We start from the raw sequence: 57391 nt of genomic DNA, 5'->3' as shown, positions 1-57391 counted from the left end.
CACAGATCGTAGTCTTTTGAGCGGGGTACAGTAATATTTTCAGCCTGCGCACCTGCTTCAATCAGTTGTTGTACAACCTGTTTACCGAGGAAGCCTGCGCCGCCTGTAACAAGAATTTTTTTCTGGGAAAGGTCAATCATAGTAATCCGGTTGGGAAATTCGTGCCTATTCTACCTAATGTATTCTGCTCTGCTTACAAAGCTGTGATAAAGATTCCCGGAGTGTTTAGAGGTCTGGGTCGAGGTGCTGGAACAACTTGGATAGAATCGTATTGGAAAACAGTAATCCTTCTGGGTCTGTTAGGGCGATGGTTTGGCGATCGCCGTCTTTGTTATTGCTAATCACAACCCACTTTTTATCTATAAAAGGTTGAAGAATTTTTAGAATCTGATTCACTGCACTTTGGCCAAATTCGGCGGTCAAATGGGAAAAAGATAGGCCTTTTGTGAGACGAAATCCTAGCATGAGGGTTTCGAGGAGGCGATCGCCCGGATCTAGGGGCTCTACATCAAGCTTGCCTTGGCTCTGTTCATATTGCTCCACCCATGTGTAGTACTCACGGCGGGTGCGAGGACGGGAGAATCTTTGGTTATTTGTAAAACTTGCGGCTCCCATACCGAAGGCGTAATAGGGACGATTTTCCCAGTACACCCGATTATGGCGACATTGATAGCCGGGTTGAGCGTAATTGGAGATTTCGTAATGGTCATAGCCAGCATCTCGGAGCATTTGGCTGGCTAAACGGTACATTGCGGCGGTGTGCTGATCGGAGGGTAGGGGTTTCTCGCCCGGCTCGTATTGTTTGCCAAAGGGTGTTTGGGGTTCGACAACTAAATCGTAGCTAGAAATATGGTGAGGCTGGAGGGCGATCGCCTTTTCTAAAGAATCCTGCCAATCATCGAGGGTTTGATGGGGCAATCCAGAAATCAGATCCAAGCTCCAAGTGATCACGCTCTGCTGAATGTGATCACACGCACTCTCTATATCTATTACCGCGTGCGATCGCCCACTATTTTGAAGTAGACAGTCCTGAAAAGCTTGTACTCCAAGACTTACACGATTTATGCCAATATTTTTGTACCAGATCAATTGTTCTAAAGAAAAGGTACCAGGATCAATTTCTAGGGAAATTTCAGCTGAGCTACAAACCCCAAATTTTTTCCGCATCGCCCCTAAAATTTTCTCCAATAGATCGGCGGGCAGGAGTGAAGGTGTACCGCCACCAAAAAAAACTGTTTCTAGTTCTCCACCCAAAATGGGCGTTGCGGTGATTTCCCGACAAAGCCACTGAACATATTCCTCCATGCGTAAGCGAATACCATCACTAGGGCGATCGCCCACAACAGAAATGGCAAAATCACAATAAAAACACCGCTGAATACAAAAAGGTAAATGGATATAGGCACTTGTGACGGGATCTGAAAGGAACTCATTCATGGCGATTGATTGTTGTTGAGTGAAGCAGACCTTGAAATGTCTAGAATCCCCAAGAATTTTGTTATTTGTGAAGATGGTCACTAAATCAAAACTTCAGGAAACCTCATCGATATAATGAGGACATTATTATCTTTGAATTATCCTTAAAATTCCCGCTTTCCCGTAAAACATGGGATTTGTAGATGGATCTAAGCCTATGTTTGATGTTTTCCTTGTCCTTATCTTTGTCGTGGCGATCGCCCTTGTTGGGTTTGACCTTATCGACCTATTGCCCGCTTCAATACGCGATCAGGCTTCCAATATCGAAGCCCTCCGGTGGATTGGGGCAGGATTTGCATCACTTTTAGGACTATCCGTCGGCTTACTTGCCCAGAGTACCTATCGTCGCCTCGAATCCCAGTTTCGTCAGACTCCCATCGAGATTATTGTTACCCGTGCCGTGGGTTTGGTAATTGGTCTGTTGGTAGCAAATTTGATGTTAGCGCCTATTTTTCTTTTGCCCATTCCCACAGAATTTGGCTTTTTAAAACCAACCTTTGCGATCCTCGGTAGCATCAGTTTTGCTTACCTTGGCGTAAGTTTAGCCGATGTCCATGGCCGTAGTTTTTTACGTCTCATTAACCCCAATAGCCTTGATACATTACTCGTGGCAGAGGGGACATTACGTCCAGCCCCCACAAAGATCGTTGATACAAGTTGCATTATTGACGGCCGTTTAGAAGAGCTCCTAAAAACGGGTTTTATTGAAGGACAAATCCTTGTCCCAATTTTTGTTTTAAACGAATTACAACAGTTGGCAGATGCGAGTAATGATCAAAAAAGAGCAAGGGGTCGTCGTGGTTTAGATATTTTGCAAAGTATGCAAAATCGTTTTCCGAAACGGATCACCATTAATCCTGCTGATTATGATGATATTGCCACTGTCGATGCGAAATTAGTACACCTTAGCCAAGAGATTAATGGTGTTTTACTGACCAATGATTACAACCTTCAAAAGGTTGCTAATCTTCAAAGTGTAGAAATTCTCAATATTAATGATTTAGCCCAAGCGATTCGACCTATTTATTTGCCCGGCGATGGCCTTGATCTCAAAATCCTTAAGGAAGGGCGGGAAGAAAAGCAGGGTGTTGGTTATCTTGAAGATGGCACGATGGTTGTGGTTGAGGAGGCGGAGAAGTTTATGGGTGAGGATGTTAATGTGACGGTGACTTCGTCTTTACAAACTTCTGCTGGCCGGATGATTTTTGCAAAATTATCTTCTTCTGTGGCAACATCACGGGATTAAAAAAATTTTGATTTTGTGTTTTTTGTTGTGATATTAGGTGGCGATCGCCCTTGATATTACCCTTTGATAAAATATGTTGGATTTTCTGCCATTGACATCTTTTGTCGGGATTTTTATTGTTGTTTTAGCGATCAATTTATTCCTGTTTATTAAATTCAGTGGCTGGGATAAACTTGCCCAAAAATATGGCTATCATCGTAAATTTCAAGGAAAAACAACGTGGATGACCACCGCCTATATTGGCATTGTTCGCTATCGCAACTGTATTGATATTGGGGTGAATGCAGAGGGTTTGTATGTTAGTCCCTTTGTTTTATTTCGTTTAGGATATCCAGCTATTTTTGTGCCTTGGGGAGACATTAGTCGTTTCGAAAAAAAGCAAGGAATTTTTGGTTTAGGCCAGTACTATGCCCTTGATGTCGGTGTTCCTAAAATTAGAACCCTAAAGCTTTCTCCTAGGGTCTTTCGTGATTTGCCTGAGGTTGTGGATCGTCTAGTGAATGGAGATAATTTCTGAGCTAAAGCCCGCTTCTCGTAAGCGTTCTTGGAGTTCACGGGCTTCGACTTCGTCAGCAAAGGCTCCGGCTTGCATTAGACGGCGATCGCCGACCCAAGTGTGAAACGCATCGGGCACAACTTTTTTAAGATTTTCTTTTTGCCAATTAGATGTTGCATTAACGACTACTTTGTATTTCAGTCCGAGAGACTGTGCTAAAGAAATGGGTGGCGGCGGGGGCTGGATAGTGACAGAGTTTAATCGCACATAGCCAGATGAGTCAGAGTTACGGGTGGGGATAGCGCTGTTGGGAACGGGTAGTGGTGCTAAGCCGTTGGTATTAAGAGATAAATTACTTCGCTGAGCTGTCGGGGCATCGGGTACGGCGATCGCCGTAGGTTGTGATGGTGGCACAAAAATCTGAATCGCCTTGGTGGTTGAGGCAACTTCGACCTGTTGACTAGCTGCAGTTGTCGTTGGTCTAGAACTAGAAAATGAACTACGACTGGGTACATTTGCAATGAGTTGATTCACAGAGCGCCCATTGACCATATAAATATGTCCTAGTTCTTTGCCTTCATAGGTTCGTTTCCCTAATGTCCAGCCTTCGTTGAGATGAATTTTTAGCATTCCTGACCCTAGGCCTTTAGTACTTCCCACTTCAATGGGCGATCGCCACGGGTTGTCCGTATTAAACGCTTTTAATTTCAATTCACTCTGTTCAAACACAAGGCGCAAATCATATCGCCACCCCATATCCTCGCCCCCTAGGCGGACAGAATAGCCATTAGAATCTGTGCTGCGTCCGCAAATACCAGTGAAATCAAAATTGAGTAATAACGGGTCAATAACCGTTGGACTATCACCCTGTTCACGCCAACATTGCCGTTGTTGGTTAAGCTGCTCTAGGATTACCAGATTGTACGACTCCCCGTCATTAATGGGCACGGCGATCGCTACAGCTCCAGACTCATGAATTGGGTTAGCTCCGAATAAACTGGCATCAGCGCGTGAGTTGCCCCACAAACCGAAGTACATTGTCGCGCTTGCCAACAGTAAAGACAAAGGGAATCGAATTTTCATAGTTCTGTTTCAGTCAGATACAGTTTTCTACCTTTGTTTCAGACAATTGAAACGAGAAATAGTTGCCTATTTGCCCGAAATCTTAGCATCCTTAACGAAAAATCACCGTAAAAAAGATGGATTTTGACAGAAATTAAAAGACTATTTTTTTAGTTACTCCTAATTAGTAAATCAAAATTGTTCCTGTAAATAATTTATGTTTCCCTTAAAAAAAGTTGCTCAGGTAATGGGTAGATTTGATCCTTCTTTTTTAGACCGTCCCATTAAAGAGCCCTTTTCTTAAGATATTCAAAGATATCCAACAGAAACTCCCACTCCATAGAAAGCAGGTTTAGCCTAGAAATAATCAAGAACATGACAACGATCCATACTGCCAGAGGTGTTTTTAAGCTCATATCACCTTAGGGCGATCGCCGGGGTTGCCGATTTCTTGACTTGTAAATATCACCCCCGAAACCAACAATGAAAACCCTCGATAAGAATAAACAACTTTTTAAAATTCTTTGTAGTGCTGCATGGATCGATGGCGAAATTCAGCAGGAAGAACGGCAATATCTCCATAAAATGGCCGAGCAACACCAGTTGGGTGAAGACCCGGAAATTCGGGCTTTACTGTCCGAAGCAGTTCAAACAAAACCTGACGAATGTTATCGCCTCGTTGAGGAATATGTCGGTGATCAAGCAACCGAAGCAGAATATCAAGAACTCATTGATGCCGTGAGCAAACTTGTTTATAGCGATAGCGTCATTGATACGGAAGAGGCAAAGCTCCTCCATAAAATCCAAGCTTTGGAACCAGAAGTGAAAAACGGCAAGTCTCCCTTACAGCAAGTGCTCAAATCTATCCAAAAAATGTACCGTGGGGCGATCGCCGAACTGGACTCAGACTAAATTTAGCGAGAGCCAATGTTCTACAATGGGGAGTCCTTAATTTTCTATCCAACGGCTGTTCATGTCTGACCTGCTCGCTACGCTAAATCCTTCCCAACGTCGTGCTGTGGAGCATTTTTGTGGCCCATTGTTGGTGGTGGCAGGAGCAGGCTCCGGTAAAACCCGTGCCCTGACTTTTCGTATCGCTAATCTCATCCGGCAACACCGCGTTGACCCGGAAAATATTCTGGCGGTGACCTTTACCAATAAAGCCGCCCGCGAAATGAAAGAGCGGGTAGAACTCCTCTACGCCCAACAATTAGCAGAACTCCACCACAACAAACCCTTTACTGCGTTACCTGAGTTTGAACAAAAAAAGCTACGGTCTCAGGTCTATAAACAAGTCACAAAGCATCTTTGGATTGGCACATTCCATAGTTTGTGCTGCCGAATTTTACGGTTTGATATTAATAAATACCAAGATGAAAAGGGCAGAACGTGGCAACGAAATTTTACGATCTTTGATGACAGCGATGTGCAAACCCTCATCAAAAAAATTGTTACCCAACAGCTCAATTTAGACGATAAAAAATTTAATCCCCGCAATATCCGCTATCAGATTAGTAATGCTAAAAATTTAGGTCTATCACCCAATGATTACATGCGTTCGGAAGGGGGCGGCTACAAAGCAAAAATTGTGGCGGAAGTATATGAAGCTTACCAAAATTCTTTAGCGGCAAATAATGCGTTGGATTTTGATGATCTAATTTTGATTCCGGTGCGTTTGTTTCAGCAAAATGAATCAATTCTTGGGTATTGGCACAGTCAATTTCACCATATTTTGGTGGATGAATATCAGGATACGAACCGCATTCAGTACGATTTGATCCGGATGCTGAGCACTAATAATGAAACTAATCGAGCGGCGTGGACTTGGAAAAATCGATCACTGTTTGCAGTGGGAGACGCTGACCAATCGATCTATTCATTTCGGATGGCAGACTATACGATTTTGTTGGAATTCCAAGAGAATTTTGGCGATGGTTTACCGGATGAAGATACGCGGACAATGGTGAAGCTAGAGGAAAATTATCGCTCCCGGGAAAATATTCTCAAGGCTGCCAACGCACTGATCGAACAAAATAGTCAACGCATTGATAAGGTGCTTAAGGCAACGCGGGGAGCTGGGGAAGAAATCTATTGCCACAAGGCTGATAACGAAAATGATGAGGCGCGCTTTGTGTTGGGGCAAATGCAGGGTCTGCGCCGCCATAATCCGGAGTTGGATTGGGGGGATTTTGCGATTCTTTATCGTACTAATGCTCAATCCCGCCCCTTTGAGGATCTTCTGATTCGCAATAATATTCCCTATCAGGTGGTGGGTGGGTTTAAGTTCTATGACCGCAAAGAAATTAAGGATGCTCTGGCTTATTTGAAGGCGATCGCCAACCCAGCAGATTCAGTCAGTTTGATGCGGGTGATTAATACACCAAAGCGTGGTATTGGTAAAACGACAGTAGATCGATTGAACCATGCAGCACAGGAATTAGGTTGTCCGTTGTGGGAAATCCTGAATGATGAAACGTCTGTTGCCACTATCGGTGGCCGAGCCGCAAAAAAAATCAATCAATTTGCGAGCTTGATTCGGGAAATGCAGGAAAAAATCAACGATATGCGTGGCGCAGATATTCTCGACCATGTCATGGAACATTCCGGCTACATTGACACCTTAAAAATGCAGGGGACAGAAGAAGCCGATAACCGCGTAGAAAACATCTCGGAGCTGTATAACGCAATGTTGCAGTTTGCTGATGAAAATGAAGATGCTAGTTTGGGGGGATTTCTAGAGAATGCATCGTTGGCTTCTGATCTAGATAATCTCGATGATGAAGCGCAACAAGTTTCATTGATGACACTCCATTCTGCAAAAGGTTTGGAGTTTCCTGTGGTCTTTTTAGTTGGACTCGAACAGGGTTTATTTCCGCACCAACGTTCTATCAGCGATCCGGTGGCATTAGAAGAAGAACGTCGTCTTTGTTATGTCGGTGTAACCCGTGCCCAGGAGCAACTTTTTCTGAGCTATACCCGCGAGCGATATATGTGGGGTTACCGCGAACCTGCTGTCGCATCACAATTTTTGGCTGAACTCCCGAAAGATTTGGTTGTGACCAATGTGCGATCGCTTCAAAAAGAAGCCCCCAGCCAAGAACCGAAAAAGCCATCTATTAGCCAAAGACAACGCTCAACCAAACGCCGTGAACGCCAAACTGCCCGTGCCCAAATCCTCCAGCAAAAATGGGAAGTGGGCGATCGCGTCAATCACAATACCTTTGGGGAAGGGGAAGTTACCCACATTTTCGGTGATGGCAAGAAAGTTAATCTCGCGATTTTATTTCCCAACCTTGGCAAAAAGATTATCGACCCCCGTGTTGCTCCCATGGAAAAAATCTAGGATGTGTATTGCCTGTAGATGATTAATATTCTTCTAAATGAACTTGATGTAGAGAGCAAGTTTTCCACGCGCTAATCAGGATAAACAGAAGGCGATCGCCACACAAGATTTCCAGCACAAAAAAAAGCCCTAACCTTCTATGGGAAAGTTAGAGCACAAAATCTAAAATATTATTTGGTTAAAAGCGTCGTGGTTAACGAGACATTACTTATTGGCCTGTGCCCAAACGCGAGTCGGTAGACCCCAAATATAAATGAAGCCTTCCGCTGCCTTGTGGTCAAATTTATCATCTGCGCCATAGGTTGCAAGGTCAGGAGTATAAATAGACTTTTCGGAGCGGCGACCCACAATCGTTGCGTTGCCTTTAAAGAGTTTGATGCGAATGACACCGGAAACACGTTCTTGAGTTTGCTCGATAAATGCATCTAGAGCTTGCTTGAGAGGAGAGAACCACAAACCACGATAAATCATGTGAGTATAAGTCTCTTCCATACCGCGTTTGTATTGGGTGACATCCGCAGTCAGTGTCAAACTTTCGAGATCACGGTGGGCTTTGATCAGCACTTCCATGGCGGGAGATTCATAAATTTCGCGGGATTTGATGCCGACAACACGGTTTTCGATCATGTCTACGCGACCAACGCCATGGCCACCGACAATCTTATTCAGGGTTTCGATAAGTTCAATTGGTGCGAGGGCTTCACCATTAACGGTTGTGGGAATACCTTTTTCAAAGCCAATTTCAAGGTACTCAGGCTCATCGGGTGTGTCAGAAATGGCCTTTACCATCTCAAAAATCTCTTCCGGAGGTTCGCACATCGGATCTTCGAGAGGACCCGCTTCGATACTGCGACCGAGCAAATTTTTATCAATACTATAAGGAGAAGACTTTTTCACAGGGGAAGGAATGCCAAATCGCTCACCATAGGCGATCGTTTCTTCGCGGCTCATGCCCCATTCCCGCGCCGGAGCCATCACTTTAATATCAGGGTTTTGCGCCAAGATTCCCAAATCAAAACGAACTTGGTCATTACCCTTTGCCGTGCAACCGTGGGCAACCGCATCGGCACCATACTTGTCCGCAGCCCGCACCAACATTTTTGCAATCAGAGGGCGCGCTAAAGCCGTTGCTAGGGGATAGCGATTTTCGTAGAGAGCATTGGCTTTAATCGCCGGAAAAGCATAATCCGTAATGAATTCCTCTCGACCATCTTCCACAAGAGAAACAGAAGCACCAGAATCAAGAGCCTTTTGTTTTACCGGACCAAGCTCTTCACCCTGACCCAAATCTGCCGCGAGGGTAATAATTTCTTTAACCCCCCATTCCTCCATCATGTAAGGAATACAGACAGATGTATCAACACCGCCAGAATAGGCTAAGACAACTTTGTCAGCGCGACCCATAATTTTAACCACCACTCTATTGAACGTGAATCAAGGCAGATTATAACGTGCTGTTGTCGTGGAAAAAGCTTGATATTGCAAGACTTGCGGAGCTATCAGTAAATGCTGACACAAGAGATTTGGTTAGGGGCAAAAATTTTTTTAAAAAAAGTGATGTGTATTTTGTGAGCTTGGGTAACTTAGGTCTAACGGATAGAAAATTCTACTCACTCCGACGGAGAACCCCCAATGAAAAATTTCTACTATCAACTCCTTCAGCAGCTAAACGCTAAGAAGTCTGCAAAAGGTTTTACCCTCATCGAACTTCTCGTTGTAATCATCATTATCGGTATTTTGTCCGCTATTGCCCTGCCTGCGTTCTTGAACCAAGCAAACAAAGCGCGTCAATCTGAAGCAAAGCAAGCCCTCGGTGCGATCAACCGTGGTCAGCAAGCCTACTACCTAGAGAAGCAACTTTTCTCTGAGAATATCTTTGGTCTCGGTCTCGGTCTACAACTTGCGACTGAAAACTATTCTTACGGTAACTCTAATCTTACCAATAGCTATACTGCTGCCAATGTTGATGATTCTCTTGGATTTACCGCTGGTGGTGGTGTAGAAACAGGTGGCACTACCTACGCAGAAGGAAATAAGGCTGACAGAAATGGATTTGATGGTTATACCAGTTACTCCACTGCATTTGCAATCGCTTCGAACCAAGAGGCTGTTCGCGACTATATGGGTCTTGCACTGCTAGTCCCCGGTGATGGTACTAATGAAGCTACAACTATCGCGGTTCTTTGTGAAGAAGAAGATCTAAGTATTGCTAATTCAGATGGTACAAATGGCTTTGATTTTCTGCATGCTGAAATCGAAGATTTAGATGGTCCTGATGTTGACGTCAGTTGTCGAGGAGATGTTGCAGCGGATGAGGAAGCTAATGTTGGTCGCAATGCTCAGAACGTTGGTCAGTAACTTAGAACTATTCACCTAGCTAGAGATTTTCTTAAAAGAGTATTTTTGTTGAGAGAATCTAAGCTCAACACAATTTAAAGAGAGGCGTAACCGCGCAATGTGGTTGCGCTTTTTTGTTTATTTGTGTCTTAAATTAAAAAAGTTGATGGTTTATTGTGCTGTTAGTTCTGTTGCTCGGTGGCAGGGAAATTATAGTTTGCATCGATGACAAGATACAGAGAATGAAAGTCTTGCTCGATAAAGCATCTAAAGATTTACGCGAAAAGTGATGGAAACAATCTGATTGATAGTTACAACTAAAGTAATAAGGATCTCTAATATTAAATAGATAGGAGCCGGGTTGATGGTGGCTAATACTAAGTTGTGGAAACGGTGGATAGTTGCCTCTTTTTATCTAGGCTCAACTTTTGGTATGGTCGATATCCCGCTCCGGCAAACTGTGATTCTGGTAGCTCAGGCGGAGTCCATTAGTTCTTTCCAACAACAAGTTCAAGCTCTGGAAAGTCAAGCGCAGTCTTATTCTCAGCAGGGGCAAACGGACTTAGCACAGCAAACTTATGTAGAAGTGGCAACTTTAGTTCGCAACACAGCTAAAGATATTTTTCGGGAGATTATTCCCATTATCGGAGAGGAACACCCGGCTCTCAGTTACGCGCAACGATCTTTAGAATTATCCGAAAAAAGTGGCGATCGCCTCCAAATTGCCCAAAGTCTAAACTTAATCGGTCAAATTCAATTTGCCAGTGGTGGAACCAGTAATGCTCGCGCAACCTATCGACAGGCGATCGCCGAACTTGAGTCTTTAGCCGATACGAATCCTGAAAAACAACGTGTCATTGCCTACAGCAACATCTACCTCGGTCAAGTGGAGCAAGCTGTGGTGAATACAGCTCAAGCCCAAGGTTTTTATAACGATGCTCTGAGTACGTTTCAGGCTTTAAATGATCCAGAAGGTGAAATCCTAGCACGCCAAAATATTGCCGATCTTGCCCAACAGCAACGCAATTTTTTAGAAGCGGTTAAAAATTATCGTTCAGCTTTGCAACTGGCTCGTTCTGCTGACAATAAAGCCGCGATTGGTGAAATACTTTTGTCTCTCGGTGATTTGCAGAAACGTCAGCGGGAATACCCCCAAGCAAAACAGTCCTACCAAGAAGCCCTTGAAGCTACGCAAAATACGGCTAATTTTCTGCGTCAGCGGGGACAACTCCTAAATCGCCTCGGTTCGTTAGAGCTACAGGTCGGCAATCACACAACGGCGGTGGAACTTTATACAAAAGCCCTTGGCTTGGCACAGCAAGTTGGAGATTTGACAGAACAAGGCTCTATTCTGCGGAATCTCAGTATTGGTCAACAGCAGCGCGGTAATTATGCCGAATCCTTTGATTTTCTCCAGCAGGCGGCAGTGCTTTACAACCAAATGGGTTTGCGCGGGCTAGAAGCCGAGGTTTTGGCGGAGATGGGCGCAACTCAAAATGTTTTGGGCAATAAGGAATTAGCCATTTTGTTTTATAAGCAAGCGGTGCAAGTCTTTGAGGCGCGGCGTGCGGAGTTGTCAGAAATTTTGGGGGACGCTTCAACGCCATCAAAGGTTTTTTCGCCTGTTTATCGGCGCTTGGGAGATTTACTGTTGAGTGGCGATCGCCCAGCGGAAGCCCAGCAAGCGGTTGATTTATTAAAAGTGCAGGAAGTTGATGAATATCTCAGGGGTGGACGCGTCGAAGCGAATGCAACAACCGTCGAAGCTGTGACAACATTACCCGCCGAAGAAAAAGTTTTGGCAGTTTATCAGCCTCTCAAAGATCAGGCGATCGCCCTCGGTAAAGAACTTTTAGCATTGCGCCGTATTCCCCAAGTCGAACTGACTCCAGCACAATTACAACGCATTACTGAAATCACCACATTACAACAGGATTTAACCCGTGAATTTAGCGCCTTCAGTCGCAGCCCAGAGGTACGAGCCGCCTTACAGGATGTCAGTGCCACAGCCCGCGAACAAAATTTAGGTCTCAATACGTTGCGACATATCGCCGATAATTTACGCAGCCTTGATGAACGCTCGGTGATTTTATATCCCCTCGTCCTTGAAGATCGTCTGGAACTTATTGTCGCAAGCCCTTTCGCCCCGCCTGTGCGTCGTACCGTTGATGTCTCGCGGGAAGAACTTAATTCGACCATTGAATCTATGCGCCAAGGCTTAACATCTACCCGTCGCAATACCGTTATCGAGCCCGCTCGTCAACTTTATGACTGGCTGATTGCACCGATCGAAGGGGATTTGCAGGCAACAGGCGCAACCACCATTATCTATGCACCGGATGATCAATTGCGTTACGTGCCTCTAGTCGCGCTCAATGATGGCGATCGCTGGTTGGTAGAGCGCTTTCGGGTAAATAATATTACGGCGGCAAGCTTGACTGACTTTACGAGCCAACCCCCTAATATTCTCAATATTTTGGCGGGAGCCTTCACCCAAGGTGAATATAAGTTTCAGGCGGGACAGCGGGATTTTTCCTTTGCTGGCTTACCCTTCGCGGGTGTCGAAGTCAATAATATTGCCTCGACAATTCCTAATACCACCACATTATTTGATTCAAATTTTAACGCTGCCGACACTGTGCCACTGATGGACAATTTTAATATTGTGCATTTTGCAACCCACGCGGCTTTTGTGCCCGGCGAGCCAAAGGATTCGTTTATTTTGATGGGCAACGGCGATCGCATCACCCTCGAAGAAGTTCAGAACTCTTGGTTTTTGACTAATGTTGAACTAATCGTGCTGAGTGCCTGCCAAACCGCTGTTGGTGGTGAAATGGGTAATGGCGAAGAAATTCTAGGATTTGGTTATCTCATGCAGGATGCTGGGGCAAAGGCGGCGATCGCCTCACTGTGGTCAGTGTCTGACGGCGGGACGCAAGCTTTGATGAATGATTTTTATAGCCGTTTACTATCCGGGAGCAGTAAATCTGAAGCCCTACGCCAAGCCCAAATTGCCATGATTCGGGGCGAGCTAGAGATTGACGATAGCATTCCGAATACCTCCCATCCTTACTACTGGTCACCATTTATCTTGATTGGCAATGGTTTATAAATCTCCTATCGCCAAGGCCATCAAAGTCAAGACATCTGACAGACCTTAAGCCCCTACATGACAAAAGGTTCGAGAGTCGCAATGACTGACTCAGCAAGGGCTTTGAGATGGTAGCCACCTTCTAGGGCCAATAACATCGGACAATTTAAAGTTTGGCAATATTCAGTGAAAAGCTTGAAATCATTGGGTTGCAAATTCATACCGGCGAGGGGGTCTTTTTCTGTCGCGTCGTAACCTGCACTCACAATTAAAAAATCAGGCTTAAATTCCCGCAGGCGGGGCATCACACGATTATCGAATTGGGCTTGGTAGGCCATGCCATTTTGTAAGCCGGGCATGGGAATATTGAGCACGTTGTTGTGCTCGCCCGTAAAGGTCGCCTTACCAGTGCCGGGATAGGCGGGATATTGATGCAAAGAACAATAGAAAATAGCGGGATTGTAATCGACTAGAAACTCTGTGCCATTGCCGTGGTGCACATCCCAATCTAAAATTGCCACGCGATTAATCTGATCAACACTCAAGGCATAATGGGCGGCGATCGCCACATTTCCCAGCAAACAAAATCCCATCGCATCATTTTTTACGGCATGGTGACCGGGGGGACGCACTAAAGCAAAAGCGGGTTCGCCAGTTTCAATAGCTAAATCAATACCATCAAGACAAGCATTTACCGCCAATAACGCGACATCATAACTGCGGGGTGAAATGGGTGTATCAGGATCCCAATTTCCACCACCAGATTCGGCGATCGCCTTTAATTTTTCGAGATATTCCAGTGAATGTAATTTGGAAATCCAAGGTAATGGATCTCGTTCAGCAACAGATTTTGGCTCGTGCCATTGCAGTTGATCTGCCCACGCAACCTCTTTTAAAGCAGTCGTAATCGAAACTAGGCGACGGAAACTTTCGGGGTGGGGTCTTCCGGTGTCATGTTCTAAAAATTGGTCTGAATAAATGAGATGAATCACGATCTTTAACCCAACTCATTTACTAAAATCTCACTCACTGTTTTAATTTCTTGTCCAGCATCAACAACTAACAACTTTTGGCGCGGGGCATAATAATCCAGAATGGGTTCGGTACTTTCCCAAAAAGCTTTCAATCGTTCTCGAATTGCTTCGGGGGTATCGTCAGTTAAACCACGAGCTTGGGAACGTTCACTCAAAACCTGTTCAGGCACTTTAAAGTAGATGGCTTTGTTTAACGTTTGCTGTAAATCGTCTAATAAAAAATCTAATTCTTCTGCCTGAAATGCAGTGCGGGGATAGCCTTCTAAAACCCAGCCATTGTTCATATCCGGTTGCGTCAGGCGATCGCGCATCAAATCGATAATCAAAGTATCGGGAACCAGTTTTCCTTCATTAACATAAGATTCAGCCTGTTTACCCAATTCAGTTTGGTCGGCGATCGCCTGCCGGAGAATATCCCCTACAGAAACCCGCTGGAGCTGAAATTTTTCGCACAGAAATTTTGACTGGGTACTTTTGCCCGCACCGGGGCCACCAAGCAGAATGAGACGCATCATGACCTAACCATCTAAAAGAGCTTCAACAAATTCGTAGCTGGAGAACGGACGCAGATCTTCGATACCTTCACCCGCCCCAATAAACCGAATGGGCAAACCCAGTTGTTGACTGACCGCTAGAGCCACACCACCCCGCGCCGTACCATCCAGTTTTGTGAGCACAACACCACTCAATTTAGCCGACTGGGAGAAAACTTCCGCTTGGCGTAAACCATTTTGACCGAGAGTAGAATCGAGTACCAACAGTGATTCGATTTTGGCATCAGGTGCTTTTTTATCGACAATACGGCGGATTTTTGCCAATTCATCCATCAGGTTCTTTTTATTTTGCAAACGTCCTGCGGTATCCACGAGCAAAATTTGAGCATTACGGGATTTCGCCGCCGTAATACCGTCAAACACCACCGCCGCTGGATCGGTATTTTTGCCGGGATTAGCAATCACTGGGGTATTCGTGCGATCGCCCCACACTTTAACTTGCTCTACCGCCGCTGCCCGGAAGGTGTCCGCCGCCGCAATCACACAGGAATAACCAGATTGATTCGCAAGGTGAGCGAGTTTACCGATGGTTGTCGTTTTCCCTGCACCATTAACACCAGTCAGCATCCAAATATTCAGCTTGCCTTCCTCCGGTGCAAAACCCGAATTCTCTAATTTCGATAAAGGCTCATCCAGAATATTGCGCAGAATTTCCTTGAGGTAGGCGATCGCCTCTTCAGGAGGTAAAGCCTCTTCACGGAGTTTGCCTTGGAGCGTTTCAATAATATAGTCCGTTGCCCCGACACCCACATCCGCCTGCAACAATAACGACTCAATCTCCATCACAGCATCATCATTGAGCGGGCCCTGACCCACCACAGATTTCAGCTGATTCACAAGACTACGGCGAGTTTTACCAAGACCATCCCGCAGCTTCTTCAGCCATTCGATTTCTTCGAGGGAAATATCTGCAACATCACGACCCTGATCCGCGAGCACCTTCGCCGACCAAAGGAAATCCTCATCAAACTCTAGACCTTCAGTATCAATCGCCGTTTCTTTTAATTTCTCTAAACCATCAGACTTCTGCATCCACGCAGGCATTGGCTTAGTTTCCGCAGGAGTTGCCGCAACTTCTGGCTCTGGGGGCTGTTCTTCGGCGATAGGTGCTGGCGTAGTTTCCACCGCAGGCGTTTCTACAGAAGATGTCGCCACAACAGGTGGTTCAGGTTTGATCTCAGGTTTTACCGGAATAGGTTCTGGTGGAGCAACCTCTTGGACTGGTTCCGGTTGTGGCGCAGTTTCTACAGGCTCAGCGGCTTCAATAACCTCAGGTTCCGGTGTTGCAACTTCAGCAACGGGTTCTGTCCTTTCTGGCTGCGTTGCTTCTGACTCAGTGACCGTTTCTGCCTCAACAGTTTCTGGCGCAGGCTCTTCAGCAATCGGTTCCGGTGCCGTTTCTTCTATAATGTCCTGCTCTTTTTTTTCTTGGACGTTTTTGTAAGCCGCTTTAGCAAAAGCTAAATAATCGATTTCTGGCGCAGCGGTAGTTTCAGGAGCCTCCGCAGTTTCGGCCGCTTTTTCTTCTACCTGTGGGGTTTCAACCTGGGGTTTAGATTCCTCTTGGGGTTGATCCTTTTTTTTACGCTTAAACCAATCAAAGATAGCCACAGAATTGCCATAGGATAAAAAGTACTCAATCCATTATCAGGGCTTGATTCTGCTTTGTAAACGGCGGGGTTTCCGCACCATTTAGGCAGGGCTAAAAGAATTCATGTGCATGAACATTTTTCTTTGGGCTGCGTCTGGAAACCTAGAGAGCATTTTTTTAGTTTAAAGTGGCGGATATAGGTGAGGTGCAAGCGTTCATTGGGATTAATGGCATGAAAAGTTTATGGTGCAAAGGCTGGGTGTTTGGATCCATGGTATTGGGTCTTATGGGCGGCAATTCAGCTGTGGTCCAAGGACAGGTTATTTTCTCTGAGCAATACAGTTACCCTAGTCTCCGCACCTGTGAGCAGGTTCGTAATTATCGTGCTCAAACGAAGTTTCGTACTCGAGAACTTGCTACGTTGGAATATCGGTATTGTGTGCAAGAAAATTCTTATTATTCGTCTCGCCGTCGTTCTGTTGATCCTGTTTTAATTTCTGTGCCGCCTGCCTCAGCTTCGGAAGATTGTGTTGATGCAACGATTTTGGCGCGGTTGGCGATCGCCCATTCCCCCTATAGCAACTCTGCGTCGGAAGTGTCGGGATTTCAGCAGGTTTTGTGTAACTTACCGGAACTTTATCGCAACGAAAATAATACGGTTTTAGAGTGGCAAAACGGCCGTAATGCAAAGTTTGGCAATTCTTGGTATTACCCCAACGGACGCAAGGCAAAGTTTGGTAATAATTGGTATTACCCTAACGGTAAAAAAGCCACTTTTGGACGCACTTGGTACTACCCCAACGGTGAAAATGCGCGGTTTGGTAGTTCTTGGTATTTCCCTGACGGCGATCGCACCAATCTCACATCACTTTTATCTTGGTCTTGTGGTGTCTTGAGTTATTACGATTGCCAGAATCGATTAGCAGAATTACAGACAGCAGATGGCTTTTGGTATGATCTAATGGTTGTCGAATTATCGAGCCGAGCCTACGAGGAAATTTATCGTTACCGCTCCTACGATGACTACCTTTACGATGATCGGGATAATAATCCAGATGTAGACGTAGATATCGACATCATTATCAACTAATTTTTCAAGGGCATTGCCCAACTGTCTATGAATCTACCGAAAGATGATCTCCTCAAAGGTGTCGAAAATCGCGACGAAATTAGCCGCATTCTTGACCAAACAGATCAAGCTTTTCGGACATGGGACATCGTACAGACAGATTTTCTCTCGCCGCCAGTCCTCTACGAAGCTGTTGCTATTCTCAAACGACTCACAGAGTTTAATTTTCTACAAAGCGGCGGTTACCCCCAAGCGGAACGACAACGGCTGGCGATCGCCCGTAACGAAATCCCCCTAGAACCAGAACATATCGAAATTGCAGCAATTGATATTAGCGGTAATTTTTTATTTGATACAGCAACCCACCGTGATTTTCTTGGCTCCCTCCTCGGTACTGGTTTAGTCCGCGAAAAAGTAGGTGATATTTTAGTGCTCGGCGATCGCGGCGCCCAGGCTTTAGTCGTTCCCGAACTTACCTCTTTCCTCGAAACCGCCTTAAATCAAGTGCGTTCCGTCCCCGTGAAAACGCGCCCGCTCCCCCTCGAAGAACTCAAAGTTCGCCCCCCAAAAAAGAAAGAACTAACCACCGTCGAAGCCTCCTTGAGATTAGATGCGATCGCCTCCGCAGGGTTAGGCATGTCCCGCTCAAAAATGGCAGATGCCATCAGTAAAGGCAATGTCAAAGTCAACTGGAAAACCATTACCCAGACGAGCTACAACGTCAAAGACGGAGATCTAATTTCTCTACGAGGTAAAGGACGTGTAGAAGTTGGCGAAGTCAACATGACAAAAAAAGAACGTTACCGAGTGCAATTGACTCGCTTCATTTAAAAATAACAATCCCTGTAGCCCACAAATCATCATCAGCCTAACCCTTACTCAATAGACTTATTCATATCTTTACAGGAAGTCCATCCACATTAGGTATGATCTACACATAAACTTTGATACCTCTAAATCAAAATTGTGAAAAAAGCCGAAGCAATTCAGTTATTAGTAACAGAAGGATGGACAAAAGCAGATGCAAGTAGAGCATTAGTCGATATCGACTTCAGTTTAAATCCAGATGAATTAATCATCCGACGTGCTTCCTCCTCATTTGCAGGACAAGAACTTTATAAACGACAAAGATTACAAGCAGCCCAAAAAGGCATGGTGACAAAAAGAACAAAGGAAGTCACTCTAACCCAAGAAGTCAATAGGCAACTTAAAACTAAAAGCCTACGTTTAACCTCAAAAAACCAAGAATTAACAGAAGTTAATAGCGAACTACAGAAAGATAATAAGGCACTAAAAACTTATATCGATCAAATTCGCCTTCGTTTATCTCTTGATATGAAACAGTTACTAAAATTTGAAGATAGTGAAATCCGTAGAGAATTAGCAAAATGGTTTAGTAAAACACAAGGGTAAAGCAATAACATGGCACGAAAGAAAAAGCTTTATCAAAACAAAAGCTATCGAGACTTACAAGTAGAAAATAAAATTAATAGAAATGCACTGTCAAAAAAACAGCAGCATCAACTAAAAACAGAAGGGTATAGAAATATAGGCTGGGCGAAAGTCATTCAGCTGTACGAAAAACTCAAACAGATCAACTTACTTAAATCAGTAGAAGATGTCACCCTCGAAGAATTATTTATAGATGCAGATCGAATAGGAAATAAATATCAAACAAAAAAAGAGATTCAAGATTTCCAAGAACGACTAAATCAAGTTAACCAAGAGATTGCTGACTCTGTTGACAAATTATTTCCAGATGATGATGTTGAAATTTTTGACTTTACAGGAACATAACTAGAAATGTCTGATAAATCACAACAAGGTTCAGAACATCTAGGCCAAGAACTTCAAGGACTATTTCGGCTCGCCGATAAAATTGGCAAGAAACGCTATCACCGCCTTACAGCAGAAGACTTCGAAAAATACCGTGCTTATGATTACTGGCGATATGAAGATGGCGATTATGAGTTAGGTACAACCCAAAAAAGTAAACAGTGGGTTTGGGAAAATTCTGACAAATATTGTCCAATTTGCGATGACTTTTTCTCAAAACGTGGAGGGAAAACTATTGATCATAAGTTACCTCGTGCCCAGTATCCATGGTGGTCAATGGATTTTCGTAACTTTTGGATTATTTGTCAGAAATGTAATAAGAAAAAAGGCGAAATGCATTGGTATGAATATGAGTCATACATACTTAAGCATTACCCAGACCGATATTTAGATATTAAGTTTGCTCGACCAATAGCGTTACTGCAAGAGTTATTGAATTGATAAAGTCATTATCATAATATTGCTTATACACAAAGTTTACCGCTATTTTTTCCATTACTTTATAGAGACGTTTAAATTCTTTTTGTTGTTCAGAATAATCTATCGTCAAAGCCAATAAGCTTAGGGCTACAAAGTCGGAGACCTATGAAATTCTAGCAAAGTAAACGAAACCTTTTGAAAAATCTTCAACTTTTCAACCCTAGAGTATTTGTACTAATCTTGCTAGCCTTCGCTACACAATCAGCCCTAAATAATCACATCACCCATGTACAAAACTCGGAATATCCCTTGCCACTAAAATTCACTATTCAGTGATTATCTATTCATAGAGTTAAAACTATCAAGATGCAGACATGTAATATACTTTAAACCCTTATTTTTAGGATTTCAACATGTTAAACCTCTACAAATCTTGCCGACTACGACTACAACAGGCATAATTCACAAATACTTAACTAAAACTCATATCCAAAGTTTTCAATATCTTTTTGGTATACTCTTGCAACAATTTTACGCGTTTGAGTGTTATAAGCATCACGGTACTTTGGTCTTTTTTTCGTAACGTTAACCCTTTCCTGATGAACAATTCCAAGGCCAATATGCTGAGCGATGGCTTTTAAATCATTATCAAAACTTTCTAAACGTCCAATAAAGTCCATAGAGATCTTGCCATTAAGTTCAATATATTGACTCTGTATTTGAAATACAGCATGCTTTGAAACTGTCTCAGAAGATAACCATTTTATAACAAAATCATTGAAGTCAGAAAATTCCCCTAGGTGCTCATTAAACCAAGGTTTTTCTATTCCTTTTAAACCACCTTGTTTGAGGAAATAATAGGCAGAAACAAGTCTATCCCAAGGATTACGGACAAAGGTGAATTTCCACAGGTCATCAAATTCTTTTTGATCGATTACAAGGGAATACTCTGACAATGTAACGTGACCAATGCTGTCAAGCCCAGGGAACAAATTATTGTTAATGGAACATCCAGCGCATTTTGGGATATGAATAAATAGACAAGAATGTTTTAGGAATTCATTCATCATCTCTTGTTTGTCTTGGTATAAATATGTTCTAAACCAATTAAAGCGACCTTGATCTATTTTTCTCCGAACTTTTTGTTGCAGACTAGCAGGTAATGCATAGGTTGAATTTGCAATAATTGATTTTAATTGAGCTTTGCTGAACATATTAATTTCTTGACTAAATTTAGTTTAAGAAAATCACATAAAGTTATCATTTCATATCCCAATGCTAGCTTACATTTAGTCTATGCATAACTCTTAAGGTATTTTTATGTGATCGCTAGTTTGAGAACTCTGATGTCTAGAAATATTAGTAGGATCATTGTTTTGTATTTTGATCTTTCATTATTTTATAAAGTCGTTTAAATTCGCGCTGCTGTACTGAGTGATCCACAATCGGTTCGGGATACTCACATCGTTCCCGCACAGAGCTTGGAATATCGCCTGTCACTAAAACTTTAGTATCCAGCGATCGCACTTCTGGTAACCACTCACGAATATAGTCTGCTTCGGCATCATATTTTTTTCCTTGGGAAGCGGGATTAAAGATTCGCAAGGGCTTTGGATCCATGCCGCTGGAGGCACTCCATTGCCAGCCGCCATTATTTGCAGAAAGGTCGCCATCGACGAGTTTTTGCATGAAATATTTTTCGCCCCACTGCCAGTTAATAATCAAATCCTTTGTGAGGAAACTTGCCACAATCATCCGACACCGATTGTGCATCCAGCCTGTTTCGTTGAGCTGACGCATGGCGGCATCGACTATGGGATAGCCGGTTCTGCCGTCACACCAAGCTTGAAATTTCACCTCATCATTTTCCCATTGCAAATTTTGAAATTCTTCGCGATAGGGTCCCTTTGCTAATTCTGGAAAAAAGAATAAACAGTGTTGATAAAATTCTCGCCATGCCAGTTCCTGTTGCCATGTGGTGATTCCTTTTTTGGCTTCGTCGCTCCGACAATTTTCCATGGCTTCAAGGGTTGCTTGCCAAACGGTACGAATGCCGATCGCCCCAAATTTCAAGGCAGCACTTAATCGCGATGTCCCGTCCACAGCGGGCAGGTTGCGATCGCCGTCGTAGGCTTCAATAAAATTTTCAGTAAATTCTTCTAGTTTCGCTAGAGCTTCTGTTTCACCGACAGGCACAGTAAAAGGATTATCCCAACTAAACCCCAAGTCTTCTAACGTCGGAATTTCGGGTAACGCCAAATCGCCTAATTGTTTGCGCTCCGCTTGGCTTAATCCTACACATCCTGTAATTACAGGTAACGGATCGGCTTTTTCTTGTTTCGACCAGTTCCGCCAAAAGGGAGAATAAACTTTATAAGGAGATTTAGATCCAGTCAAAATTTTTCCAGGTGTATGGAGCAACTGATCCCACATGGTTTCGACTTTGATACCCACCTCTCGCAGGGCGATCGCCATATCATGATCCCGTTTTTGGGCATAGGGTTCCACATCGAGATTCCAATACACCGTTGCCGCTTTTAAGGTTTCTGCCAGCTTCGGTAAAAGCTCTAGGGGCTTGCCGTGTAAAACTAATAATTCGCTACCAACATGACGGTATTTTTCTGCCAATTCTTGCAAACAAGCCAACAAATATTTCACACGGACGGGCGCAACATCATCCGCGTCTAAAATACCGGGGTCTAGGCAAAAAACTCCCACAACTTTTTCCGATTGGGCGCGGGCGCGGGTTAAAGCCACATTGTCATGTAAACGTAAATCTCGACGATGCCAATGTAAGACTAACTCAGCCACAGAAAAATTCCTCGTTCAATGCGGTTTATATCGTAATCGAGCCACAAAAAAGGAGCAAGGCAAAACCCTACTCCCCTCGACGGTAATGTAGAAACGATTGGTATATTTTGTCTTCTAAATATTTTGTCTTCTATTCATGTTCTTGACCAATACCCATCATGTGAGCATTACTCTTGCCGGGAACAACCATGGGATAGCAGTTTTCGTCGCGCTTCACCCGTACATCCAAAAGTACAGGGCCATCATAGGCAATCATCTCGGCGATCGCCCCCGCTAGCTCTTCCGGTTTATCTATCACCATACCTTTCACACCAAAAGCCTTAGCAAGCAGCTCAAAATCAGGCATCCCCACCTCCATATTAGACGCAGAATAACGCTGACCATAGAAATTTTGTTGCCACTGACGCACCATACCCTGCCAGCAATTATTAAGAATCACCGTTTTCACCGCAATATTATATTGCGCAAGCGTTGCCAGCTCCTGCAAACACATCTGGAAACTCGCATCACCACTAATACAAATCACCTCATCATTAGGAACCGCCACCTTTACACCCATCGCAGCAGGCATGCCAAAACCCATTGTGCCGAGACCCGCACTCGAAATCCAACGGCGGGGGCCATTCTTGAGAAACTGTGCCGCCCACATTTGGTGCTGACCCACATCCGTTGTGTAATAGGCATCCGGAGCCTGACGATCCAACTCCGCAATAACAGACTGGGGCGAAATACTATCTTTATATACAGGCGCAACCATCGGGTACTTTTGCTTCCAACCTTCAATTTTTGTGAGCCATTCCTCCGTCGGAGTCGTGCTCAAAGGTAAGCCCTTACCACCCTGCAACATTTCAATCAAAACATGGCGGACATCACCAACGATCGCCACCTCAGGCGCACGATTTTTGCCCACTTCCGCCGGATCAATATCAATGTGAATCACCTTCGCTTCCGAGGCAAACTCATCCAGCTTACCCGTGACTCGATCATCAAAACGCGCCCCCACAGCAATCAAAAGATCACATTCACTGACCGCAAAGTTTGCATAGGCCGTACCATGCATTCCCAACATACCCACCGATAGCGGATGATGCTCATCAAAAGCCCCCAGACCCATCAAAGTCGTAGTTACCGGAATCTGGAACCGTTCTGCCAATTCTTTAATTTCCGCGTGAGCTCCGGAGGTAATTGCCCCACCACCGACATAAAGCAAAGGCTTACGGGACTCGGAAATGAGATGGAGCGCCCCAGTAATCTTGGTGGAATCTCCCTCAAAGTGAGGCCTATAGCCAGTAATATCAACGTCACCGGGTTCCACAGGAATATACTCACATAGCTCCAAACCAACATCTTTGGGTACATCAATGAGTACCGGACCTGGGCGGCCAGTGCTAGCAATGTGAAAAGCTTCCGCAACAATCCGCGCCATATCCTTAGGATCGCGAACAACGTAGGAGTGCTTCACAACAGGCAGAGTAATGCCGAAAATATCAGTCTCTTGGAAGGCATCAGTACCGATCGCCGCCCGTGCCACCTGACCTGTAATGACCACCATCGGAATCGAATCCATATGAGCCGTGGCAATCCCTGTAATCAAATTCGTGGCACCAGGACCCGACGTGCCGAAGCACACACCCACTTTCCCTGTTGCTCTGGCATAACCATCTGCCGCATGGGAAGCACCTTGTTCGTGGCGCACCAAAATATGCTTAATCTCCCCACGCTCATCCACCGGGTGAAGGGCATCATAGACGGGCAGAATTGCACCGCCGGGATAACCAAAGATGAATTCGACGCCATGGCGCTTCAAACTGTCAATCAGAATGTATGCACCAGAACGAACTTCAGAACGAACAGCAGTATCATTTGCTGCGGGCGATGTTGTAGAAACCACGGGCACTACCTAGGGTAATAACTTGTAGGACAATCACGAATTGCTGAAGTTTTTCTCCCTCTTCCTCGCGGGGGATGGATATTTCAGCATTTTGTTGTAATTCGGAAAATACATTCTAGGAGAAATCATCCAGACTGTCGAGTTCTCTAAGGTCTTGTATTTCCCAGCCCTTCTAGCTTAGGGAGACTATTTTCGGGGGGCAATTTACTATTGCGATTTTGTTACATAGATTTGTTACACAGATACGTGTCTGCCATTGCCAAAAAGATCTGGCCTCAGTGGGAAAAAGCCATCACAATGGTTAGAGTTTCTCGTCAAATGTCTTGTCAAATTTCCCGACATTATCCTAATCGCTAACGGCATTATTTTTGAGATGCCCTAGGGGCTTTCCGGCTCAGAAGAAAGTGAAACTATCAGAAAAGCTTCGTAGTACTCCGACCATAGGTGAAAGCTTGGTGGGTGGTGTAGTGAAGCGTGAACTAAAGCAGTTGAGTGGTTTGACGCTCTCCCACCAACTGCAAAGCAGTATGGCTTGTGAGATTCCTGTTTCAAAGACCTTGAACTAGAATATGCAATTCACATGTAATTCTCCGTCAGACCGTCTCACCAGACATTTTGGTTTTATATCCACGATGCGCCCCACCGCAGATCAGAAATATTTAGTAGTAATGTTTAGTTTTTACTCATGGCCGTTTTTAGGTTGTCAGTATCTGAATCGTTTCCTGAGCTGCCTGCGAGTGTGCTAATTTTTTATGTTTTCAGCCTTTCGCTGGTCAGGTAATGATATCCAAAGGTTTAACAGTCTATGAAATCTCCCAATAGCTATGGTCTGATTTCCTATGCCAGCAGCTTCAATCTTCTACTCTCCAGTTTGCTTTGGCGTAAGTCCTGACTGTTGTGAAAATCAATGGTGATGCTCTCGTTGTCGTAGGGGATATTTTGCTCTCTGTCCTCGCTGAATCTGTACTGCGTAGAGGCCATTAGGCGATCGCCCCTAAGAAAGTCTTTTTCTCCCATAACTGTCGGCGATCGCCCTTTATCCAGTACCTTGATCTCGGATATCCTCACCTGACTTGACCAAAAGCGAACTGTCATAATGTAAAGCAGTAAAAATAGTAGACATCAAAGTAGGTAAGCATGAGCCAAAATCCCCTTCTCATCGGTCATGGACTTCCTCCCTTCGAGCAAGTTAAAGCCGAGCATGTGGAACCCGCAGTCACGCAAATCCTTGCCGAACTCGAAACCTCAGTAAACGAGCTAGAAGCCAATATCAAACCCACTTGGGAAGACTTCATCGAACCCCTCACCCGCATGGAAGAAAAACTCATGTGGACATGGGGCATCATTGGCCATTTAATGAGCGTCAAAAATAGTCCAGAGCTGCGTGAAGCCTACGAAAAAATGCAGCCAAGCGTCGTTCAGTTCATTAACCGCTGGAGTCAGAGCAAGCCCATTTACGAAGGCTACAAAGCGATCCGCGAAAGCGACAACTGGTCTCATCTAGAACCCGCCCAACAACGCATTATCGAATCATCCCTCCGAGAAGCAGAGCTGGCAGGGGTCGGTTTAGAAGGGGAAACCAAAGAAAAATTCAATGCCATCCAACTAGAACTTGCCGAACTATCCACCAAGTTTTCTAACAACACCCTCGACGCAACGAAGGCCTTCAAACTAAAGCTCACCGACAAAGCCGATGTGGCAGGCTTACCCGATAGTGCCCTCAGTCTCGCTGCCCAAACTGCCCGTAGCGAAGGGGAAGAAAACGCGACACCTGAAGCAGGCCCCTGGGTCATTACCCTCGACTATCCCAGCTACTTACCTTTCCTCAAATATGCCGAAAACCGTGAGCTACGGGAAAAAGTCTATAAAGCCGCTGTGTCGAAAGCATCCTCTGGCGAGTTTGATAATCATCCCCACATCGACCGCATCCTTGAGCTGCGCAAACAAAAAGCAAATCTCCTTGGCTTTGATAACTTTGCCGAATTAAGCCTTGCTCGCAAAATGGCTCCCAGCGTCGAAGCTGTCGAGAAACTAATGGACGAGCTACGGGAAGTGAGTTTTGATGCGGCAAAGGCTGAGCTAGCTGAACTCACAACATTTTCCGGGCAATCGGAACTGAAGCATTGGGATGTGGCCTATTGGTCTGAGAAACAACGGGAAGCGAAATTTGGTTTTAAGGCAGAAGAACTACGTCCCTATTTCCCATTACCCCAAGTGCTTGAAGGTTTGTTTGGTTTAGCGCAACGTCTTTTCTCTGTGACCATTACCGCTGCCGATGGTACTGCTCCGGTATGGCATGAAGATGTGCGTTATTTCAAAATTTCGGATGAGTCGGGCACTCACATTGCGAATTTTTACCTTGATCCCTACAGTCGTCCAGCGGAAAAACGCGGCGGTGCATGGATGAATGACTGTGTCGGTCGCGCCAAAATTATGCTCGAAGGTAAGGTGGATACTCGCCTGCCGGTGGCGTATCTAATCTGTAACCAAACGCCTCCTGTTGATGGCAAACCTAGCTTGATGACTTTCGGTGAAGTGGAAACCCTCTTCCATGAGTTTGGTCACGGTCTCCAGCATATGCTCACCCATGTGGATTTTCCCGGTGCGGCGGGCATTAATAATGTTGAATGGGATGCGGTTGAGTTGCCCAGTCAGTTTATGGAGAACTGGTGCTACCACCGTGAAACTCTGTTTGGCATGGCAAAGCATTATGAAACTGGTGAAACATTGCCGGAGCATTACTACCAAAAACTCCTTGCGGCTCGTACTTATATGAGTGGTTCTGGAATGTTGCGTCAGTTGCACTTTAGTTTGCTGGACATTGAGCTACATGCTAAGTATGACCCTGCTGGTGATGAAACGCCGGAAGATGTGCGCAACCGTCTTGCAGAAACGACCACGGTAATGAAACCTTTGCCAGAGGATTCTTTCCTTTGTGCGTTTGGGCATATTTTCGCGGGTGGTTACGCGGCGGGTTATTACAGCTATAAGTGGGCGGAAGTTCTTAGTGCTGATGCGTTCTCGGCTTTTGAGGAAGTTGGCCTTGAGGATGAACAGGCGATCGCCACTGTTGGTAAAAAATTCCGAGATACAGTGCTTGGTTTAGGCGGTAGCTTGCATCCGATGGAAGTCTTTAAGAAATTCCGTGGTCGCGAACCGCAAACGGAACCTCTATTGCGCCATAGCGGCTTATTACAAACAGCGTAGATTTTTACGATAAATCTCAAAATTCACGAGAGCTTCTGGAACGATTTCAGGGGCTCTTTTTTATGGGATGGTTGTGTTAGCGTTAGGTCAAAGAAGTTCGTGCAGCAATGCGAGATCAGTTATGGCGACTCAAGCTCCGGTTAAAACCATTTCTCCAGAAGAATATTTGGCACAGGAAGAGTTAGCTACAGAGCGACATGAGTATATTAAAGGAGAAGTTCGGCTAATGTCAGGGGGCACACCGAAGCATAACGATTTGAGCGGGAATTTATTTGTTGCTTTTAAACTCGCTCTCAAAAAACAACCTTACAAGGTCTATCACGTAGATCAGCGTTTGTGGATTCCGTCCCAGCAAATTTTTACTTATCCAGATGTGATGGTTGCCTCTAAACCTTTGGTCATGCAAGAAGGTCGTAAGGATACGATCCTCAATGCTTGTTTGGTTGCAGAGGTTCTGTCACCGTCAACGAAAAATTATGACCGCAGCGAAAAGTTTCAATACTATCGTTCAATTTCAGGGTTTCAGGAATATTTACTAATTGAACAAGAGCAGATTTTTGTGGAACATTATGTGAAGGTTGAAGCGAAAAAGTGGAGCTTGACGGAATATACAGAAATTGAAGATGTCATTAAGTTGGAATCTATAGATTGTGAGATTGCCTTGGCTGATGTCTACGAAGATATTGAACAGTAAGGGCGATCGCCACTGTTGGTAAAAAATTCCGGGAGACTGTCCTTGGTTTAGGGGGAAGTTTACATCCCATGGAAGTGTTTAAGAAATTCCGCGGTTTTTACGATAAATCTCAAAATTCGCGAGAGCTTTTGAAACGATTTCAGGGGCTCTTTTTTGATGGGGTGCTAGCAACATCAATGGCGATCGCCCTATGCACTCCAGCTAGGGAAAATACTATTCTATTTTCCTTTCCACTCCAGACCTTTGAGCATATCCATGCGAGAAAAGGCACTCTGCGCCATTTGCTTCATATACATATCGGTATCTTCGCCTTCTGCCAACTCCTTTAGTGCGGCCACAGCCCGTTCATCTTTAATAGAACTCAGGGCATTAATAATCGCTACACCGAGAGCCGGGTTATCAGAGGAATGCAGCACATCTAATAAAGTATCTAGGGCAGGCACGCCGATGACACCAAGCGCCATTGCCGAAGCGATATTTACCACAGGATTTTCGTCTTGGAGAGATTCTTTGAGACCCTCAATTCCTTCCTCTGGAAACTCTTCTTCGGGGTAATTCAGAGAAACCTGCGCCAATGCCTTCGCACAGCTACTGCGTACAGTACCGTTATCGCTCGCTCGTAGTGTCTCCACTAAAGCTGGAACTGTTTCAATGCCCACTGCACCAATCGTTTTGACTGCTGCCCGACGATAGGTTGTATCGGTTTCGTCGAGGACAGACATCAGTCGAGGAATGGTAGTGTCATCTTTGGAGTCAACAATTTCCCACATGGCGCGATCGCGCAAATGGGGATTTGGGTTTTTTAGTTGCTCAAATAAAGCGTCTTGAGACATGACTATCTAAGAGTTCGTGATAAAAGAAGTTTTAAAACGGTTAGCAAAACAAGCATTTCTGCTTAGTACCAACTCATTGGCTAGTGTACGAGAGGACAGATTCGAGCGTCGATAGATTGTGGTAAATCTCAATCTTTTCCTCGCATTTCGCTCAAGGCTTTGAGCAGAGTAGTCACCGATTCGTCGATGCTTTGTCCTGCCGTATCAATAATTAGGCGATCGCCTGACCAAGGGTCATATTCCCGGTTGATTACGTCCTGCCAAGTGGGAAGATGGGGAAGCAACGAAAATTTGCATTTTTTGAAAGCTAGTAGGATTGTTTGCATAGAAACATCTCCCGANTCTCTCGCTCTCCCATTCACCGCGTCGTACTTCCGAGCATGCTTAAGCAAAACTTACGTTAAATAGTATCGGTCGGTTCATTTTGGGATAAATATGTAGTTAGCCAGAGGGCGATCGCCCCTAGAATCATCCTTAGTGGAGTGGTCAGAAAAGATAGGGTTGCGTACCGTAGAAAAGAAGAAATCAAGCAATCCCAAGCCAACATGATTAAAGCTTACGCAGCCTTTGAAGCCAAAGGAGAACTCAAACCTTTTGAATATGATCCGGGTGAGCTAAAGCCCAACGAAGTTGAAATTAATGTGAAATATTGTGGTATTTGCCATAGCGATGTCAGCGTTATTGATAATGAATGGGGCATTTCCTCCTACCCGGTTGTACCCGGCCATGAAGTCGTTGGTGAAATCTCAGCAGTCGGCGATCGCGTCACAAATCTCAGCGTGGGACAAGTTGTGGGCTTAGGGTGGCATTCGGGTTATTGCGGTGAATGTATGCCCTGTGTTTCTGGGGATCAAAATCTCTGCGCCACAGCCCAGCCAACGATTGTTGGACACCACGGCGGCTTTGCAGAAAAAGTGCGGGCAGAAGCGCTAAGCGTTGTCCCCATTCCCGATGGCATTGATCTAGAAGCCGCAGGCCCCCTATTTTGCGGTGGCATTACAGTCTTCAATCCGCTGGTACAGTTTGATATTGAACCCACGTCGAAAGTGGCGGTGATTGGTATCGGTGGCTTAGGTCACATAGCGCTGCAATTTCTCAATGCTTGGGGTTGTGAGGTGACAGCATTTACGTCAAGTGAACATAAACGACAAGAGGCTCTAGAACTGGGAGCGCACAAAACTTTAAATTCCCGTGATTCTGAAGAACTAGAGGCGGCGGCGGGACAATTTGATCTAATTATTTCTACCGTCAATGTCAAACTCGACTGGAATAGCTATCTCAATACGCTCAAACCAAAGGGTCGTCTGCATTTTGTCGGTGCAACGTTAGAGCCGCTCGATATTAATGCGTTTGCGCTAATCATGGCACAACGATCGGTGTCTGGTTCCCCTGTCGGTAGTCCTGCCACGATCGCCAAAATGCTGGAATTTGTGAAGCTTCACGGCATTGAGCCCGTAATCGAAAAATTTAGTTTTGAGCAGGTAAATGAGGCGATCGCCAAACTAAAAGACGGCGATATTCATTACCGTGCAGTTCTCTGCCGCTAAACCGCATTCCCCATGGTGACGATCCCCTAACCTAAGTCGATTTTTTGGCTTAGGTTATTTTTTTCGATTTTTCAGCACATTTCAGTTCGCAAATTAGAGACAATAGGAAACACTGTTATCCTGCATTTTTTCAAGGTTCTATGTATCCGAGTTTTTTGCCGCCCCTTGTCAACCAGCTAACTGAACCCGCTGCCATTGATTTCGCGAAAAGTCTTCAGCAAGAGGCGATCGCCACCCCCTTACGCTCGGAACCCATTTTGACCAGCTTCACCCAAGCAGGCACAGGCGATATCCCAATTTTGCTAATCCATGGTTTTGACAGCTCGGTGCTGGAATACCGTTACCTCATGCCAAAGTTAGCCGAACACCACGAAGTGTGGGCCGTGGATCTCCTCAGTTTTGGCTTTACAGAACGTCCCGCAGAACTAGCTTTTAACCCCGAAACCATTTGCGCTCACCTTTATAGTTTTTGGCAACAAAAAATTAATCGCCCGGTTTTAATTATTGGTGCGTCAATGGGTGGCGCTGTGGCTCTAGATTTTGCCCTAAACCATCCCGAGGCAGTATCCCAAATCACGTTGCTCGATAGTGCCGGTCTTGCGCCGAAGCCTTTTAGTCGTTTTGTGATGGTGCCACCTTTAGACCGTTGGGCAACAGGCTTTTTAGGAAGTATGAATGTCCGCCGTAAAATTTGTCTGAGCGCCTATTATGACAAGTCCCGCGTCAATGAAGATGCCGTTATCTGTGGAGCAATGCATTTGGGGTGCGATCGCTGGCAAGAAACCCTCATCGCCTTCACGAAAGGTGGTGGCTACGGTTCCTTTTATCCCAAACTCAAAGACATTACCCAGCCCACACTCATTCTCTGGGGCAAACAGGATCAAATCCTCGGCACAAAAGCACCCTTGAAATTTGAGAAAGGCATTCCCAACAGCACCCTAGAATGGATTCCCGATGCCGGACATTTGCCCCACGTCGAACAAACCGACCTCGTCCTAGAGAAGATTTTGGCATTCTGCACCTCACCTGCCACCGCAGTAGGCTAAACTGAAGTTAAGATTTATTACAAATTTTTCTCGAAACCATTACCAAAGGAGTTTGTTATGGCGGCCCCTGAACCTACTGTTAAACCCAATATTGAAGATCCTAAGTTCGGTTTTAATTTTTATTCTGAAAAGCTCAACGGTCGCGCTGCAATGATCGGCTTTATTATTGCGATCGCCATCGAGCTAATCACCCATGAAGGCGTTGTCAGCTGGCTTGGCCTTATCTAGAACTGCCCCAAAAGCAAAAGCACTTTATGTGGACACAGCATTGAGCCAAATGTTTTTCTACATAGTCTCTAATTATCCTGACTTAAATAACACTAAGCTGTAAATAACTTACAGGTATTAGTTTGATTCCCGTTTTAGGTATTAATACGGGAATTTTTTTTGTCTTTTTGCAGAATTTTAGACAGGTGCTCTTTAATAGAGGATTACGACGCACCCAGCACGACAGATCTGCCATGATTCGCATCAACGAAATTAAGCTACCCCTCGACCACCCTGAAGCGGCGATCGCCGAGGCTATTTGCAAGAAACTCGATCTTAAACCCCACGAACTACTGGAATACGAGATTTTCAAGCGTAGTTTTGATGCCCGCAAAAAACACAATATTTTTCTGGTTTACGTCGTTGATATTAAGACTCATAAGGATAAATCTCTACTGAAGCGCTTTCGCCGCGATCCCCATGTGGTCGAAACCCCTGATATGACCTACAAAATGGTGGGTTATGCCCCGAAAAATCTGGAGATGCGACCCATTGTAGTGGGCATGGGACCCTGCGGCATGTTGGCGGGGTTAATGCTGGCGCGGATGGGGTTCAGACCGATTATTCTCGAACGGGGCAAACAGGTAGACGAACGTACGAAAGATACCTTTGCCTTTTGGAAAAAACGGGGCAAGTTTAATCCCGAATCTAATGCGCAATTTGGGGAAGGGGGCGCTGGGACTTTTTCTGATGGCAAACTTTACAGCCAAGTGCGCGATCGCCAACATTACAAACGCAAAGTATTAGAGGAATTTGTCGAAGCAGGAGCAAATCCTGAAATTCTCTACATCGCCAAACCCCACATTGGCACTTTCAAATTAGTCGGTGTCGTCAAAAGAATGCGGGCAACTATCGAATCTCTGGGTGGAGAAATTCGCTTTCAGAGCAAAGTCAAAACTGTCGAAATCGAAAACCGCAAAGTGAAAGGTGTCACCCTCGAAAATGGTGAATTTATTGCTAGTTCCCACGTGGTAATGGCGATGGGACACAGTGCGCGGGAAACTTTTCAAATGCTCTATGACCAAGGTGTTTATATCGAACCGAAACCTTTTTCTATTGGCTTCCGCATCGAACATCCCCAACCCCTAATCGATGAATGTCGTTATGGCGAATTTGCGGGGAATAAAACCCTCGGTGCGGCGGATTATAAGCTGGTTCACCACTGCAAAAATGGGCGTTCAGTCTATAGCTTTTGTATGTGTCCCGGCGGTTTGGTTATCGGTGCCGCATCAGAACCCGGCATGGTTGTCACCAACGGTATGAGCCAATATTCCCGCAACGAACGTAACGCTAACGCCGGAATTGTCGTGGGTATTACACCTGAGGAAGATTATCCAGATCATCCCCTCGCAGGTATCGATTTACAACGTAAATTTGAATCGAAAGCCTTTGAATTGGGCGGTAAAGATTACAGCGCACCGGGACAATTGGTGGGGGATTTTCTTGCCGGGCGATCGTCTGAAGAATTAGGAAAAGTCAAACCGTCCTACGCACCGGGTGTAAAACTCACTGATCTAAGTGAAGCATTACCAGATTTTGCCATTGAAGCCATCCGAGAAGCATTGCCTGCTTTCGACAAAAAAATCAAGGGATTTGCGATGGATGAGGCGATGTTAACAGGTGTTGAAACGCGCACATCTTCGCCCATTCGCATCAAGCGTGGCAAGGATTTTCAGAGCATTAATACTGAAGGTCTGTATCCCGGTGGGGAAGGGGCTGGCTATGCGGGGGGGATTCTTTCTGCGGGCATCGATGGCGTGAAATTAGCTGAGGCGATCGCCCAAAATATTCTAAAAATCCAGTAAGTAATAATGGAAACATTACTCTCGTAGAGCCAATGTCACCATTAGAATTCACTCAAAATAAAGCGAAGACATGGATTATGAAAACCTATTCTGAAGTTATAACCATCTCCCCTGAGATTATGCACGGAACCCCAGTCTTTTCAGGTACAAGAGTTCCTATTCAGACGGCGATCGACTACTTCAAAGGTGGAGAAACAATTGATGATTTTCTCGAAGGTTTTCCCAGTGTAACCAAAGAACAAGTCTTACAGCTTTTAGATCTTCTCGTAACTAATCTTCCTGTTTTTGCCGCTTAGACTTCTATGAAAATCCTTTTGGATGAGTGCATTGATCGACGACTTACACAAGAGTTTGCGCCATACAGTCATCTCGAACTTGAAACTGTGCGTAGTATGGGCTGGACCGGTATTAAAAATGGTCAACTATTAAAGCTTGTTGCAGCCAATTTTGACGTATTTATCACGGTCGATCAAGGGATGCGGCATGAACAAAACTTGAAGCAATTTGAGTTGATCATTGTTATTCTGAAAACATTCTCTAATCGCCTTACTGATCTCAGGGAGGTTGTCCCTCAAATTGTAGAAAGTCTCGATAAGGCTGAAAGAGGTAAAGCAATTCTCATAAGTCAGACATAGGCGATCGCCGCCGATATACTCGCAGACAACTAATTAATTAAAATCATTAGTCAAAAAATTCAAATTTGGAATAGAGCAGTGATTTTTTCTAGGCTGGCATGATTCACAATAGAGTTAAAGAATGATGGTCAACCCACCCCTGCAAATTCTATGGAAACTATCTCTATTCCCGTTGATGCCGAAACGGCTCAAGCCTATCAAAGCGCCAACTCTCAACAACAAGCAGCCATCCAAAATATACTGAAACTTTTTTTTAATAGTGATTTCGTTCAAAAGAGTCTTAGCCAAGTGATGGAAGAACTCGCTACTAAAGCAGAACAGCGTGGTCTAACGCCCGAAATGGTGGAGCTTATTTTGAGTGATGATGCATCGTAAACGATTTATCATTGATACAAACATTTTGGTGAGTGCTGCTTTAATCCGGCGATCGCCTCCGTGGCAAGCGACAACATTCATCGAGAAAACGGGCACAATTCTTTATTCAAAAGCGACTTTAGCAGAATTTCAAAGCGTTTTAAACCGAAAGAAATTTAATAAATATCTCACCCCAGAAGAGAAGCAGCAATTTATTTTGAAATTTATTGAAAAAGCTGAATTAGTAGCGATTACAGAAACAATTACCGATTGCCGTGACCCGAAAGATAATAAATTTCTAGAACTTGCGATCAGCGGTAGTGCAAACTTCATCATTACAGGAGATCAGGATTTGCTCATTCTGCATCCTTTTCAGACAGTCAACATCATTACTGTTAACGATTTCCTCAATTTTCATACCAAAGAGAGTCGGTGAAAAAGCTAGCGTAGAAGTAGCAGAGGCGATCGCCCTCAATATTCTCCAAAATTCAACCCATTAAAATAGTGGAATATTTATCCATGGAATCTGGCAATGGCGCAAGCAACAATTCCTTTGGCACAACTCTACGAACAAGACTATGCTCGGTGGCTGGATGAAATGGTTGGTGCCTTGAGGGCGGGAAACTTATCGCAACTGGACTACGAGCATTTAATTGAGGAGTTAGAGGCATTGGGTCGAAGTGAACGGAATGCTGTTGCTAGTTTGACCATTCAAATTCTGGTGCATTTACTTTTGTATAAATACTGGGATGTTGAACGGGAGCGTAATGGCAGACATTGGCAGGTTGAGATTTTAACTTTTCGCACTCAACTGAACCTGAAGCTCTCAACTCATCTTCGTAATTATCTTGAGCAAAATCTGAATACTCTTTACAAAAAAGCTTACAAAATTGCTGTTTTAAAATCTCAGCTTTCTCTGCCACAAGATAATCCTTTTGCCCTTGAAGAAGTGATTGATGAAGATTGGTTGCCCAAAATTTAGAGAAGGAAGGCGATCGCCCTCAATATTCTCCAAAATTCAACCCATTAAAATAGTGGGAATATTTATCCGTGGAATCTGGCGATGGTTCAAGCGAAAATTCCTTTAGCGCAACTCTATGAAGATGATTATGCCCAGTGGGCAGAGCTAATGGCTCAGTTGTTGCAGGATGGTGCGTTTGACCAGCTTGATATTGAAAATATTGTCGAGGAGTTACGGGATTTGTCGAAACGGGAGCGCGATCGCCTACTGAATAGTATTCGCTTCATTTTGCATCATCTTCTCAAATGGGATCATCAAATCAATAAACGTTCTCGGAGCTGGCAAATTACGATTGAGCGAGAACGCAACAATATCGAACTTTATTTAGAAGATAGTCCTAGTTTAAAAAGATATCTAGCCCAAGAGTGGGTTGCGAAAATGTATCGAAATGGTTGTCTTAATGCCATTCAAGAAACAGGGTTAGATTTCCCAAAAGATTGTCCTTATCAAATCGAGGATGTTCTAGAGCGAGACACTCAAGGGCGAGACATTCAAGAGCGAGACATTCAATTTACAGATTAGGGGCGATCGCCACCTTGGCTTCCCTTGGCAATGCCCTATCTTGAACAGCACACAAATGTAACCATTGTTATGACACGAATTTGTTAAGCTGAAAGAGATTTACCCTTATTTTGCAGGCGATCGCCGCCCCATCTTTTTTAACTGTATGGCTCGTCCTAAGCACAAAAAATTTTTTACACGCATCTATCGAAAAGAACCCATTTCCAGCTTTCTGATTGTGATGGGTTTGATTCAGTTGGTGATTGGCGGTGTGGATAGTCAGTGGAACTTATTTTCTCTGGGGTCAGGCTTAGTTCTAGGTGCATTTTTTGTACGTTGGTCGCAGATACGCAAGCGCCGTATGGAGAGCGAACGGGTTCTGCCACGGCGTTATTTGCCGCCCAGCGAAACCCCTAGTCCCCTGCCACATTGGGATAAAGATTAAGTCGGGTAGCATCCGTGTCAACAACAACGCCATTAAAAATAGGGGAAGTCGCCCAACAAAGTGCTTTACCCGTAAAGACCATTCGTTATTATGCCGATCTCGGTTTACTGTCGGCTGTGATGGGGCGATCGCCAGCAGGATATCGATTATTTTCTCCGGCGGTTTTAAACCGTTTAGCCTTTATTAAACGCGCCCAGTCACTAGGTTTGAGCCTACAAGAAATCGGCAAAATCCTAGGCGTTCACGACGGCGGTCACTTGCCCTGTGGCGTGGTCAAACAACAGCTCCACGACAAATTAGCAGAGATTAATACACAAATCGACGAGCTCGTTACCCTAAGGGGAGAGTTACAAGGTATTCTGTCTGGTTGGCAGGATTTTCCGGCACAGAACGGCAGCAAGCCGACTATCTGTCCCAACTTACAACCATGACCCCTCTACAAACAAATTGGTTTACACAACTGAAAAAATATCGGGCGATCGCCGTTATCCGGGCAAATGATTGGGAAATCGGCTTAAAAATGGCGGAAACAGCCATTGCCGCAGGTCTAAATCTGATTGAAATTACGTGGACTAGCGACCGCGCTGACTATCTAATTAGTCATCTCCGCGAACATTATCCCGACTGCCAGATTGGTACAGGCACAATTCTTTCTGAGCTGGATTTAAAAAAGGCGATCGCCAGCGGCGCAGACTTTGCCTTTAGTCCCCACAGCGATCCAAAATTAGTAGACATTGCCCACAACGCCGATATCCCCATGGTTTTAGGAGCACTCACACCCACCGAAATTGTCCGAGCATGGCAGTGGGGTAGCGATGGCGTAAAAGTTTTTCCCATTAAATCCGTCGGCGGCGCTCAGTTTATCAAATGCTTGCAAGCTCCCCTCAGACAAATTCCCCTCATCCCCACAGGTGGTGTGACCCTCGCCAACTATCGACAACTGATCGAAGCCGGGGCGATCGCCGTAGGATTATCCAGTGACCTATTTCCCACCATCGACACAACATCACAAAACTGGCCTAAAATCACCACTCGCATTCAGCAATATTACTCATTGCAACCTTAAAATTGCCACAAAAAAACGATCTCCGAAATGGCGATCGCCCTCAAATATTAGAAATAAATAAAATCCAACTTACTCCTCGTCGTCAGCACCAACTTGCTTCAAGTGAATATGCTTACGGCCTAAAGAAATTTCAAACTCATCACCCGGCTGCAAACTCATTTTTTTAGTATAAGCAGAACCAATCAAAAGATTGCCATTAGATTGAACACTAATGCGGTACGTTGCCGCCCGACCACCACGACCTTGGGCACTCGTGTTACTGTCCAGTTCTACCCCTTCCGCTTCGATCAAAGCATTATAGAACTTCATCATATTGACCCGCTCTACACCATTTTTCGTAACGGTATAGTAGCCACATTCTCTGGCTTTTTCTTCTTTTGTATAGGTATCTAACTCCTTCACTTTTGCAAGTAGAGCATCACCAGTTAAAGGTTCGATTTTCTTTTTAGTAGCCATTTATCTAAGACATCACGAATAACGATACACTTGGATAAAACGGGGTTAGTCTTAACGTTCAGTAGAATTACTAACAAACCCAAGATGTCCAAGAATTTTGTTCATTAACTATATAGTACATTATTCTTTCTTAAAGTAAATATTAAATGCTTTTTTTTCTAAAACAAATTAGTTTGCCAATAATTAAAGTCTTTAAATCTGTCTTTTCTAGGTTATGAAGCTCACAACAAGAAGTCATTATAGTGTTAAAGCTTTGTTGGATATTAGTCTACAACCCAACTATGGACCCACCTCTGTAAAGGCGATCGCCAAGCGCCAGAACCTACCAGCACCGTACCTTGAGAAGCTTTTGATCGAACTACGTCGCGCCAAAATCGTTCGTTCTGTACGGGGAGCCCAAGGGGGCTATCAACTACTAGAAAAGCCCGAAAATATTTCCCTAGGTCAAATCCTTGCAGCCATTGGTGAAACAATCGAACCATTAGCAAAACATCAACCAGATCCTGACCAAGCAGAAGACTGGGTTACCTTTAATTTGTGGCAGCGCCTGCATGAAAAATTACAAGAAGCACTATATAGTATTAGCCTTGCCGATTTATATTACGATGCTCGTAGTTGGAAAGCGGCTCAAGGAGAAGCAACGAGTTTTGTCGTTTAATAAAATCGCCCATGACAAAAATAAATCAAACATCCATTTACCATGGTGGTTGTCACTGCGGTGCAGTACGCTTTCGAGTACAGGTAAAAAAACGCAAAGGAGTTGATTGTAATTGCTCCATTTGTTCAAAAAAAGGATTTCTTCATCTCATTGTCCCCAAAGCCGATTTTGAGCTACTGCAGGGAAAAGATTTTTTGACAATTTATCAGTTTAATACGAAACAAGCTCGTCACACTTTTTGTCGTCGTTGTGGCGTACATTCATTTTATTATCCTCGTTCCCATCCCGATGGTGTGGATGTCAATTTAAGGTGCTTAGATGGGATGGTCTTAGATCAATTTCAGATTGAACCTTTCGACGGCCAGAATTGGGAAGATAATATTACCCAAATCACTTAAAATTTTCGTTCTCATTTGTTGTCTTGAATTTGTATTTATTGTGCTGCCTAGAAGATATCAACGCATTCGTGAAACATTGGATCGTCGTCAACCGGATTTAACGGTATTAACGGAGGATGTCCATAAACCCCATAATTTATCGGCGATTATTCGCACTTGTGACGCGGTCGGGGTATTTGAGGTACACGCTATGAATAAGGTGGTCGATGGTGAAGATTTACCGACTTTCACTCAAGTGGCTCAGGGGAGCGAGAAATGGGTGGAGCTCCATCGACATACCACTATTGAAGGGGCGATCGCCCAGTTACAGGCGCGGGATTTTAAAATTTATGCAGCACATCTGAGTGATCGGGCGGTAGATTATCGTGAGATTGACTACACCAAACCGACGGCAGTACTCATGGGGGCGGAGCGTTGGGGGGTGAGTGACAGTACAGCTGATTTAGTGGATGGTCATGTGATTATCCCGATGCTGGGTATGGTGCAGTCGCTTAATGTTTCTGTGGCAGCGGCAGTTATTTTATTTGAAGCGCAACGCCAGAGATTACAAGCGGGTTTTTATGATCAGCCGCGTTTAGATGCGGCCCTATACGAGCGCAAAGTTTTTGAATGGGGCTATCCGGACTTGGTTGACCATTATCGTGATCAGAATTTGCCCTATCCTGCCTTAGATGGCCAAGGGCAAATTATTAGCTCGTCAGAAAAGTAGTTTTGCCCGGCAGCGCTTGGGTATGATGGGCAGGTCATCCAAGTCAAGACCCTTGCAGACCTTAAGGCCTTGTCCTGTAAGGATTTAACATATTAAATCCCCACTCATCTTGCTGACGACGACCATAGTAGAGAACTCGCCTAATCAACCGATGGATTTTACAGCAATTGTCATAGTGATTCTATTAGGGGGGTTTCTGGGGGGAAAGCTGTTGCACCGACTGGGATTACCGAGTTTGTTGGGGATGATTTTGGTCGGCCTCTGTCTGGGCGGTTCTGGGTTGAATTGGCTGACTCTGACACTGGTCGAAAATTTGTCTGGGCTACGGGCGATCGCCGTCATGGTGATTTTAATGAGAGCAGGGCTAGGACTAGACCAAGATAAACTTAAACAACAGGGTTCGGTGGCAATTCGGCTGGGCATTTTGCCGGGACTATGTGAAATGCTGGTGGTGGCAGTGGTTACGGTTTATTGGTTCCAGTGGGATTGGTTAACGGGATTATTGTTGGGGTCAATTCTGAGTGCAGAGTCCCCCGCCGTGATCGTGCCCGCCATGCTAAAACTTAAAAGTCAGGGCTGGGGTGTAAAGAAAGGGATTCCCGACGCAATTTTGACGGGCAGTGCTCTATCGGATGCTGTTTTATTACTGATTTTTAGTTTGTTGCTATCGCGTTTAACCCAAGATACGGGTCCTGTCCTAACTGGGGTGGCGATCGCCCAAATTCCGCTACAAGCCATAGGGCAAATCATTGGCGGTGTTGTTGTGGGCTGGTGTACGGCAAAACTCTTGTTGTACCTACTTACCATCCAGAAATTAACCCGCACCAGCTTAGACGATACCCTAGTCACCACCTGCGTTGCTTTAGGCCTAATTTTTATCGCCCACAAGCTCCCCTATTTTTCCGGTTACCTTGCCGTCATGGCTTTAGGATTTTTCCTAGCTCAGTTTGATCCACCCCTAGCTCGTCAGTTACGCCGTAGTTTTAATCATTTTTGGGCGATCGCCTCGATTTTTTTATTTGTGCTCCTTGGTGCCAGTATCCCCGTGGGCATTTTGCAAGACATTTGGCTAGCGGGGGTGGGTCTATTGCTGATTAGCCTCCTTTGTGGGCGCAGTATCGGTTGGTGGCTATCGACCCTTGGCAGTAACTGGACACCACAAGAAAAACTATTTTTATTACCCGGTAACTCTGCCAAAGCCACAGTGCAAGCCGCCATCGGTGCCATTCCTTTCAGTATGGGCATCGAGCATGGTGACATCATTTTGGCGATCGCCGCCCTGTCCATTTTAATAACAGCCCCCCTCGGCGCTTGGGCAACCCCCCTCACAGCACCAAAACTTCTCACAAAAGACACCATTGACCCCACAAAAGTCCTCCATTCACCAAACACAACATTACTAGCAGCCATTGACACCTCATCCTTCGCCATTGAAATCCTCAAAAAAACAGCCGATCTCGCCCGCCGCACCGATGCCAAAGTCATTGTGCTCCACGTCATCAACCACCCAGAAAGCCAAGCCTTCCAACAACTCAAACAAAAAACCCAACAACATCTCAGTGATATCCCCTACATCTGGCTCACACCCAGCGGCACAATCCCCGAGGCGATCGTCGAAATTGCCCTCACTAAGCAAGTAACTGCTATTGTGATAGGTAAACAAGGGCTAGGTCAGCGACTGTTGATGGGGTCAGTATCGCAAGCTGTACTCGAAACCAGTCCTATTCCCGTGACTGTAGTCGCCGCACCATAGAGAAGCCCAAATACTTTTTCCCCCTAAAACCCAACAATACATTTAGGAAAAAAGCAGATCCCCCATCAACCCTTCGCACACAGAGGGCCATTCATGAGTAGTTCTACAGACAAAACCTTTAACCCACAAGTTATGCTCAAAAGCCAAACGATTATCTATATCGGCGTTGGCTGGTGTCTTTTTTCACTAGTATTTTTCCTACTATTTAGCACCAAACCCACCGACGCAGATTATCCCCTGTGGTATTCCCTCGGCACCTACGTTTTTGAAACAGTGCCCTTCTTAGCCGCAGCTCTCCTCTGCTACCGCAACTGGAATAGTCCCCAAATTGCCAGCGGCCGCAATGTGTGGCTGGGCATTGGTTCCGGGATGTTTTGCTTTTTCTTGGGCAATATTATCTTTGGCTGGTGGGAACTGTATTTTGGCCTAGATCCAGAAGTATCCCCCGCTGATATTTTCTACATTGCCTTTTACATCATGGTTGGTTGGGGAATGTTCCTCGCTGTACTACCACGCCGTTTAAACCTTGTGTTGTGGCAATGGGTTGTCGTCGGCTGTATTGCAGTGCTTGGTGTAGCCTTAGCCGCATTAATTGCCTTTGGCGCTCCTGAATACGTTGTCGATGAAGCTGCCGCTGGAGCTGAAGTTGTCGCGCAAGAACTGCCGAACTGGGTTATTGCAACAGAGAATTTTTTAGGGAATTTTGCAACGCCGGTGAATTTGTTTTACATCATTGGTGATGTAATTTTGCTAATTATTGCCGCAACGCTTCTCCTTGCCTTTTGGGGGGGACGTTTTTCCCAATCTTGGCGGATGATCGCGGCAGCTACTTTAGCGCTCTACATTGCGGATATGGGTTTTAAGTATCAGTCTGCTTACCTCCCTGACTATGAAAGTGGCAGTATTCTCGATATTTTCTTTATCTTCAGTGGCGTTTTATTTGCGATTGGTACAGTAATGGAATACGACGTATCGAGTAGTCGCCCTGCCCGCGGTGGTAGCCGTCGTCGTCGCACTCGCAGTAGTAGCTCTTAGAACATAGAGTGCTCGAAATCCCAGCAAGATATAGATAGTCGATAGTTTTGTTTTTTGATGTTTGTAGTCGGTTAGATAGTTGTTGTCTATGAATAGCCGACTCTAGGATCTCTTCTTGAAAAGAAAATGTACCTTTTCCCGAAAGTCTTGATGAACATGGCACAAGGGGGCGATCGCCGACCCAAGCAGCAACGAAATATAGTCAAAGCCAAATAAGTTGAGGACTAGAAAGTTGGGACCCGTGAAATTCTCGCGAAATAAACAAAACCTTTTGAAAAATCCCCACCCTTAAACCCCAAGGCCTTTGTACTAACCTTGGCTATAAATATAAATAAATAAAAAATAAAAGAGTGAAATCGCTAGATCTCACTCTTTATCATTTTGATTAATCTTTAGCTAATCTAACTAATCACACCCTTGAGACAGCCCTCAACTAATGGTAGAGACACCGCCTAAAAAGCAACAGTCAGTCTAGCGATTGTTCTCGCGGGGGCGAGCCTTGTTAACCTTCATTTCACGACCCATCCAGCTTGCACCGTCTAGGGCTTCAATTGCCTTCTCTTCTTCACCGTCATTAGCCATTTCAACAAAGCCGAAGCCACGCTTGCGATCAGTTTCACGGTCAACAGGAAGATAAACACGCTTTACGGTGCCGTAGTCATTAAAGACTTCACGTAGATCATCCTCTTCGACGGCATAGTCGAGGTTTCCAACATAGATTGACATAATTAATTTGCTTCTCCTTTTAGAGATGACGAGGGTTGTCCATCTGGGAAGGAGAGTTCGTAGTCGTATCGGGGCGAGATGTTTCTGTCAATACTGTCGTAACCTGACACAATACCAAACGAGATAACCGTAACCGAGTACTTTCGAATTCTTTTTATTCCCAATATATCTAGGCTAGCACAGTCAATTTTATAAACACAAGCTGCTAGACAAGTTCTTCTGTAGAATGAGTTAAGTTTTATAAAGGAAGAGATCTTTAGCTGACATAAAAAAGTTAAGTACTTTTGCTTAGGGAGTGACTGGCGATCGCCCTAAGTTCGTACATATTGCACCTCTAACTACCATGGGGCTACGCGACGTAACCAGATGACAACATCCACTAAACACAACGAGTTACGCCAGTTAGTCAGAAGTCAACTACTTTTGTTACTGGAATCCAACAATTTACAAGGGGCAAAATCCCTGTTAGTTCCGGTACAGCCGGTGGATATTGCTGAGGCTATTGAGGATTTACCTGAGTCAATGCAGGTCATTGCGTTTCGATTGTTATCAAAAGCTGAGGCGATCGAAGTTTACGAATATTTAGATTCTTCCGTACAGCAGGCTTTAGTACAGAAATTTAAGCGGCAGGAAGTAAGAGATGTTGTGGATGAAATGTCTCCCGATGATCGGGTTCGGCTGTTTGATGAGTTGCCAGCGAAGGTTGTACGGCAACTGCTAGAACAACTTAGTCCTGAGGAGCGACAGGCCACAAATCTGCTGTTGGGCTATGAGGATGATACGGCTGGGCGCATGATGACCCCAGAGTATATTTCTCTCAAACAAAATCTGACTGTCCGTGACACTTTAAAGCGTATTCGTCATCAGGCTAGTAAGTCAGAAATTATCTACTATCTCTACGTGACTGATGCCTCTCGCCAACTCGTGGGAATTGTTTCTCTGAGAGATTTGGTTATTTCTGAGCCGGACATGGTTTTAGAAGAAATCATGACCCGTGATGTCGTGTCCATTCATACTGATACAGATCAAGAAGAGGTCGCTCGAACTATTCAGCGTTACGATCTGTTGGCGCTGCCAGTGGTAGATCGAGAGGAGCGCTTGGTGGGTGTTGTGACAGTCGATGATGTGATCGACATTATTGAGGAAGAAACTACTGAAGATATCTATGCGTTGGGTGGTTTGCAAACTGACGGAGACAACTATTTCCAGACTAATCTTCTGACGGTGGCGCGACAGCGGGTCGTTTGGCTGTTTGTGTTGCTGATTACAAATACGTTCACGGGTTGGATTATTCGCTCCCAAGAGTCTTTATTGCAGCAAGTGGTTACCCTCGCGGCTTTTATCCCGTTGCTGACGGGCACAGGGGGGAATGTGGGGGCACAGTCTTCAACGGTGGTTATTCGGGGTCTGAATACGGATGATCTTAATGATCTCGGTGCGGGAAAGGTTGTGTTGCGGGAGGCGATCGCCGGAGCATTGCTAGGCTCCATCCTCGGTGCTGTTGTGATCGTCTGGGCTTATTTTTTACAGGGGAGTTTGGGGGTTGCCATTTCTGTGGGGATTAGTTTGGTGGCGATCGCCATACTTGCCTCCGTTGCCGGATCATCACTGCCCTTTTTGTTTCGATATATGGGCTTAGACCCTGCCTTGATGTCTGCGCCATTCATCACCACAGCCGTCGATGTACTCGGTGTCTTGATTTACTTTAAGATCGCACGTTTAATGTTGGGGTTATCATAGGTCTGCAACGGGAACAATCCTGAGTAAACCAAGATAAATCGCGACAATAGGACAGTTTAATGGTCAAAAAACGGCAATGGTTGGAGTTGGTAGAGTTAGGGTTACTGCTAGCAACATTAATCACCGTAATTTGGTCGTTTTTTGATGGCCTCTGGCAAACACCGCTGATTTTCCTGAGTCTTACCCTCAGCCTCAATATTTTTAATCGCCTCAATTTTCAGCGACAGCAACGGCGACAAATGCTTGGCTCCATGAAACGCCTAGACCAGAAGCTCCAGGGTCAGATCGAACAGCTCTCGACCCAGGTTCGCCAAAGCAGTGACATTAAATCCAGTATTGCCAAACTGAACACCAAAGGGGAAATACAGGACTATTTAGGCAGTCTCGAAAAATCTTTGACTAATGTGGTGCAATATCTTAACCAAGAGGCCCTAGATGAACGGCTCAAGAATCTAGAGCAAGTACTCTTGATTTTGCAACAAGAAAGCAACATTGACCCCGCAAAACTCCCGACCGTTCACCCTTCTCCCACCACGACTCAAGTGCCACGAGAGTCAGAAAAGATAGCCGTTTACGATCCGTGGGACACAGCGCCTCCCCCCACACCCCAACCGACTGTTCCGAAACAAGGCTGGCAGTGTATTCAGGTTTTAGAGGCTCATAAAGATTGTGTTAGTGCTTTAAGTTTTAGTGATGATCAGCGACTCCTAGCGAGTGGTAGCTGGGATCAACAGCTAAAGGTTTGGCAAGTCAAAGATGGCCAACAGCTTGCCCAAGTGCAGGCACACCAGCAGGGTTTGCTCGATATTTGTTTCCTAGATGGATTTATGGATCGGCTGTTGGACGGTTTGTTAGATGGTGAGGTCAGACCCTATGGGATTGCCACGAGTAGTTTTGAATCGAATGTCAAAATTTGGCATTTTGATCCTGATGCGGGTGAAATGCCTGAATTTCAGCTGAGCCAATCCCTTGAACAGCATGAGGGAGCGGTTTACGCGATCGCCTATACGCCTGATGGAGATTTACTGAGTGCCAGCCATGACCAAACAATTCGCCGCTGGCGACCGAAAGATGGCGATTTACTAGCCACAGGTCAAGATGCCGGTGACCAAATTGAGGCGATCGCCTGTGCCCCGGAAGGGAATATTTTTGTCACGGGTGGTAAAGAAGGGCTCCTGAAGTTTTGGCGTAGTACAGATCATCAACCTATTGGTAGCCTCGGTAGTGACCAACCAGAAGCCATTGCGGCGATCGCCATCCGTCCCGATGGGCAATTACTTGTGTCGGCAGGGGAAAGCGGCAACGTTTATCTGTGGCAACTGAATGTAAACAAGCTAACCGTTCTCCCAGAAACAGTCCCTTGCTTTAGCCTAGCCGCCCACAACAAAGCGATTACAACCATGCGCTTTAGCCCCCAAGGCAACTGTCTTATTACGGGCTGCGTTGATGGCACAATTAAAATTTGGCAACTGGGCATTAACGAGCCCCTCGCAACATTGACCCTAAATGATGCCGCAGCGAGTCCCCATGCCCGTTTACTGTCCCTTGCCCTTAGTGCTGATGGTTCGATGTTAGCCGCGGGCAGCTCTGATGGCCGGATTAAAATTTGGTTTCAGCAGTAACCCTCTAGATGGCAGATCGTTGCTCCAAAGGAAGCGAACAAGCTAGGCTAGAACCACTGTTTTTGCCATTGTCATTACTGTGAAGCGCATTATCCTCGCTATTTTAACGGTGCTCACCTTGATCCCGTTGCTGTCTTCCCTATGGGGCAGTTTCCAAGAGCCACAAATTCAAGGTCGCCTTGAGCTATATCAAACAAATCTCGTTTTGCAGGCAGCAGAGTATGACCGCAACTCCGCAGCAACAACCTCCCCTGAGGCGATCGCCACCTTAGTGGAAGAATTAACCGGAGCAGATCCCTACGGCACTGCCATTAAACAATACGCATCGGTTTTAAGCAGTAGTAAAGAAAATTTGGCACTGTTTCAAAAGCAAGATACGACCGCCACCCAGCAAGCCACAGCAAAAAAAATTGTGGAAACAGAGGCACTCATTAATGAGCTACACCTCAAACTTGGTATTCTCTATGCCGCCGCCAATCAAACAGCAACGGCCCAAGAACAATGGCAAGCTATTCCGACGGACGACAGCATCTATGCTCCGTTAGTCGAAGTCCTAGAGCCTTTGTGGATTGAAGGTAATGCACCGGAAAATACAGCCAACATTTTGGGCGATCGCCTTGAAACCTGGTTTCGCCAGCAGAATTTACAGCAATTTTTTAAAGTCACAGACTCACCAGAAGATCTCGCTCTCATCCAGCAAAGTATCCAAGAGGCTGCCCAGCAAGCCTTTTTTAAGCTAACCGTCGTCACTATTTTGCCCTTTAGCGTTGGGATTTTTGGCTTTGGCTTTTTAATCTTTTTATTGATTCAATTCGCCCGCAAACGTCAGGAGGCCTTACTTTTTGCCGACAGCAGTACCGCCTGGGAAACGCCTTGGGATGGCGAAATTATCTGGCAGGTGTTTATTGTGGGATTTTTCTTTGTCGGACAAATTTTATTGCCCTTAGCGTTGCCAGTGCTCCTGCAAAGTTTTGAACTCAATCCCAGTGGCTGGGCTGTGCGAGAAAAGGCGGCCTACACCCTTGCCACTTACGCCATGATGGCGATCGCCGGACTGGTTGTCTTGGCCGCTTCTATCTGGAAATTTCGACCGCTGCCCAAAGATTGGTTTCAGGTGAAATGGCTCGACAATTGGACAGTGTGGGGTCTTGGGGGCTATATGGTTGCATTACCCCTAGTACTCATTGTGTCGCTAATTAACCAGCAAATTTGGCAAGGACAAGGCGGCAGCAACCCCATTCTTTTCCTTGCTCTACAGGCACAGGATCAAGTGGCTTTGACCATCTTTTTTATTACCGCCTCGATTATGGCTCCCCTCTACGAAGAGATTATGTTTAGAGGATTTTTATTGCCTTCTCTAACCCGCTACATGCCGGTATGGGGCAGTATTTTGCTCAGTGCTTTTCTCTTTGCGATCGCCCACCTCAGTCTGTCAGAAGTTCTGCCACTGATGACCCTCGGCATTATTCTGGGCTTCGTTTATACCAAATCAAAAAATCTATTAGCGCCGATGTTACTGCATAGCCTATGGAACAGTGGTACATTACTCAGCCTCTTTATCCTCGGCAGTTAAATCGGGATTTCGTTTGACGACGCGGAGAGTGGGGGACAGGAAGACGTAGGGAAACAATATAGACATTTCGAATCAGGCTTAGAAGGTTTCCTCTTTAAGGGTCAGAGGTTAATTGTTCAGAGGTTGCGTAAATTGTCGAAACCCTTTCCCCCTCCGGATCCATTCCCTAAGGAAGGACAAAAACCGTCTCTATTTTTTTATCGAAATTACTATAGTCGTGGTCGGCAAGACTGGTAGGGGTTTAACATGTTAAACCCCTACAGGATAAGGCTTTAAAGTTTATCTGATGTCTTAACTTTGATGGCTTTGACTATATAACGTCAGTTATGGATAAGAATTTAGCTGACATTCTTTAGAGAAAGGGAGACAAGCAGAGGGAGAGACACAGATAACCGACGAAAATCTGCGTTTTTTAAAAGCTAGGATTGTTTGAATAAAACATCTCCCTATCTCCCGCTCTCTTATTCGCCGCGTCGTATTGCCGAGCACCCTTAAGCAAAACTCAGGTTACTATATCTTCTAATCTTCTATGGCAACCAGCGGGGATACACTCCGGAAAAGGGTAGGGCTTCGAGCTGGGTTTGGTCGGGAGTCACGCCGGGAACCATCAGCCACAACTGTCCACCGGCGATCGCCTCACCAGAATCTGTACGAAAATAGGGTTCTTCGGTATCTGTAACATCCGTAAGCACCTCACTAAAAAGCAATCCCAAGCCATCGGGAGCCATACTGAGATTAATATCTTGAAACTGGTTGAGCTGGGCGAGGCGAGCTGATTCCCCTGTTTCTAAATTAATTTCAACAAAATAGGGTTGTTCGCGATATTCCACCCCTTCAATCAACTCCGTTACCAAGCAATATAAATGTGTTTGGGCTGGGTCAAAATCACAATCTAAAACGGAACCATCAGTATCTAGAAGCTTCTGTTCACGGTTGCGGTTATCCACCAGAAAGAGGGAGCGCACGTAACGTAACTCTGGATTATCGCTATTAAAATCCACCAGTACAGCCGATGAGCCGTCGGGGGAAAAGGTGACAATTTGACCAAAGCGCGGCAAAAAATCGAGGGGTTCTTCTTGAATATTTTCTAGGGAAAAAATACCAATGCCTTCCCCTTGGGGCACAGCTAAAGTTTCGCCATCGGGGGCGATCGCAAAATCTCCTCCGACTAAATTAAGCGGTTGGGGTTCCGCTTCGGGTTCCACTAGCCACAACCCAAAATCGGCGGGGTCATCACGGTTTACCCGCTGGACGGCGATCGCCTCACCCCCAGCCGCGAGCTGAAACTGCAAATTTTGGTATTGAGCATTATCTAAAATCAGCTCAAGGGTCGGCACAAACTCCGCCGCCGCTTCTTCGTCAAGATTTAGGCCTGTTTCCACACGGTAGAGCTGACTATCTTGAATGCCTTCATTTGGTCGCGTACGGTCAACAGCACTAAACAAAATCGCTTTGGCTTCGGGATATACCTGAAAATCAAGGACAACCAAATTGGGGGGCGTTAACACCCGCTTTTCATCCTTTGTCCAGTTATAAACAACCAACCGTCCCCTTTCATTCTGTTCTTCACTCGTACCAACGTAGGCAAGGGCACGGTCGCGAGTTCCAAAAGTCCCTGCAAACGGCTGCATCGTTCTGCCTAAATTACCCGACGCGGCAAACTGTTCCTGGGCTCCCCGTAAATTTAGCTGGTAATCTTCGCCATAGGGGGCAGGCTGCAACAAAGTATAGGCCATCCGTTTACCCGCCCAACTTACCTTACCCGGCAGGGGGGGATCAATGACGAGGTTTTCGACCACACCTTGGGTGTCCATCGGTCGGTCAAAGGTCATAATAAACGCCGTATCTTCCGCCCCAATCTCTTTATTTTGCCAAGAAAATTCCCGCACCTTTGGTCCAGTATTAAACGGACAGTCCGTACCGCAAAGCTGTTCTCCGCCAACGCCAACGACAATTAAGACGCTAAACAGAATGATCAGGGCAATAGCAAGGCGGTCAATGTTGGTCATAGGGGTTGGGCTGAGCAACAATTACAAAAACAGCGATTCACAAACTAAACGATGGCGTGGGGCGATCGCCCCAAAAAGCCACGTGGCTATTATGGCGTATTATCCTGCCCACTTTGGCGAACTTTCTCCCCAACGCAGAAAAACTAGGGCATCCAACGGGGACGAAAACCGGGCATCAGCGATTCGGGTGGTACAGCTTGGATCTCCACATCCCGCTCTAGCTCCGGCAAAGTGAGTAGCCAAACCCGTCCTCCCTCAACGGCTAAACCATTTTCAGTAAATAAATCCGAATTGGGCGTTGGATTTGCTGTCACCACTTGGTCAAACAACAGCGCTAAACCATCTGCAGCTACACTGAGGCGCACATCACGGTAGTTTGGCAGGGCTAATAGGGGAATTTCGTCGCCGGTTTCTAGATCAATGGCGCTTAAAAAGGGTTCTTCCACCACCTGACCGAGACTTTCGGCTTCGTCAATTTTGAGACAATAAAGGGTTTGGCCATAACGGGGTTCATAGCGACAATCAATAATGGGCGTTAAGGTGCGCAGCAATACGCGATCGCCCTCCTCTTGGTTTTCATTTAGGACGTAGAGCGAACTAATGCCATCGGTTTCCTGTAGGGCAATTTGCTGCTGATTATCGGGTGAAAAAGCGAGTAATCTCGTGAATTTTTCCTTCGCTTGGATCGCGCCACTATTACGCCCAAGGGGAACAATGGACAACTGTCCTCCTTGGGAAACGGCAATCACCTCTGCATCGGGAGATAGTAAAAATTCATCGGCAGGAATGCCTAACCCCCGGGGCTCGGCACTCCCTTCGATCACCCATAAACTGCGATCCCGGGGATCTTCTTTATTGACCCGCTGAACCACAATCCGCTGGCCATTTTTTGCCAGTTGAAATTTACCATTGGCATATTCATCGGCATCTAAAACTAAATCGATTTTGCCAATGCCAGCTTCAGCTTCTGCAGTAGTGGTTGTATTTAATCCTGTTGTGACGGTGTAAAGCTGCAGGTCGTCAAGGTTTGTATTTAACGCAGCAGTGGGAATGGCGGCAAAAAGGAGGCGATCGCCCTCTGGGTACGTTTCAAAATCAAGCACGGTCAAATCAGCCGGCGTTAAAATACTCTTTTCCTGCTGGGTCAAATTAAACAAAATTAACCGTCCACGGTCGTCCCCCTCAGTGCCAATATAGGCAAAGGCGCGATCGCGGCTCTGGAAACGCGCTAAAAACGGTTCTATGGCAATGTCAGATGTCAGTATTTCTAGAGTTTCATCATTAGCCGTCGCTGTATCGGGTGCCGCTAGCTTTAGTTGATATTCCTGTCCGTAAATGGGTAATTCATTAAGGGTGTAAAAAAAGTCTTTCCCAGCCCAGCTCAAGTTTCCCGGCAGAGGCGGATCAATCGAAAAATTAGCCGCGACAAACTCTGGATCAATCGCTTGACTGAGGGATAGGGAAAAAAAGCGGTCTGTCACACTAATCTTTTTCCCTTCCCAACTAAATTGTTGCACCGACACAGGCTGGCGATCGCCAAATCCCCAAAGCAACGCTACCAGCAACGACAATACAAAAATACTGCCGAGTACTATCTTGTCAAACCGTTTCAAAGCGATACTCCAAGCACCCAAACGAGCCACACAATTTAGAACTTTCGCATTTTAGCCTAATCTTCCATTCCTTCTGGTAGAAATCACCTGCCAAACCCCAAACCCCAAAAAAAGGTCAAGCGAACTTAACCTCTTCCATCCAATATGTTGCATAGCTGAAAATAGCACCCCAAAAAATCAGTACATTTGATGAACTATCCAGACAATCCTATTGAAGCTGTTCCGTATCCTCTTGACCGATCAACTGATTGATCACACTTGAAACAAAAGTCAACACAATCGAGCCAATAATCGCCGGAAAAAATCCACCCACGGTTAATCCGGGAGTCAAATAACCCACTAGACCAAGGGTAATCGCATTAATCACGAATAAAAATAAACCCAAGGTCAAAATCGTTAAAGGCAACGTAAAAATCACGAGGATTGGCTTAATAATCGCATTCACAAATCCCAATACCGCAGCGCCGATTAATGCGGGAGGAGCCCCAGTAATGGCTAAACCCGGCACAACAATTGCAGTAATGAACAAAGAAGCAGCAGTGGCTAACCAAGTCAGAAAAAATTGTGGCATGGGGTAGGGCTCCATAAATCTCTTACTTACTATTTTAAAGACGATATTTAAGGTCTGAAAGTACGGTTTTCCCGCAGAGCCTAGGCATCCTTCCAAAATCGAATGATTTCGCGCACATGATTTAGGACTTGGCTATCTTCCGATAACTGGGCGATCGCCCCCGTTGCTTCCCGCGCTAAACGTTGATGTTCTGTTTGGTTAACCGCCGCTAGTTCTTCTAATTTTGCCCGTAAAGTAGCCATATTTTGGCGCATACCAGTTAACTCTTCTGTTTGTTTTTTAGCCGCATCTTCTAAAGTTTTGGCCAAGGCTTTAGTCGTGGCCTCTAGGGTATCAACACGCATACGCAGTTCGACAATATCTTCACGGGGATACTGAATTTGCTGACGAATATTAATCAACTTAAAGGCCAAAAACTGATAGCCGCGAATGGCCGGACGCAACACAGTCAGCAACAAAACAGCAAAGGCACTGACATACCCCACCGCACTGATGCCCCAAGCCGCTAAACAATACAATCCCAAGGCTGACAAAATATGTAGGGCGATCGCCCCGACCAGAGACCAGCGCGCCACCTCCGCAACATAATTGAGTTGCGGCAGATCAACAGGAATCCCTTTTTTACGGGAAATCTTTGCCTCATCTTGAGTTTCTACCGCCTCAAAATAAATATTCCACGGAATTGTGACCACAGCCAATAACCACCAAAAACTCGCAATCCCAATGAGCCAATCAACTAAATTGCCCACAGGAATTTGTAGCCACTGCAAAATAAAAAAAGCAACTAAAGCAAGAAATCCCGATCCAAACCCAAAACCAACATATTGATAGCTATAAGGACGACTCATGGCAATATCTTCTCTCAATTTCTAGCATCACACAGCGTGACAAATAGATAACCAATCAATGACTACCTAAACACCTCTAATCTTGAAAAGTATCAACCAAAATTCACAAAACCCTGTGCCAGTTTTTAAACCGTACTTCCCAGTCTGGCAAACGCAACAAAACCGTTACCACCAAAACCAAAAGAATCTCCCCAAGGACATTGATCACCATTAGGCCAAGCCCCTTGAATGTCCACTTGACTAAACAGTTGCCGTTTGGATATTCCAAGCCCTAGCATAATGACCATTTTTCTCCAGCAAAGCCTCATGGTTACCAAGTTCAATGACTTTGCCCCGTTCAAGCACAACAATTTGATCCGCATTAACAATCGTCGATAAACGGTGGGCAATCACAATCACCATCCGGTTTTCTTGAAACTTTTCCAATGCTTCCTGAATGAGCTTTTCAGATTGACTATCTAAAGCACTAGTCGCCTCATCAAGAATCAAAATCTCAGGATCTTTTACTAAAGCCCTCGCCAAGGCTAATCGCTGTCTTTGACCACCAGATAACCGATAGCCCCGCTCTCCAACAACGGTGTCATAGCCCATTGGTAACTCAGTAATAAACTTGTGGGCTTGGGCAGCTTTTGTTACTTCAATAACATCTTCTAAAGTTGCCTCAGGTGCACCATATCTTAGGTTATCAAGAATACTCATATTAAAGACAACCGTATCTTGGCTGACAATACCAATTTTACTGCGCCATTCAGACTGATTAATCTCATAAATACTTTGATTATTGACTAAAATATCTCCTGAAATTGGTTGATATAACCCAACAATTAAATCAACAATTGACGATTTTCCTGCGCCAGACTCACCGACTAAAGCTGTCACTTTATTATTAGGAATAATCAGGTCAAGGTGATCGATTACTAATTCTTCATCATAGGCAAGACAAACGTCACGCATTTCTAAATCTGTACGAATTTCCCCAAGGGATTGACTACCAATTAATGCAAATTCTTTATCTTCATTCGTAAGAATTTCGTTCAGACGTTTCATTTCGCCACTCAGATCAATCATTTGCGTTGCAGCGGAGGAAATGCCTCGAAGACGCATTGATAGTCTTTGTAATGCCACTAAAAAAGTTAGCAGTAATGGTAAAACGGTTTCGTTATCTGGGTTGATGTAATAGGCGATCGCCGCTAAGCTTGCTAGGGCAAGAATGGGGAGAACATCGAGAAAAGGGTCAGTGAGATTAAAGAAAATACCGCGCCTAAATAGAGCTTTTTTCGTTTCAATTAATGCCCCTTCTGTTTGGGCGATCGCGTAGGATTGCGTCCCAAAAGTATGGACAAGTCTAAGGGCTTGAATATTTTCAGTCATACGTTCCGACAGTTTTAGTCGAGCTTGAACAACCTGCCGAGAAGCCTGTTTAATTCTTGGTAAAACATAACGTTGAACAGCAATTAAACTTAGAGCCAAGATGACTGCAATAAGAGCAAGGAGTGAAGAAAGTCGGACTAGGACAAATGTATAAACTAAGGTGAAAGAGATACTGATCAAAAGATCATTAGCAATTTGAATCTGTCTGTTTACTGTTCCGCCTGAATTATTAGCGTAATAGAGTAGGTCACCAACTTTATAGCGGCTGGCAAATCCAAAGCTCAAAGACATGATTTGTCGAAACACGCGGCCAATGACTTGTGGCTGAACCTTTGCGCCAAGGAAGGCAACGGAAAGATTATTAAAATATTTACTAATGGCAAGTAAGGTTTGCATCACCACGGCGATTGCTAACATGCCAATAAAAAGAAGTTGATCACTAATATTTAAAGCTGCAACAATTTTAGTAGCAAAAGGTATTTTATCAAGGTTTTCTGATCCTTCTGAAATCAAAGAGATTGCAACATAAATAATCCCTAAGGTACTTCCTTCAAAAAAGATACTCAACAAGTTGGTCACAAGGTTTAGTGCGATTAAAAACCAGTTTTTAAGAGCGGTTTGAAGAATGAGCTGGTATGATGGCGATGATAGGGCTCGACTAATCTTTTTGAACACTTGATAAACCTAACTGAATACAAAAGTTGAAAGTTCTAATGTTATTGATTGTTTGATATTTACGTCGTGTATATTATGCATTCGAGTTAATTTTGTATTTACAGTAAAATAATATCGGGTAATTAATCTAAGCGATTGGACTAAAAAAATAATTAGGAAAAAAAAGTTTTTAGCTTCGGTATTTTAACAGTAAGTTCTAGTTTTAAAATGTATTTATCTGTCTCCTTGGGGGATTGTGCCATGGGGTTGACCAAGGTTTTCCGCCGACTTCTAGCCCCCCTAAAGTACTGGTTGATTGAATCAAAGGAGTTTCTTGGGGCGATCGCAGTGTTAGGGAAAGCTCACCGCGTAGGGTATCGCGACAGCAAAATTGTAGTCCTTTATGGGTGGGTGCTCGTAATGGTTGTCCGACTAGGTCGGTATGGCCTGCTAATTCGACGGTAAAACCCTGATGATTTACGGCTTGCATTTGCCATTTTCCCCAAGGGGCGATCGCCCAGGATATTTGGGCATTCCAAGGAGCAAACTCGTAAAATTTACCACAATGATGAATGCCAATCAGGGCAACTTCTTCTGTTTGGGTGAAAATTTCTCGGATTCCTCCTCCTGCGGTCAGTGCTAAATCAGGTTCCTGCTCAAAGGTATTACAGTTTAGCCAAAACCATTGCTGTGGAAAGGATTTTCCCCAATTTTTTTCGCTGTAGGCTGGGGCCTCTGTAAATTCATACCGCTGACCTTGCCATTCGATCCAGCCTGTACTGAGTCCATGGGCTAGGAGAATTTGCCAACCGGGATCGTAAATCGGCAAAAAAGAAAGCCATGTGGCTGTGGCTGTTGGGGGCATACCCCAGCCATAAATCGGCTTGGTTTCGTATTGCCATCGACAGACTTCACCGGTGGCAGGATTTTTAATGCAGCCTTGGTTTAGGGTTGTCGTCGCCTGGTAGCCTTCGTCAACTGTGGCAGCAAATACGTTTGGTGCTAGTAATTTAGGCATCAGGTTATCGGGTCTGGTACGCCAATGACCTAAGCTCAGGCGATCACCATCGGCCCAGAAATTTTCTGTTTTAGGAAATGTGCGCCACAAATACTCATCCTGTAAACCCAAAATTTGTACTGCTCCCCCGCTATGGGGCTGATTGCCAATGGGGTCTTCAATGGAATACATAAAAGCGAAATTATCTTGTAATTCCGGCAAGCTTACTCGAAAGTACCAACCTTCAAAAAAACGTGCTGTTCGGTAGTCCCAGTGGTAACCACTGTGGGGTGTTTCACAAAAGTTCATATAGCTCCGGAATTTCCGACTAAATCTAAACCCTATCTTAAGAAAAATCTATTTATAGGGGTTACAGCTCTCTTTCAGTCCAGAGTCTTAATTTTCCCCGATACTATGGAGATCACTAGCGCAGCATTTTTTTCAGAGCTAGGTATAGAGTCAGGCGATCGCTAGGATTTTTAGAGTTTATGGCCAGTGTTGATCAACTAAAAAAATATTTAGCTTACTGGTTTCAAGTCGGTAAGCCGCTCATTTCTCCCCGGGACAATCGGCGTATTTTGCCCCGCACTATTGTGGTCGGCGATCGCTACTCACCGGAATTTGATGCCTATTTTCAAGACGTACTGACCCCCCATCACCACGATAGTTACCTCGAAGGCAGTACCCAAACCATTGGAGAACTACTCTCCAACCGCTGGGAATTACTCGCCTGCTCCCGATGCTCCATGCCCATTCCCATAGATAACTTAGGTTTAACGATCGGTTGTCCCTGCGCCGATTTAAGTGCATGGCCGAATGTCGAGCTCCCTTTACCCCATTGCCCGAATAATGTGCGAGCACAACTAAACCTCATCCATCAGCGGCTACGGCAGCGCCTTGCAAAGTTTAATTAAAAAAGTCTAATTAACCTGAGTTCGGTTTAAGCATGGTCTGGAATGACGACGCGGCGAAAGGGAGAG

57 protein-coding genes (1 of these 57 cut by a window edge) are annotated in these 57391 nt (G+C 45.1%); 35 read left to right on the top strand and 22 right to left on the bottom strand.

What is annotated here, in order from left to right:
- Together NIES208_RS06230 and hemW are read right to left on the bottom strand one after the other, a co-directional pair.
- On the bottom strand, window positions 1-140 hold the start of the coding sequence (locus tag NIES208_RS06230; RefSeq protein ID WP_075890834.1) for a GDP-L-fucose synthase family protein. It extends 808 nt beyond the left edge of the window; the window shows 140 of its 948 coding nt (coding positions 1-140); its start codon is at window positions 138-140; its stop codon lies beyond the left edge, outside the window.
- Between the two features lie 85 nt (window positions 141-225).
- On the bottom strand, window positions 226-1437 hold the full coding sequence (hemW, locus tag NIES208_RS06225; protein WP_075890832.1) for a radical SAM family heme chaperone HemW: 1212 nt from the start codon (window positions 1435-1437) through the stop codon (window positions 226-228).
- A gap of 196 nt (window positions 1438-1633) precedes the next feature.
- On the opposite strand from hemW, the gene NIES208_RS06220 reads away from it, so the two are divergent.
- Both NIES208_RS06220 and NIES208_RS06215 read left to right on the top strand, forming a co-directional pair.
- The gene (locus tag NIES208_RS06220; protein WP_075890830.1) at window positions 1634-2722 is read left to right on the top strand and encodes a PIN/TRAM domain-containing protein; all 1089 of its coding nucleotides are present in this window, start codon (window positions 1634-1636) and stop codon (window positions 2720-2722) included.
- Window positions 2723-2795: 73 nt separating this feature from the next.
- Window positions 2796-3239: a hypothetical protein gene (locus NIES208_RS06215; RefSeq protein WP_075890828.1), complete on the top strand. Its 444-nt coding sequence runs from the start codon at window positions 2796-2798 to the stop codon at window positions 3237-3239.
- Here NIES208_RS06215 and NIES208_RS06210 read toward each other — a convergent pair.
- Entirely contained in the window at window positions 3216-4301 is a 1086-nt protein-coding gene (locus NIES208_RS06210; protein WP_075890826.1) for a DUF3747 domain-containing protein, read from the bottom strand. The two genes, NIES208_RS06215 and NIES208_RS06210, sit on opposite strands and share 24 nt — an antisense overlap.
- Before the next feature lie 462 nt (window positions 4302-4763).
- On the opposite strand from NIES208_RS06210, the gene NIES208_RS06205 reads away from it, so the two are divergent.
- Together NIES208_RS06205 and pcrA are read left to right on the top strand one after the other, a co-directional pair.
- Window positions 4764-5192, top strand: coding sequence for a tellurite resistance TerB family protein (locus NIES208_RS06205; protein WP_075890824.1), 429 nt, complete (start codon window positions 4764-4766; stop codon window positions 5190-5192).
- A 61-nt stretch (window positions 5193-5253) separates the two neighbouring features.
- Window positions 5254-7623, top strand: coding sequence for a DNA helicase PcrA (gene pcrA, locus NIES208_RS06200; RefSeq protein ID WP_075890822.1), 2370 nt, complete (start codon window positions 5254-5256; stop codon window positions 7621-7623).
- A 204-nt stretch (window positions 7624-7827) separates the two neighbouring features.
- Here the strand turns inward: pcrA and NIES208_RS06195 are convergent, their stop codons facing one another.
- Entirely contained in the window at window positions 7828-9027 is a 1200-nt protein-coding gene (locus NIES208_RS06195; RefSeq protein ID WP_075890820.1) for an argininosuccinate synthase, read from the bottom strand.
- Between the two features lie 228 nt (window positions 9028-9255).
- Here NIES208_RS06195 and NIES208_RS19200 point away from each other — a divergent pair, with 228 nt between their 5' ends.
- Window positions 9256-9981 (top strand): type IV pilin-like G/H family protein, encoded by a 726-nt coding sequence (locus tag NIES208_RS19200; protein ID WP_075890818.1) that lies wholly within the window; start codon window positions 9256-9258, stop codon window positions 9979-9981.
- Between the two features lie 343 nt (window positions 9982-10324).
- Complete coding sequence (locus NIES208_RS06185) at window positions 10325-13072, top strand: CHAT domain-containing protein (RefSeq protein ID WP_075890816.1); 2748 nt, start codon at window positions 10325-10327, stop codon at window positions 13070-13072.
- A 53-nt stretch (window positions 13073-13125) separates the two neighbouring features.
- Here NIES208_RS06185 and NIES208_RS06180 read toward each other — a convergent pair whose 3' ends face one another.
- Genes NIES208_RS06180 through ftsY form a run of 3 tightly spaced genes read right to left on the bottom strand, consistent with a single transcriptional unit; the run spans window position 13126 to window position 16250 of the window.
- Entirely contained in the window at window positions 13126-14043 is a 918-nt protein-coding gene (locus NIES208_RS06180) for a histone deacetylase family protein (protein WP_075890814.1), read from the bottom strand.
- A 5-nt stretch (window positions 14044-14048) separates the two neighbouring features.
- Window positions 14049-14600, bottom strand: a complete 552-nt coding sequence (locus tag NIES208_RS06175; protein WP_235641344.1) for an adenylate kinase — start codon at window positions 14598-14600, stop codon at window positions 14049-14051.
- A 3-nt stretch (window positions 14601-14603) separates the two neighbouring features.
- Window positions 14604-16250: a signal recognition particle-docking protein FtsY gene (ftsY, locus tag NIES208_RS06170; protein ID WP_235641343.1), complete on the bottom strand. Its 1647-nt coding sequence runs from the start codon at window positions 16248-16250 to the stop codon at window positions 14604-14606.
- A gap of 212 nt (window positions 16251-16462) precedes the next feature.
- Here ftsY and NIES208_RS06165 point away from each other — a divergent pair, with 212 nt between their 5' ends.
- The 5 genes from NIES208_RS06165 to NIES208_RS06145 all read left to right on the top strand — a co-directional run bounded on the left by NIES208_RS06165 (window position 16463) and on the right by NIES208_RS06145 (window position 19576).
- Entirely contained in the window at window positions 16463-17320 is an 858-nt protein-coding gene (locus NIES208_RS06165) for a hypothetical protein (protein ID WP_139324996.1), read from the top strand.
- Window positions 17321-17347: 27 nt separating this feature from the next.
- A complete protein-coding gene (locus NIES208_RS06160; protein ID WP_075890808.1) occupies window positions 17348-18130 on the top strand; it encodes a photosystem II electron transport protein, Sll1252 family in 783 nt (260 codons plus the stop codon).
- Window positions 18131-18265: 135 nt separating this feature from the next.
- Entirely contained in the window at window positions 18266-18712 is a 447-nt protein-coding gene (locus tag NIES208_RS06155) for a hypothetical protein (RefSeq protein ID WP_075890806.1), read from the top strand.
- A 9-nt stretch (window positions 18713-18721) separates the two neighbouring features.
- Window positions 18722-19096: a hypothetical protein gene (locus NIES208_RS06150; RefSeq protein ID WP_075890804.1), complete on the top strand. Its 375-nt coding sequence runs from the start codon at window positions 18722-18724 to the stop codon at window positions 19094-19096.
- 6 nt (window positions 19097-19102) lie between these two features.
- Complete coding sequence (locus NIES208_RS06145; protein ID WP_075890802.1) at window positions 19103-19576, top strand: HNH endonuclease signature motif containing protein; 474 nt, start codon at window positions 19103-19105, stop codon at window positions 19574-19576.
- 455 nt (window positions 19577-20031) lie between these two features.
- Here the strand turns inward: NIES208_RS06145 and NIES208_RS06140 are convergent, their stop codons facing one another.
- The 4 genes from NIES208_RS06140 to NIES208_RS06125 form a co-directional block, all read right to left on the bottom strand.
- Window positions 20032-20769 (bottom strand): sulfotransferase family 2 domain-containing protein, encoded by a 738-nt coding sequence (locus tag NIES208_RS06140; RefSeq protein WP_084176552.1) that lies wholly within the window; start codon window positions 20767-20769, stop codon window positions 20032-20034.
- 154 nt (window positions 20770-20923) lie between these two features.
- Window positions 20924-22366, bottom strand: a complete 1443-nt coding sequence (locus tag NIES208_RS06135; RefSeq protein ID WP_075890800.1) for a cryptochrome/photolyase family protein — start codon at window positions 22364-22366, stop codon at window positions 20924-20926.
- 130 nt (window positions 22367-22496) lie between these two features.
- Complete coding sequence (gene ilvB, locus NIES208_RS06130; RefSeq protein ID WP_075890937.1) at window positions 22497-24257, bottom strand: biosynthetic-type acetolactate synthase large subunit; 1761 nt, start codon at window positions 24255-24257, stop codon at window positions 22497-22499.
- 837 nt (window positions 24258-25094) lie between these two features.
- Window positions 25095-25352, bottom strand: coding sequence for a hypothetical protein (locus NIES208_RS06125; RefSeq protein WP_139324995.1), 258 nt, complete (start codon window positions 25350-25352; stop codon window positions 25095-25097).
- A gap of 42 nt (window positions 25353-25394) precedes the next feature.
- Here NIES208_RS06125 and NIES208_RS06120 point away from each other — a divergent pair, with 42 nt between their 5' ends.
- Together NIES208_RS06120 and NIES208_RS06115 are read left to right on the top strand one after the other, a co-directional pair.
- Window positions 25395-27464 (top strand): M3 family metallopeptidase, encoded by a 2070-nt coding sequence (locus NIES208_RS06120; protein ID WP_075890796.1) that lies wholly within the window; start codon window positions 25395-25397, stop codon window positions 27462-27464.
- Between the two features lie 121 nt (window positions 27465-27585).
- A complete protein-coding gene (locus tag NIES208_RS06115; protein ID WP_075890794.1) occupies window positions 27586-28158 on the top strand; it encodes a Uma2 family endonuclease in 573 nt (190 codons plus the stop codon).
- Window positions 28159-28376: 218 nt separating this feature from the next.
- Here the strand turns inward: NIES208_RS06115 and NIES208_RS06110 are convergent, their stop codons facing one another.
- From NIES208_RS06110 to NIES208_RS19195, 3 genes are all read right to left on the bottom strand, one after another.
- A complete protein-coding gene (locus tag NIES208_RS06110; protein WP_075890792.1) occupies window positions 28377-28991 on the bottom strand; it encodes a HEAT repeat domain-containing protein in 615 nt (204 codons plus the stop codon).
- A 128-nt stretch (window positions 28992-29119) separates the two neighbouring features.
- The gene (locus NIES208_RS06105; RefSeq protein WP_075890790.1) at window positions 29120-29317 is read right to left on the bottom strand and encodes a hypothetical protein; all 198 of its coding nucleotides are present in this window, start codon (window positions 29315-29317) and stop codon (window positions 29120-29122) included.
- A 74-nt stretch (window positions 29318-29391) separates the two neighbouring features.
- A complete protein-coding gene (locus NIES208_RS19195) occupies window positions 29392-29538 on the bottom strand; it encodes a hypothetical protein (RefSeq protein ID WP_216349365.1) in 147 nt (48 codons plus the stop codon).
- Between NIES208_RS19195 and ahr the strand changes: the two genes are divergently transcribed.
- From ahr to NIES208_RS06045, 13 genes are all read left to right on the top strand, one after another.
- Window positions 29537-30538 (top strand): NADPH-dependent aldehyde reductase Ahr, encoded by a 1002-nt coding sequence (ahr, locus tag NIES208_RS06100; protein WP_075890935.1) that lies wholly within the window; start codon window positions 29537-29539, stop codon window positions 30536-30538. The two genes, NIES208_RS19195 and ahr, sit on opposite strands and share 2 nt — an antisense overlap.
- A 140-nt stretch (window positions 30539-30678) precedes the next feature.
- Window positions 30679-31584, top strand: a complete 906-nt coding sequence (locus NIES208_RS06095; RefSeq protein WP_075890788.1) for an alpha/beta fold hydrolase — start codon at window positions 30679-30681, stop codon at window positions 31582-31584.
- 57 nt (window positions 31585-31641) lie between these two features.
- A complete protein-coding gene (locus tag NIES208_RS18890; protein ID WP_171971729.1) occupies window positions 31642-31812 on the top strand; it encodes a hypothetical protein in 171 nt (56 codons plus the stop codon).
- A 233-nt stretch (window positions 31813-32045) separates the two neighbouring features.
- The gene (locus NIES208_RS06090) at window positions 32046-33656 is read left to right on the top strand and encodes an NAD(P)/FAD-dependent oxidoreductase (RefSeq protein ID WP_075890786.1); all 1611 of its coding nucleotides are present in this window, start codon (window positions 32046-32048) and stop codon (window positions 33654-33656) included.
- A gap of 77 nt (window positions 33657-33733) precedes the next feature.
- Window positions 33734-33952, top strand: coding sequence for a DUF433 domain-containing protein (locus tag NIES208_RS06085; RefSeq protein ID WP_075890784.1), 219 nt, complete (start codon window positions 33734-33736; stop codon window positions 33950-33952).
- 6 nt (window positions 33953-33958) lie between these two features.
- Complete coding sequence (locus NIES208_RS06080; RefSeq protein ID WP_075890782.1) at window positions 33959-34291, top strand: DUF5615 family PIN-like protein; 333 nt, start codon at window positions 33959-33961, stop codon at window positions 34289-34291.
- Between the two features lie 150 nt (window positions 34292-34441).
- Window positions 34442-34666 carry a hypothetical protein gene (locus tag NIES208_RS06075; protein WP_075890780.1) on the top strand — a complete coding sequence of 75 codons (225 nt, stop codon included), beginning with the start codon at window positions 34442-34444 and terminating at the stop codon, window positions 34664-34666.
- The gene (locus NIES208_RS06070; protein ID WP_075890778.1) at window positions 34653-35081 is read left to right on the top strand and encodes a putative toxin-antitoxin system toxin component, PIN family; all 429 of its coding nucleotides are present in this window, start codon (window positions 34653-34655) and stop codon (window positions 35079-35081) included. Before NIES208_RS06075 ends, NIES208_RS06070 begins: the two co-directional genes overlap by 14 nt.
- A 96-nt stretch (window positions 35082-35177) precedes the next feature.
- On the top strand, window positions 35178-35627 hold the full coding sequence (locus NIES208_RS06065; protein ID WP_075890776.1) for a DUF29 domain-containing protein: 450 nt from the start codon (window positions 35178-35180) through the stop codon (window positions 35625-35627).
- 81 nt (window positions 35628-35708) lie between these two features.
- Window positions 35709-36188 carry a DUF29 domain-containing protein gene (locus NIES208_RS06060; RefSeq protein ID WP_075890774.1) on the top strand — a complete coding sequence of 160 codons (480 nt, stop codon included), beginning with the start codon at window positions 35709-35711 and terminating at the stop codon, window positions 36186-36188.
- Window positions 36189-36333: 145 nt separating this feature from the next.
- A complete protein-coding gene (locus NIES208_RS06055; RefSeq protein WP_075890772.1) occupies window positions 36334-36612 on the top strand; it encodes a hypothetical protein in 279 nt (92 codons plus the stop codon).
- A 14-nt stretch (window positions 36613-36626) separates the two neighbouring features.
- A complete protein-coding gene (locus NIES208_RS06050; RefSeq protein WP_075890770.1) occupies window positions 36627-37043 on the top strand; it encodes a heavy metal-responsive transcriptional regulator in 417 nt (138 codons plus the stop codon).
- Window positions 36980-37678 (top strand): bifunctional 4-hydroxy-2-oxoglutarate aldolase/2-dehydro-3-deoxy-phosphogluconate aldolase, encoded by a 699-nt coding sequence (locus NIES208_RS06045; RefSeq protein WP_225875260.1) that lies wholly within the window; start codon window positions 36980-36982, stop codon window positions 37676-37678. Before NIES208_RS06050 ends, NIES208_RS06045 begins: the two co-directional genes overlap by 64 nt.
- A 69-nt stretch (window positions 37679-37747) precedes the next feature.
- Here the strand turns inward: NIES208_RS06045 and NIES208_RS06040 are convergent, their stop codons facing one another.
- The gene (locus tag NIES208_RS06040; RefSeq protein ID WP_075890766.1) at window positions 37748-38134 is read right to left on the bottom strand and encodes an AbrB family transcriptional regulator; all 387 of its coding nucleotides are present in this window, start codon (window positions 38132-38134) and stop codon (window positions 37748-37750) included.
- Window positions 38135-38348: 214 nt separating this feature from the next.
- Between NIES208_RS06040 and NIES208_RS06035 the strand changes: the two genes are divergently transcribed.
- The 5 genes from NIES208_RS06035 to NIES208_RS06015 all read left to right on the top strand — a co-directional run bounded on the left by NIES208_RS06035 (window position 38349) and on the right by NIES208_RS06015 (window position 42687).
- Window positions 38349-38792 carry an Rrf2 family transcriptional regulator gene (locus NIES208_RS06035; protein ID WP_075890764.1) on the top strand — a complete coding sequence of 148 codons (444 nt, stop codon included), beginning with the start codon at window positions 38349-38351 and terminating at the stop codon, window positions 38790-38792.
- A gap of 11 nt (window positions 38793-38803) precedes the next feature.
- A complete protein-coding gene (locus NIES208_RS06030; protein ID WP_075890762.1) occupies window positions 38804-39190 on the top strand; it encodes a GFA family protein in 387 nt (128 codons plus the stop codon).
- 40 nt (window positions 39191-39230) lie between these two features.
- On the top strand, window positions 39231-39899 hold the full coding sequence (trmH, locus tag NIES208_RS06025) for a tRNA (guanosine(18)-2'-O)-methyltransferase TrmH (protein ID WP_075890760.1): 669 nt from the start codon (window positions 39231-39233) through the stop codon (window positions 39897-39899).
- Window positions 39900-40050: 151 nt separating this feature from the next.
- Window positions 40051-41652, top strand: a complete 1602-nt coding sequence (locus tag NIES208_RS06020) for a cation:proton antiporter domain-containing protein (RefSeq protein WP_075890758.1) — start codon at window positions 40051-40053, stop codon at window positions 41650-41652.
- A gap of 93 nt (window positions 41653-41745) precedes the next feature.
- Entirely contained in the window at window positions 41746-42687 is a 942-nt protein-coding gene (locus NIES208_RS06015; RefSeq protein WP_075890756.1) for a hypothetical protein, read from the top strand.
- Between the two features lie 471 nt (window positions 42688-43158).
- Here the strand turns inward: NIES208_RS06015 and NIES208_RS06010 are convergent, their stop codons facing one another.
- The gene (locus NIES208_RS06010) at window positions 43159-43413 is read right to left on the bottom strand and encodes an RNA recognition motif domain-containing protein (protein ID WP_075890754.1); all 255 of its coding nucleotides are present in this window, start codon (window positions 43411-43413) and stop codon (window positions 43159-43161) included.
- Window positions 43414-43779: 366 nt separating this feature from the next.
- On the opposite strand from NIES208_RS06010, the gene mgtE reads away from it, so the two are divergent.
- From mgtE to NIES208_RS05995, 3 genes are all read left to right on the top strand, one after another.
- A complete protein-coding gene (mgtE, locus tag NIES208_RS06005) occupies window positions 43780-45153 on the top strand; it encodes a magnesium transporter (protein WP_075890752.1) in 1374 nt (457 codons plus the stop codon).
- Between the two features lie 59 nt (window positions 45154-45212).
- Window positions 45213-46775: a WD40 repeat domain-containing protein gene (locus NIES208_RS06000; protein ID WP_075890750.1), complete on the top strand. Its 1563-nt coding sequence runs from the start codon at window positions 45213-45215 to the stop codon at window positions 46773-46775.
- A gap of 79 nt (window positions 46776-46854) precedes the next feature.
- Complete coding sequence (locus NIES208_RS05995; protein WP_084176550.1) at window positions 46855-48348, top strand: CPBP family intramembrane glutamic endopeptidase; 1494 nt, start codon at window positions 46855-46857, stop codon at window positions 48346-48348.
- Window positions 48349-48875: 527 nt separating this feature from the next.
- Here the strand turns inward: NIES208_RS05995 and NIES208_RS05990 are convergent.
- From NIES208_RS05990 to NIES208_RS05965, 6 genes are all read right to left on the bottom strand, one after another.
- Window positions 48876-50357, bottom strand: coding sequence for a hypothetical protein (locus NIES208_RS05990; protein ID WP_075890746.1), 1482 nt, complete (start codon window positions 50355-50357; stop codon window positions 48876-48878).
- Between the two features lie 143 nt (window positions 50358-50500).
- Complete coding sequence (locus tag NIES208_RS05985) at window positions 50501-51970, bottom strand: hypothetical protein (RefSeq protein ID WP_084176554.1); 1470 nt, start codon at window positions 51968-51970, stop codon at window positions 50501-50503.
- A gap of 208 nt (window positions 51971-52178) precedes the next feature.
- The gene (locus tag NIES208_RS05980) at window positions 52179-52541 is read right to left on the bottom strand and encodes a phage holin family protein (protein WP_075890931.1); all 363 of its coding nucleotides are present in this window, start codon (window positions 52539-52541) and stop codon (window positions 52179-52181) included.
- An 80-nt stretch (window positions 52542-52621) separates the two neighbouring features.
- A complete protein-coding gene (locus tag NIES208_RS05975) occupies window positions 52622-53389 on the bottom strand; it encodes a hypothetical protein (RefSeq protein WP_075890744.1) in 768 nt (255 codons plus the stop codon).
- A gap of 240 nt (window positions 53390-53629) precedes the next feature.
- On the bottom strand, window positions 53630-55339 hold the full coding sequence (locus tag NIES208_RS05970) for an ABC transporter ATP-binding protein (protein ID WP_225875259.1): 1710 nt from the start codon (window positions 55337-55339) through the stop codon (window positions 53630-53632).
- Window positions 55340-55637: 298 nt separating this feature from the next.
- Window positions 55638-56720 (bottom strand): tocopherol cyclase family protein, encoded by a 1083-nt coding sequence (locus tag NIES208_RS05965; RefSeq protein ID WP_075890729.1) that lies wholly within the window; start codon window positions 56718-56720, stop codon window positions 55638-55640.
- 179 nt (window positions 56721-56899) lie between these two features.
- Here NIES208_RS05965 and NIES208_RS05960 point away from each other — a divergent pair, with 179 nt between their 5' ends.
- Window positions 56900-57325 carry a hypothetical protein gene (locus NIES208_RS05960; protein ID WP_075890727.1) on the top strand — a complete coding sequence of 142 codons (426 nt, stop codon included), beginning with the start codon at window positions 56900-56902 and terminating at the stop codon, window positions 57323-57325.
- The last annotated feature ends 66 nt before the right edge of the window (window positions 57326-57391 follow it).

It is taken from the genome of [Limnothrix rosea] IAM M-220 (genome assembly GCF_001904615.1).
Lineage (GTDB): Bacteria > Cyanobacteriota > Cyanobacteriia > Cyanobacteriales > MRBY01 > MRBY01.
The sequence above is the reverse complement of the archived record's forward strand: the minus strand, read 5'-3'. Positions and strand labels throughout refer to the sequence as shown.

What these genes read in the sequence shown, in the direction of transcription:
- hemW (WP_075890832.1), bottom strand. Translation starts at nt 1,437, where the DNA reads ATGAATGAGTTCCTTTCAGATCCCGTCACAAGTGCCTATATCCATTTA.
- NIES208_RS06220 (WP_075890830.1), top strand. Translation starts at nt 1,634, where the DNA reads ATGTTTGATGTTTTCCTTGTCCTTATCTTTGTCGTGGCGATCGCCCTT.
- NIES208_RS06215 (WP_075890828.1), top strand. Translation starts at nt 2,796, where the DNA reads ATGTTGGATTTTCTGCCATTGACATCTTTTGTCGGGATTTTTATTGTT.
- NIES208_RS06210 (WP_075890826.1), bottom strand. Translation starts at nt 4,301, where the DNA reads ATGAAAATTCGATTCCCTTTGTCTTTACTGTTGGCAAGCGCGACAATG.
- NIES208_RS06205 (WP_075890824.1), top strand. Translation starts at nt 4,764, where the DNA reads ATGAAAACCCTCGATAAGAATAAACAACTTTTTAAAATTCTTTGTAGT.
- pcrA (WP_075890822.1), top strand. Translation starts at nt 5,254, where the DNA reads ATGTCTGACCTGCTCGCTACGCTAAATCCTTCCCAACGTCGTGCTGTG.
- NIES208_RS06195 (WP_075890820.1), bottom strand. Translation starts at nt 9,027, where the DNA reads ATGGGTCGCGCTGACAAAGTTGTCTTAGCCTATTCTGGCGGTGTTGAT.
- NIES208_RS19200 (WP_075890818.1), top strand. Translation starts at nt 9,256, where the DNA reads ATGAAAAATTTCTACTATCAACTCCTTCAGCAGCTAAACGCTAAGAAG.
- NIES208_RS06185 (WP_075890816.1), top strand. Translation starts at nt 10,325, where the DNA reads ATGGTGGCTAATACTAAGTTGTGGAAACGGTGGATAGTTGCCTCTTTT.
- NIES208_RS06175 (WP_235641344.1), bottom strand. Translation starts at nt 14,600, where the DNA reads ATGATGCGTCTCATTCTGCTTGGTGGCCCCGGTGCGGGCAAAAGTACC.
- NIES208_RS06165 (WP_139324996.1), top strand. Translation starts at nt 16,463, where the DNA reads ATGAAAAGTTTATGGTGCAAAGGCTGGGTGTTTGGATCCATGGTATTG.
- NIES208_RS06160 (WP_075890808.1), top strand. Translation starts at nt 17,348, where the DNA reads ATGAATCTACCGAAAGATGATCTCCTCAAAGGTGTCGAAAATCGCGAC.
- NIES208_RS06150 (WP_075890804.1), top strand. Translation starts at nt 18,722, where the DNA reads ATGGCACGAAAGAAAAAGCTTTATCAAAACAAAAGCTATCGAGACTTA.
- NIES208_RS06145 (WP_075890802.1), top strand. Translation starts at nt 19,103, where the DNA reads ATGTCTGATAAATCACAACAAGGTTCAGAACATCTAGGCCAAGAACTT.
- NIES208_RS06140 (WP_084176552.1), bottom strand. Translation starts at nt 20,769, where the DNA reads ATGTTCAGCAAAGCTCAATTAAAATCAATTATTGCAAATTCAACCTAT.
- NIES208_RS06125 (WP_139324995.1), bottom strand. Translation starts at nt 25,352, where the DNA reads ATGACAGTTCGCTTTTGGTCAAGTCAGGTGAGGATATCCGAGATCAAG.
- NIES208_RS06120 (WP_075890796.1), top strand. Translation starts at nt 25,395, where the DNA reads ATGAGCCAAAATCCCCTTCTCATCGGTCATGGACTTCCTCCCTTCGAG.
- NIES208_RS06115 (WP_075890794.1), top strand. Translation starts at nt 27,586, where the DNA reads ATGGCGACTCAAGCTCCGGTTAAAACCATTTCTCCAGAAGAATATTTG.
- NIES208_RS06110 (WP_075890792.1), bottom strand. Translation starts at nt 28,991, where the DNA reads ATGTCTCAAGACGCTTTATTTGAGCAACTAAAAAACCCAAATCCCCAT.
- NIES208_RS06105 (WP_075890790.1), bottom strand. Translation starts at nt 29,317, where the DNA reads ATGCAAACAATCCTACTAGCTTTCAAAAAATGCAAATTTTCGTTGCTT.
- ahr (WP_075890935.1), top strand. Translation starts at nt 29,537, where the DNA reads ATGATTAAAGCTTACGCAGCCTTTGAAGCCAAAGGAGAACTCAAACCT.
- NIES208_RS19195 (WP_216349365.1), bottom strand. Translation starts at nt 29,538, where the DNA reads ATGTTGGCTTGGGATTGCTTGATTTCTTCTTTTCTACGGTACGCAACC.
- NIES208_RS06095 (WP_075890788.1), top strand. Translation starts at nt 30,679, where the DNA reads ATGTATCCGAGTTTTTTGCCGCCCCTTGTCAACCAGCTAACTGAACCC.
- NIES208_RS18890 (WP_171971729.1), top strand. Translation starts at nt 31,642, where the DNA reads ATGGCGGCCCCTGAACCTACTGTTAAACCCAATATTGAAGATCCTAAG.
- NIES208_RS06090 (WP_075890786.1), top strand. Translation starts at nt 32,046, where the DNA reads ATGATTCGCATCAACGAAATTAAGCTACCCCTCGACCACCCTGAAGCG.
- NIES208_RS06085 (WP_075890784.1), top strand. Translation starts at nt 33,734, where the DNA reads ATGAAAACCTATTCTGAAGTTATAACCATCTCCCCTGAGATTATGCAC.
- NIES208_RS06080 (WP_075890782.1), top strand. Translation starts at nt 33,959, where the DNA reads ATGAAAATCCTTTTGGATGAGTGCATTGATCGACGACTTACACAAGAG.
- NIES208_RS06075 (WP_075890780.1), top strand. Translation starts at nt 34,442, where the DNA reads ATGGAAACTATCTCTATTCCCGTTGATGCCGAAACGGCTCAAGCCTAT.
- NIES208_RS06070 (WP_075890778.1), top strand. Translation starts at nt 34,653, where the DNA reads ATGATGCATCGTAAACGATTTATCATTGATACAAACATTTTGGTGAGT.
- NIES208_RS06065 (WP_075890776.1), top strand. Translation starts at nt 35,178, where the DNA reads ATGGCGCAAGCAACAATTCCTTTGGCACAACTCTACGAACAAGACTAT.
- NIES208_RS06060 (WP_075890774.1), top strand. Translation starts at nt 35,709, where the DNA reads ATGGTTCAAGCGAAAATTCCTTTAGCGCAACTCTATGAAGATGATTAT.
- NIES208_RS06055 (WP_075890772.1), top strand. Translation starts at nt 36,334, where the DNA reads ATGGCTCGTCCTAAGCACAAAAAATTTTTTACACGCATCTATCGAAAA.
- NIES208_RS06040 (WP_075890766.1), bottom strand. Translation starts at nt 38,134, where the DNA reads ATGGCTACTAAAAAGAAAATCGAACCTTTAACTGGTGATGCTCTACTT.
- NIES208_RS06035 (WP_075890764.1), top strand. Translation starts at nt 38,349, where the DNA reads ATGAAGCTCACAACAAGAAGTCATTATAGTGTTAAAGCTTTGTTGGAT.
- NIES208_RS06030 (WP_075890762.1), top strand. Translation starts at nt 38,804, where the DNA reads ATGACAAAAATAAATCAAACATCCATTTACCATGGTGGTTGTCACTGC.
- NIES208_RS06020 (WP_075890758.1), top strand. Translation starts at nt 40,051, where the DNA reads ATGGATTTTACAGCAATTGTCATAGTGATTCTATTAGGGGGGTTTCTG.
- NIES208_RS06015 (WP_075890756.1), top strand. Translation starts at nt 41,746, where the DNA reads ATGAGTAGTTCTACAGACAAAACCTTTAACCCACAAGTTATGCTCAAA.
- NIES208_RS06010 (WP_075890754.1), bottom strand. Translation starts at nt 43,413, where the DNA reads ATGTCAATCTATGTTGGAAACCTCGACTATGCCGTCGAAGAGGATGAT.
- mgtE (WP_075890752.1), top strand. Translation starts at nt 43,780, where the DNA reads ATGACAACATCCACTAAACACAACGAGTTACGCCAGTTAGTCAGAAGT.
- NIES208_RS06000 (WP_075890750.1), top strand. Translation starts at nt 45,213, where the DNA reads ATGGTCAAAAAACGGCAATGGTTGGAGTTGGTAGAGTTAGGGTTACTG.
- NIES208_RS05990 (WP_075890746.1), bottom strand. Translation starts at nt 50,357, where the DNA reads ATGACCAACATTGACCGCCTTGCTATTGCCCTGATCATTCTGTTTAGC.
- NIES208_RS05980 (WP_075890931.1), bottom strand. Translation starts at nt 52,541, where the DNA reads ATGCCACAATTTTTTCTGACTTGGTTAGCCACTGCTGCTTCTTTGTTC.
- NIES208_RS05975 (WP_075890744.1), bottom strand. Translation starts at nt 53,389, where the DNA reads ATGAGTCGTCCTTATAGCTATCAATATGTTGGTTTTGGGTTTGGATCG.
- NIES208_RS05965 (WP_075890729.1), bottom strand. Translation starts at nt 56,720, where the DNA reads ATGAACTTTTGTGAAACACCCCACAGTGGTTACCACTGGGACTACCGA.
- NIES208_RS05960 (WP_075890727.1), top strand. Translation starts at nt 56,900, where the DNA reads ATGGCCAGTGTTGATCAACTAAAAAAATATTTAGCTTACTGGTTTCAA.